The organism is Microbacterium sp. (genome assembly GCF_044508325.1).
Taxonomy (GTDB): Bacteria; Actinomycetota; Actinomycetes; order Actinomycetales; family Microbacteriaceae; genus Microbacterium.
The window spans coordinates 1-55318 of sequence record NZ_JBIQHX010000005.1 but is presented as its reverse complement, the minus strand read 5'-3'; the positions used below and the strand labels follow the sequence as shown (position 1 = coordinate 55318).

The 55318-nt window shown below is 70.4% G+C and carries 56 protein-coding genes (1 of these 56 cut by a window edge); 26 read left to right on the top strand and 30 right to left on the bottom strand.

What is annotated here, in order from left to right; translation table 11 throughout:
* A protein-coding gene (locus tag ACIWQI_RS05810; protein ID WP_396656189.1) for a glucose-6-phosphate dehydrogenase crosses the window boundary here: on the top strand, positions 1-212 show its end. It extends 1159 nt beyond the left edge of the window; only the last 212 of its 1371 coding nucleotides appear in the window; its start codon lies beyond the left edge, outside the window; its stop codon occupies positions 210-212.
* A 3-nt stretch (positions 213-215) separates the two neighbouring features.
* Here ACIWQI_RS05810 and ACIWQI_RS05805 read toward each other — a convergent pair whose 3' ends face one another.
* Positions 216-728 carry an ArsR/SmtB family transcription factor gene (locus tag ACIWQI_RS05805; protein WP_396656188.1) on the bottom strand — a complete coding sequence of 171 codons (513 nt, stop codon included), beginning with the start codon at positions 726-728 and terminating at the stop codon, positions 216-218.
* 55 nt (positions 729-783) lie between these two features.
* On the opposite strand from ACIWQI_RS05805, the gene ACIWQI_RS05800 reads away from it, so the two are divergent.
* Positions 784-2067 (top strand): MFS transporter, encoded by a 1284-nt coding sequence (locus ACIWQI_RS05800; RefSeq protein ID WP_396656187.1) that lies wholly within the window; start codon positions 784-786, stop codon positions 2065-2067.
* On the opposite strand, the gene ACIWQI_RS05795 is transcribed toward ACIWQI_RS05800, so the two are convergent.
* Positions 2068-2535 carry a hypothetical protein gene (locus ACIWQI_RS05795; protein ID WP_396656186.1) on the bottom strand — a complete coding sequence of 156 codons (468 nt, stop codon included), beginning with the start codon at positions 2533-2535 and terminating at the stop codon, positions 2068-2070.
* A gap of 84 nt (positions 2536-2619) precedes the next feature.
* Here ACIWQI_RS05795 and ACIWQI_RS05790 point away from each other — a divergent pair, with 84 nt between their 5' ends.
* Genes ACIWQI_RS05790 through ACIWQI_RS05780 form a run of 3 tightly spaced genes read left to right on the top strand, consistent with a single transcriptional unit; the run spans position 2620 to position 5559 of the window.
* Entirely contained in the window at positions 2620-3723 is a 1104-nt protein-coding gene (locus tag ACIWQI_RS05790; RefSeq protein ID WP_396656185.1) for a type III polyketide synthase, read from the top strand.
* On the top strand, positions 3720-4421 hold the full coding sequence (locus ACIWQI_RS05785; RefSeq protein ID WP_396656183.1) for a methyltransferase domain-containing protein: 702 nt from the start codon (positions 3720-3722) through the stop codon (positions 4419-4421). The genes ACIWQI_RS05790 and ACIWQI_RS05785 overlap by 4 nt, the downstream gene beginning before the upstream one ends.
* Positions 4414-5559 (top strand): FAD-dependent oxidoreductase, encoded by a 1146-nt coding sequence (locus ACIWQI_RS05780; protein WP_396656181.1) that lies wholly within the window; start codon positions 4414-4416, stop codon positions 5557-5559. The genes ACIWQI_RS05785 and ACIWQI_RS05780 overlap by 8 nt, the downstream gene beginning before the upstream one ends.
* Here the strand turns inward: ACIWQI_RS05780 and ACIWQI_RS05775 are convergent.
* Positions 5549-6391, bottom strand: a complete 843-nt coding sequence (locus ACIWQI_RS05775) for a UbiA family prenyltransferase (RefSeq protein WP_396656180.1) — start codon at positions 6389-6391, stop codon at positions 5549-5551. The genes ACIWQI_RS05780 and ACIWQI_RS05775 overlap by 11 nt on opposite strands.
* A gap of 83 nt (positions 6392-6474) precedes the next feature.
* On the opposite strand from ACIWQI_RS05775, the gene ACIWQI_RS05770 reads away from it, so the two are divergent.
* Positions 6475-7290 carry a DUF72 domain-containing protein gene (locus tag ACIWQI_RS05770; protein ID WP_396656178.1) on the top strand — a complete coding sequence of 272 codons (816 nt, stop codon included), beginning with the start codon at positions 6475-6477 and terminating at the stop codon, positions 7288-7290.
* Positions 7291-7295: 5 nt separating this feature from the next.
* Here ACIWQI_RS05770 and ACIWQI_RS05765 read toward each other — a convergent pair whose 3' ends face one another.
* Together ACIWQI_RS05765 and ACIWQI_RS05760 are read right to left on the bottom strand one after the other, a co-directional pair.
* Complete coding sequence (locus tag ACIWQI_RS05765; protein ID WP_396656176.1) at positions 7296-7778, bottom strand: hypothetical protein; 483 nt, start codon at positions 7776-7778, stop codon at positions 7296-7298.
* Between the two features lie 23 nt (positions 7779-7801).
* On the bottom strand, positions 7802-10009 hold the full coding sequence (locus ACIWQI_RS05760) for an ATP-dependent Clp protease ATP-binding subunit (protein ID WP_396656174.1): 2208 nt from the start codon (positions 10007-10009) through the stop codon (positions 7802-7804).
* Positions 10010-10140: 131 nt separating this feature from the next.
* Here ACIWQI_RS05760 and ACIWQI_RS05755 point away from each other — a divergent pair, with 131 nt between their 5' ends.
* The gene (locus ACIWQI_RS05755; protein WP_396656173.1) at positions 10141-10353 is read left to right on the top strand and encodes a dodecin family protein; all 213 of its coding nucleotides are present in this window, start codon (positions 10141-10143) and stop codon (positions 10351-10353) included.
* Positions 10354-10361: 8 nt separating this feature from the next.
* Here the strand turns inward: ACIWQI_RS05755 and ACIWQI_RS05750 are convergent, their stop codons facing one another.
* A complete protein-coding gene (locus ACIWQI_RS05750) occupies positions 10362-11342 on the bottom strand; it encodes a GlxA family transcriptional regulator (RefSeq protein ID WP_396656172.1) in 981 nt (326 codons plus the stop codon).
* A gap of 71 nt (positions 11343-11413) precedes the next feature.
* On the opposite strand from ACIWQI_RS05750, the gene ACIWQI_RS05745 reads away from it, so the two are divergent.
* On the top strand, positions 11414-11542 hold the full coding sequence (locus ACIWQI_RS05745) for a hypothetical protein (RefSeq protein WP_396656171.1): 129 nt from the start codon (positions 11414-11416) through the stop codon (positions 11540-11542).
* A gap of 6 nt (positions 11543-11548) precedes the next feature.
* Here ACIWQI_RS05745 and ACIWQI_RS05740 read toward each other — a convergent pair whose 3' ends face one another.
* The 5 genes from ACIWQI_RS05740 to ACIWQI_RS05720 are packed head-to-tail and all read right to left on the bottom strand — an operon-like array spanning position 11549 to position 15899.
* Positions 11549-12316 carry an SDR family NAD(P)-dependent oxidoreductase gene (locus ACIWQI_RS05740; RefSeq protein WP_396656170.1) on the bottom strand — a complete coding sequence of 256 codons (768 nt, stop codon included), beginning with the start codon at positions 12314-12316 and terminating at the stop codon, positions 11549-11551.
* 25 nt (positions 12317-12341) lie between these two features.
* Complete coding sequence (locus ACIWQI_RS05735; RefSeq protein ID WP_396656169.1) at positions 12342-13127, bottom strand: HpcH/HpaI aldolase/citrate lyase family protein; 786 nt, start codon at positions 13125-13127, stop codon at positions 12342-12344.
* Positions 13124-14029, bottom strand: coding sequence for a hypothetical protein (locus ACIWQI_RS05730; protein ID WP_396656168.1), 906 nt, complete (start codon positions 14027-14029; stop codon positions 13124-13126). The genes ACIWQI_RS05735 and ACIWQI_RS05730 overlap by 4 nt, the downstream gene beginning before the upstream one ends.
* A complete protein-coding gene (locus tag ACIWQI_RS05725) occupies positions 14026-14982 on the bottom strand; it encodes a 3-keto-5-aminohexanoate cleavage protein (protein ID WP_396656167.1) in 957 nt (318 codons plus the stop codon). Before ACIWQI_RS05725 ends, ACIWQI_RS05730 begins: the two co-directional genes overlap by 4 nt.
* Entirely contained in the window at positions 14982-15899 is a 918-nt protein-coding gene (locus ACIWQI_RS05720; protein ID WP_396656166.1) for a DUF6282 family protein, read from the bottom strand. The genes ACIWQI_RS05725 and ACIWQI_RS05720 overlap by 1 nt, the downstream gene beginning before the upstream one ends.
* Positions 15900-16080: 181 nt before the next feature.
* Here ACIWQI_RS05720 and ACIWQI_RS05715 point away from each other — a divergent pair, with 181 nt between their 5' ends.
* The 7 genes from ACIWQI_RS05715 (at position 16081) to ACIWQI_RS05685 (ending at position 22804) form a co-directional block, all read left to right on the top strand.
* Positions 16081-16842: an IclR family transcriptional regulator gene (locus tag ACIWQI_RS05715; protein WP_396656164.1), complete on the top strand. Its 762-nt coding sequence runs from the start codon at positions 16081-16083 to the stop codon at positions 16840-16842.
* A 20-nt stretch (positions 16843-16862) separates the two neighbouring features.
* Positions 16863-17732, top strand: coding sequence for an ABC transporter permease (locus ACIWQI_RS05710; RefSeq protein ID WP_396656163.1), 870 nt, complete (start codon positions 16863-16865; stop codon positions 17730-17732).
* A complete protein-coding gene (locus ACIWQI_RS05705; protein ID WP_396656162.1) occupies positions 17732-18607 on the top strand; it encodes an ABC transporter permease in 876 nt (291 codons plus the stop codon). Before ACIWQI_RS05710 ends, ACIWQI_RS05705 begins: the two co-directional genes overlap by 1 nt.
* Positions 18604-19728 carry an ABC transporter ATP-binding protein gene (locus tag ACIWQI_RS05700; protein ID WP_396656161.1) on the top strand — a complete coding sequence of 375 codons (1125 nt, stop codon included), beginning with the start codon at positions 18604-18606 and terminating at the stop codon, positions 19726-19728. Before ACIWQI_RS05705 ends, ACIWQI_RS05700 begins: the two co-directional genes overlap by 4 nt.
* Before the next feature lie 173 nt (positions 19729-19901).
* The gene (locus ACIWQI_RS05695; RefSeq protein WP_396656160.1) at positions 19902-20987 is read left to right on the top strand and encodes an extracellular solute-binding protein; all 1086 of its coding nucleotides are present in this window, start codon (positions 19902-19904) and stop codon (positions 20985-20987) included.
* 73 nt (positions 20988-21060) lie between these two features.
* Complete coding sequence (locus ACIWQI_RS05690; protein WP_396656159.1) at positions 21061-21846, top strand: IclR family transcriptional regulator; 786 nt, start codon at positions 21061-21063, stop codon at positions 21844-21846.
* Positions 21830-22804 carry a cyclase family protein gene (locus ACIWQI_RS05685; protein WP_396656158.1) on the top strand — a complete coding sequence of 325 codons (975 nt, stop codon included), beginning with the start codon at positions 21830-21832 and terminating at the stop codon, positions 22802-22804. Before ACIWQI_RS05690 ends, ACIWQI_RS05685 begins: the two co-directional genes overlap by 17 nt.
* Here the strand turns inward: ACIWQI_RS05685 and ACIWQI_RS05680 are convergent.
* Positions 22797-24023, bottom strand: coding sequence for an iron-containing alcohol dehydrogenase (locus ACIWQI_RS05680; RefSeq protein ID WP_396656157.1), 1227 nt, complete (start codon positions 24021-24023; stop codon positions 22797-22799). The two genes, ACIWQI_RS05685 and ACIWQI_RS05680, sit on opposite strands and share 8 nt — an antisense overlap.
* A 54-nt stretch (positions 24024-24077) precedes the next feature.
* Between ACIWQI_RS05680 and ACIWQI_RS05675 the strand changes: the two genes are divergently transcribed.
* A complete protein-coding gene (locus ACIWQI_RS05675; RefSeq protein WP_396656156.1) occupies positions 24078-24872 on the top strand; it encodes an IclR family transcriptional regulator in 795 nt (264 codons plus the stop codon).
* Here ACIWQI_RS05675 and ACIWQI_RS05670 read toward each other — a convergent pair.
* The gene (locus tag ACIWQI_RS05670) at positions 24845-26038 is read right to left on the bottom strand and encodes a glycosyltransferase family 4 protein (protein WP_396656155.1); all 1194 of its coding nucleotides are present in this window, start codon (positions 26036-26038) and stop codon (positions 24845-24847) included. The genes ACIWQI_RS05675 and ACIWQI_RS05670 overlap by 28 nt on opposite strands.
* A 5-nt stretch (positions 26039-26043) precedes the next feature.
* Positions 26044-27243: a glycosyltransferase gene (locus tag ACIWQI_RS05665; protein WP_396656154.1), complete on the bottom strand. Its 1200-nt coding sequence runs from the start codon at positions 27241-27243 to the stop codon at positions 26044-26046.
* 116 nt (positions 27244-27359) lie between these two features.
* Here ACIWQI_RS05665 and ACIWQI_RS05660 point away from each other — a divergent pair, with 116 nt between their 5' ends.
* Positions 27360-27947 (top strand): hypothetical protein, encoded by a 588-nt coding sequence (locus ACIWQI_RS05660; RefSeq protein WP_396656153.1) that lies wholly within the window; start codon positions 27360-27362, stop codon positions 27945-27947.
* A gap of 60 nt (positions 27948-28007) precedes the next feature.
* On the top strand, positions 28008-29735 hold the full coding sequence (locus ACIWQI_RS05655) for a threonine/serine exporter family protein (protein ID WP_396656152.1): 1728 nt from the start codon (positions 28008-28010) through the stop codon (positions 29733-29735).
* On the opposite strand, the gene ACIWQI_RS05650 is transcribed toward ACIWQI_RS05655, so the two are convergent.
* The 3 genes from ACIWQI_RS05650 to ACIWQI_RS05640 are packed head-to-tail and all read right to left on the bottom strand — an operon-like array spanning position 29711 to position 32899.
* Positions 29711-31066: a dipeptidase gene (locus ACIWQI_RS05650; RefSeq protein ID WP_396656151.1), complete on the bottom strand. Its 1356-nt coding sequence runs from the start codon at positions 31064-31066 to the stop codon at positions 29711-29713. The two genes, ACIWQI_RS05655 and ACIWQI_RS05650, sit on opposite strands and share 25 nt — an antisense overlap.
* Positions 31059-31511 carry a hypothetical protein gene (locus ACIWQI_RS05645; protein ID WP_396656149.1) on the bottom strand — a complete coding sequence of 151 codons (453 nt, stop codon included), beginning with the start codon at positions 31509-31511 and terminating at the stop codon, positions 31059-31061. Before ACIWQI_RS05645 ends, ACIWQI_RS05650 begins: the two co-directional genes overlap by 8 nt.
* Entirely contained in the window at positions 31508-32899 is a 1392-nt protein-coding gene (locus tag ACIWQI_RS05640; RefSeq protein WP_396656148.1) for an APC family permease, read from the bottom strand. The genes ACIWQI_RS05645 and ACIWQI_RS05640 overlap by 4 nt, the downstream gene beginning before the upstream one ends.
* A gap of 324 nt (positions 32900-33223) precedes the next feature.
* Here ACIWQI_RS05640 and ACIWQI_RS05635 point away from each other — a divergent pair, with 324 nt between their 5' ends.
* From ACIWQI_RS05635 to ACIWQI_RS05625, 3 genes are all read left to right on the top strand, one after another.
* Positions 33224-34750, top strand: coding sequence for an MFS transporter (locus ACIWQI_RS05635; RefSeq protein ID WP_396656147.1), 1527 nt, complete (start codon positions 33224-33226; stop codon positions 34748-34750).
* A 67-nt stretch (positions 34751-34817) separates the two neighbouring features.
* On the top strand, positions 34818-35237 hold the full coding sequence (locus ACIWQI_RS05630; RefSeq protein WP_396656146.1) for a DUF6325 family protein: 420 nt from the start codon (positions 34818-34820) through the stop codon (positions 35235-35237).
* A 25-nt stretch (positions 35238-35262) separates the two neighbouring features.
* A complete protein-coding gene (locus tag ACIWQI_RS05625) occupies positions 35263-35595 on the top strand; it encodes an SHOCT domain-containing protein (RefSeq protein WP_396656327.1) in 333 nt (110 codons plus the stop codon).
* Between the two features lie 32 nt (positions 35596-35627).
* Here the strand turns inward: ACIWQI_RS05625 and ACIWQI_RS05620 are convergent, their stop codons facing one another.
* The 3 genes from ACIWQI_RS05620 to ACIWQI_RS05610 all read right to left on the bottom strand — a co-directional run bounded on the left by ACIWQI_RS05620 (position 35628) and on the right by ACIWQI_RS05610 (position 39903).
* On the bottom strand, positions 35628-36059 hold the full coding sequence (locus ACIWQI_RS05620) for a hypothetical protein (RefSeq protein WP_396656145.1): 432 nt from the start codon (positions 36057-36059) through the stop codon (positions 35628-35630).
* Positions 36060-36167: 108 nt separating this feature from the next.
* Complete coding sequence (locus tag ACIWQI_RS05615) at positions 36168-37283, bottom strand: AI-2E family transporter (protein ID WP_396656144.1); 1116 nt, start codon at positions 37281-37283, stop codon at positions 36168-36170.
* A 34-nt stretch (positions 37284-37317) separates the two neighbouring features.
* Positions 37318-39903 (bottom strand): LuxR C-terminal-related transcriptional regulator, encoded by a 2586-nt coding sequence (locus tag ACIWQI_RS05610; RefSeq protein ID WP_396656143.1) that lies wholly within the window; start codon positions 39901-39903, stop codon positions 37318-37320.
* Between the two features lie 128 nt (positions 39904-40031).
* On the opposite strand from ACIWQI_RS05610, the gene ACIWQI_RS05605 reads away from it, so the two are divergent.
* Together ACIWQI_RS05605 and ACIWQI_RS05600 are read left to right on the top strand one after the other, a co-directional pair.
* A complete protein-coding gene (locus tag ACIWQI_RS05605; RefSeq protein ID WP_396656142.1) occupies positions 40032-40295 on the top strand; it encodes a hypothetical protein in 264 nt (87 codons plus the stop codon).
* Between the two features lie 46 nt (positions 40296-40341).
* Positions 40342-40722 carry an SHOCT domain-containing protein gene (locus tag ACIWQI_RS05600; protein ID WP_396656141.1) on the top strand — a complete coding sequence of 127 codons (381 nt, stop codon included), beginning with the start codon at positions 40342-40344 and terminating at the stop codon, positions 40720-40722.
* Here the strand turns inward: ACIWQI_RS05600 and ACIWQI_RS05595 are convergent, their stop codons facing one another.
* Positions 40723-41502 (bottom strand): potassium channel family protein, encoded by a 780-nt coding sequence (locus ACIWQI_RS05595; RefSeq protein ID WP_396656140.1) that lies wholly within the window; start codon positions 41500-41502, stop codon positions 40723-40725.
* Positions 41495-42106 carry a DUF998 domain-containing protein gene (locus ACIWQI_RS05590; protein WP_396656326.1) on the bottom strand — a complete coding sequence of 204 codons (612 nt, stop codon included), beginning with the start codon at positions 42104-42106 and terminating at the stop codon, positions 41495-41497. Before ACIWQI_RS05590 ends, ACIWQI_RS05595 begins: the two co-directional genes overlap by 8 nt.
* A gap of 651 nt (positions 42107-42757) precedes the next feature.
* Between ACIWQI_RS05590 and ACIWQI_RS05585 the strand changes: the two genes are divergently transcribed.
* Complete coding sequence (locus ACIWQI_RS05585) at positions 42758-44161, top strand: DUF2252 domain-containing protein (protein ID WP_396656139.1); 1404 nt, start codon at positions 42758-42760, stop codon at positions 44159-44161.
* Positions 44162-44174: 13 nt separating this feature from the next.
* Here the strand turns inward: ACIWQI_RS05585 and ACIWQI_RS05580 are convergent, their stop codons facing one another.
* Both ACIWQI_RS05580 and ACIWQI_RS05575 read right to left on the bottom strand, forming a co-directional pair.
* Positions 44175-45758 carry an MFS transporter gene (locus ACIWQI_RS05580; protein WP_396656138.1) on the bottom strand — a complete coding sequence of 528 codons (1584 nt, stop codon included), beginning with the start codon at positions 45756-45758 and terminating at the stop codon, positions 44175-44177.
* Between the two features lie 34 nt (positions 45759-45792).
* Positions 45793-46884 (bottom strand): AI-2E family transporter, encoded by a 1092-nt coding sequence (locus tag ACIWQI_RS05575; protein ID WP_396656137.1) that lies wholly within the window; start codon positions 46882-46884, stop codon positions 45793-45795.
* 69 nt (positions 46885-46953) lie between these two features.
* On the opposite strand from ACIWQI_RS05575, the gene ACIWQI_RS05570 reads away from it, so the two are divergent.
* On the top strand, positions 46954-47634 hold the full coding sequence (locus tag ACIWQI_RS05570; protein ID WP_396656136.1) for a potassium channel family protein: 681 nt from the start codon (positions 46954-46956) through the stop codon (positions 47632-47634).
* On the opposite strand, the gene fgd is transcribed toward ACIWQI_RS05570, so the two are convergent.
* Complete coding sequence (gene fgd, locus ACIWQI_RS05565) at positions 47564-48598, bottom strand: glucose-6-phosphate dehydrogenase (coenzyme-F420) (protein WP_396656135.1); 1035 nt, start codon at positions 48596-48598, stop codon at positions 47564-47566. The genes ACIWQI_RS05570 and fgd overlap by 71 nt on opposite strands.
* 224 nt (positions 48599-48822) lie before the next feature.
* On the opposite strand from fgd, the gene ACIWQI_RS05560 reads away from it, so the two are divergent.
* Entirely contained in the window at positions 48823-49491 is a 669-nt protein-coding gene (locus tag ACIWQI_RS05560; RefSeq protein ID WP_396656134.1) for a Pr6Pr family membrane protein, read from the top strand.
* Here ACIWQI_RS05560 and ACIWQI_RS05555 read toward each other — a convergent pair.
* Genes ACIWQI_RS05555 through dnaK form a run of 5 tightly spaced genes read right to left on the bottom strand, consistent with a single transcriptional unit; the run spans position 49450 to position 54884 of the window.
* Entirely contained in the window at positions 49450-50820 is a 1371-nt protein-coding gene (locus ACIWQI_RS05555; RefSeq protein ID WP_396656133.1) for an FAD-dependent oxidoreductase, read from the bottom strand. The genes ACIWQI_RS05560 and ACIWQI_RS05555 overlap by 42 nt on opposite strands.
* Positions 50821-50857: 37 nt before the next feature.
* Positions 50858-51304, bottom strand: coding sequence for a heat shock protein transcriptional repressor HspR (locus ACIWQI_RS05550; RefSeq protein ID WP_396656132.1), 447 nt, complete (start codon positions 51302-51304; stop codon positions 50858-50860).
* A gap of 19 nt (positions 51305-51323) precedes the next feature.
* Entirely contained in the window at positions 51324-52331 is a 1008-nt protein-coding gene (locus tag ACIWQI_RS05545) for a DnaJ C-terminal domain-containing protein (RefSeq protein ID WP_396656131.1), read from the bottom strand.
* Between the two features lie 6 nt (positions 52332-52337).
* Positions 52338-52997: a nucleotide exchange factor GrpE gene (locus ACIWQI_RS05540; protein ID WP_396656129.1), complete on the bottom strand. Its 660-nt coding sequence runs from the start codon at positions 52995-52997 to the stop codon at positions 52338-52340.
* A 3-nt stretch (positions 52998-53000) separates the two neighbouring features.
* Positions 53001-54884, bottom strand: a complete 1884-nt coding sequence (gene dnaK / locus ACIWQI_RS05535; RefSeq protein ID WP_396656128.1) for a molecular chaperone DnaK — start codon at positions 54882-54884, stop codon at positions 53001-53003.
* Positions 54885-55318: the final 434 nt, after the last annotated feature.

Here is a 55318-nt window from a genome sequence, read left to right as displayed (position 1 = left end):
GCAGCGATCTCGGGCCGGGCGCATTGGTCGCCTACGGCGAGGTGCTCGCCGGCGTGCTCGACGGCGATCCGACCCTGTCGGTGCGCGGCGACACCGCGGAGCAGTGCTGGCGGATCGTGCAGCCGGTCCTGGACGCGTGGAAGGGCGGCGAGGTTCCGCTGGGCGAATACCCGGCCGGGTCGGAGGGCCCGACGGGGTGGCGTTCCCGATAGCCCTCAGCGGGCGGCCGGGGGGTTCCGGTCGGGATGCACGACGGTCACCAGGGAATAGGCGTCGCCGTCGGCGTCCGGGCCGCGGTCCTTGAACTCGGTGAGCAGCTCGGCGAGCCGCCTGTCGAGCTCTGCCTTGTGCTCGGCGTTCAGGCGCAGCCCGAGCCACGAGATCTCCACCTTGTCCGGCGGGACCTCGGCCACCTGCTGCAGGAACGTGTCCATGATGACCGTGGAGCCTTCGGGCAGCCGCGTTCGCCACGACCTGCCGGTCGCGAGGTAGGGCACCTCGCGCGCTCCCTGCGCTCCGACGCGCTCGGGCTGTGCCTCCAGGAAGCCCGTCGACACGAGCGTGCGCACGTGGTGGAGCATCGTGCCCGGATTCACCCCGAGCAGCTCGGCGAGCTCCTTGTTGGTGCGCGCGTCGAAGGCGCACAGGCGCAGGATGCGCAGGCGCAGCGGCGAGCTGAGCGCCCGGTAGCCGGCCTGGAGCGTCTCGTCGTCCACCTCCTCGTGCATGCGGCCATCCTAGCCCTGATTGACAATCCTCAATCGGTGGCGCAGACTGATCGACATGTCTCAATCAGTGGCGGCGCGACCGCGCTCCCTGTGGCGCGACCGCAACTTCCTCACGATGTGGAGCGGGCAGGCGCTCAGCCAGTTCGGCGAGCAGATCACCGGCCTCGCGATCCCGGTCCTCGCCGTCCTGCTCCTGCATGCCACGGAGTTCGAGGTCGGGCTGCTCAATGCGGCCGGAGTCGCCGCGTTCCTCGTGGTGGGCCTTCCCGCCGGCGCCTGGATCGACCGGATGCGCAAGCGGCATGTGATGATCTGGGCCGATGCGGTGCGCGCGGTGGCCCTGGCGACCGTGCCGGTGCTGTGGTGGCTGGGCTGGCTCGACATCTGGCACCTCATCGCCGTGGCCCTCGTCTTCGGCATCGCGACGGTGTTCTTCGACGTGTCGTATCAGAGCATCGTGCCCTCGCTCGTCCCGGCCGCCCAGATCCCCGAGGCCAACGGCAAGCTCGAGTCGACGCAGCAGCTCGCCGGCATCGCCGGTCCGGCGATCGGCGGGTGGCTCATCGGCATCCTCACCGCCCCCCTCGCCGTGCTCGCGACCGTGGGAACCTACATCGCGTCGTTCATCGCCCTGTGTCTCACGCGCGACACCGAGGTCGTGGCGCCCCGGGACGAGCACGAGCCGCTGCTGCGCTCGATCGGCGAGGGCCTGCGCTGGGTGTTCGGCAACCGGTACCTGCGCCGCATCGTCGGCACGACCGGCGTGTCGAATCTGTTCAGCACGATCTCGTTCACCATGCTGCCCATCTTCATCCTGCGGGATCTGGGCCTGTCCCCCGAGGCGATGGGCGTGATCTTCTCGCTCGGCGCGATCGGGGGCCTTCTCGGCGCGATGGCCACGCCGCACATCGTGCGGTGGATCGGCGAGGGCAGGGCGATCCCGGTCAGCGCCATCGGATTCTCGGTGATCGGCCTGTTCCTGCCCGTCGCCGCCCTCGCCCCGGCCGTCGCGTTCCCGCTGCTGGTCGCCCAGTCGTTCGTCGCCTCGTTCACGGTGCTGCTCTACAACATCGTGCAGGTGTCGTTCCGGCAGCGCATCACGCCGAAGCGGCTGCTCGGGCGGATGAACGCGTCGGTGCGGTTCTGCGTCTGGGGCGTGATGCCGCTGGCGGCACTGGCTGCCGGTGGCCTGGGCGCGTGGCTCGGCGTCGTTCCGACGATGTGGATCGGCGCGATCGGGGGGCTGGTGTCGGCGGCGTTCGTCGTGTTCGGCCCGTTCTGGGCCATGCGCGAGCTGCCGGCCGCGCTGGAGGAGGCGGACGCCGACGCGTCGCGCTGATCACACGTCGAGAGTGCGCGAGCGCGAGACCCCCGCGATGGCGAGGATGAAGACCGTCAGATAGGCCAGGCCGATGACGGCGGACAGGACGATGAAGACGATCTCGGAGGTCGACGCCGAGATCGCGCCGCCGGTCCACACGGTCAGGGCCGGGTCGAGCGGCTCACCCTCGCTCTGGTCGGGCACGACGAGGGCGGCAGCCAGCGCCGCGATCCACAGCACCCAGCTGACCACGCTGTAGGCGGTGCGGGTCGACCGGGCGGTGCGCACCTCGCTGTCGAAGAGGGTGAGCACCGGCGGCACGGCCAGGACGACAGCGACGAAGATGCCGTAGACCAGCGCCGCCAGCCAGAGCGAGCCCAGCTGCGCCCCGACCAGGCCCCGGCCGAGGAAGAACCAGATGGGCAGCACGACGGCCGCGATCCACTGCGCGATGAAGACGACTCGGCCCGCTCCGGTGATCTGCATGGGCTCAGCATAGGGGCCGGTATCGTGCGCAGTCAGTCGGCGCAACCAGGTGCACCCAGACGCGGGGCATGCTTGGTTGGTAGCGTGACCGCCCGCATCCTCTCCGTCGGGACCGCTGTGCCCGAGACATCCCTGTCGCAGGACGCGGTGCGAGACTTCTTCGCCGCGCAGCCCGGAGTGGACCGCATGACGCGGCGTCTCATCCACGGCGCCTTCGCGGCGGCCGACATCGATCGCCGGCACACCGTGATCGCCGAGCTGGCCGGACCGGTCGGACCGGACGCGACGTTCGTCGGACCGGACGGCACGCTGCGCGCGCCGACGACGTCCGTGCGCAACAGTCTGTACGAACGGCTCGCGCCGCCCCTGTTCGCACAGTCCGCCCGGGCGGCGCTGGCGGAGGCGGGCGTGGAGGCATCCGCCGTGACCCACGTCGTCACCGTCTCGTGCACGGGCCTGTTCGCCCCCGGCCCCGACTTCCGTCTCGTGCGCGACCTGGGACTGCCCTCGGGCGTCGAGCGGTATCACCTCGGATTCATCGGCTGCGCGGCAGGGCTTCCGGGTCTGCGGCTGGCGGCGCGGATCGCCACAGCGCAGCCGGAGGCTGTCGTGCTCGTCGCGTGCGCGGAGCTGTGCTCGCTGCACGTGCGCGCGGTCGATGACCCCCAGCAGATCGTGGCCGCATCGGTGTTCGCCGACGGCGCGGCCGCAGCCGTCGTCACGGCCGACCCCGCACGCCATGCGGGTGGCGGTCTCGAGCTGGACCGGTTCCGCACGGCCCTCACCGCCGAGGGCGAGCGCGACATGGTGTGGACGATCGGCGACCACGGCTTCGAGATGACACTCTCCGCGGAGGTCCCCCGCATCATCGGCCGCGAGATCGGTCAGGCCGTGCGCGAGGCCCTCGCGGGCGAGGCGATGCCGGCCGCCTGGGCCGTGCATCCTGGCGGGCGCAGCATCCTCGACCGTGTCCAGGCTGGTCTCGACCTGCCGCCGGCGGCGCTCGCGGCCTCGCGTTCCGTGCTGCGCGAGCACGGCAACATGTCCAGTGCGACGATCCTGTTCATCCTGCGCCGGCTGCTGCACGATGAGGCTCTCGCCGAGGGCGATCGCGTCGCCGCCCTCGCCTTCGGCCCCGGGCTCACCGTGGAGTCGGCGCTGCTCACCGTCCGGCGGACCGGATCGTGAGTCTGGCGGTCCGCGACGAGCGGGTGCGCGAGCTCATGGACGATCCGGACTGCGACCCGAGGCGGCTGGCGGCCACGCTGCGGCGCTTCGGTCTGGTCAACCGCCTCGTCACGGGCTGGGGCGGCGTCGCCCGGCGGCGGCTGTTCCCGGCCCTCGCGCGCCTGGGCCGGCCGGCGCGCGTGCTCGACCTGGGCTGCGGCGGCGGCGACGTCGTGCTGCGACTGGCGGGCCTCGCCCGGCGTGCCGGGCTCGAGGTCGCCTGGACGGGCATCGACCCCGACGATCGCGCGATCGCGGTCGCCCGCTCGCGCGACGGGGGCGCCGTCACCTTCCGCTGCGCCGACGCCGCGACGCTGCTGGCCGAGGGAGACAGGTTCGACGCGGTGATCTCGAACCACGTGCTGCATCATCTCGGCCCCGGGCTCGCCGAGCTCGTCGCGCAGTCGCGCGCCCTCTCGCGGGGCGTGGTGCTGCACAGCGACATCGCCCGCAGCCGCACGGCCTATGCGCTCTACGCGGGGGGCATCACGCCGTTCGCGCCGGGCACCTTCCTGCGCACCGACGGCCTGCGCTCGATCCGGCGCAGCTACACGCGGGACGAGCTGCAGCAGACCCTGGACGACATCCAGCCGCGGGCGTGGACCGTGCACGCCCCGGGGCGGTTCCGTCTGCTGGCGGCGGGGACCGGCGATGGCTGAGGTCGTCGTCGTGGGCGCGGGCCCTGTCGGCCTCCTGCTCGCCGGGGAGCTCGCGCACCGAGGCGTGGACGTGCAGCTGCTCGAGCGGCGGGCGGCTGCCGGGGCCGGCACGCGGGCCGTCGGCATCCACTCGCCCGTCCTGGCCGCACTCGAGCCGCGCGGCGTCACCGAGCGGCTCCTCGCGCATGCTGTCCGGGTGACCCGCGGAGAGGCGCGCGCGGACGGACACACCCTCGGTGTCGTGCGCTTCGACCGCCTGCACGCCCGCTTCCCGTTCGTGGCGACGCTGCCGCAGGCCGCGACCGAGGCCGTGCTCGCCGCCGCGGCACCGGCGCCGACCCGCGACGTGCACGTGCGGGCGGTGACGACGCACGCGGACCGCGCCGTCGCGCACGCCGACACGGCCGGTCGCACCGTGGAGTTCGACGCGGGCATCGTCGTCGTGGCGACCGGCGCCGCCGGCCGTGGGCTCGTGTATCGCACCGCGCCGCGGCCGTATCGCGACCGCTACCTGATGACCGACACACCCCCGCTCGACCCCGACGGGACGGATCCGGTCGCCGTCGTGCACCTCGACCGGCAGGGCGTGCTCGAGTCGTTCCCCCTGCCGGGCGGGGCGCGACGATATGTCGCCTGGGACGGAGCGGATGCCGATCCGCACGCGGGGGCGCGGCTCTCCCGGCTGCGCACAGCGCTGATCGCACGCGGCGAAGACGCCGCCGCGGCGGCGGCCGACGAGGCGATCGGGTTCGGGGTTCGCCGGTTCGTCGCCCCGCAGCTGCGTCGCGGACGACTCGTCGTGATCGGCGACGCGGCACACGAGGTCAGCCCGATCGGGGGTCAGGGCATGAACCTCGGCCTGCTCGACGCGGTGACACTGGCGCCCCTGCTCGTCACATGGGTGCGCACCGGGGCCGAGCCGCGCGAGGAGCTCTCCCGGTGGGAGGCGGCGCGGGTGCGGTCGGCGCGCCGCGCGGCGGTGCTCGCGACCCTCAACACGGTGCTCGGCCGTCCGCTGCGGCCGCTCGGCGACCGGCTTCGCCGCACGGGCGTGCGGGTCATGCTCGCCGGTCCCCTCGGCCTCGGCTTCGCCCACGCCTATGCGATGGGGTTCGACGCGGCGCCCCTCAGGCCGTGAGCGCCGAGCCGGTCGCCACCAGCTGTGCGGCCAGCAGCAGCGCCGCGAGCATCACCAGCCGGAACAGCACTCGCGCGGGAGGCCTGACCAGCGCCAGCACGATCGTGACGGCGGCGACCGCGAGCACGGCGCCGAAGAACACCCAGGCGATGACCGTGATGGCTCCGCCCGGACCCACGAGCACCGCGGCCGCACCGGTCATCACCGCGAGGCACGCGACGACGGCCGAGACGCGTGCGCCCCAGCGGTGCGGCAGCCCGCGGACGCCCGTGCGCGCGTCGTCGTCGAGATCGGGCAGCACGTTCGTCAGGTGCACCGCCGCCCCCAGCGCGGCCCCGGCGATCCCGGCCCACGGGGCCGCGAAGGCGGGGCTGGGCGCCGACAGCGTGGCCAGGGACGGAAAGAGCCCGAAGCTCACCAGGAACGGCACGATCGACCACACGGTCGACTTGAGCCCGGCGTTGTAGGCGCCCGCCGACCCCAGCACGAGGGCGTGCACGGCCAGCATCCGCCATCCCAGCGGGGCCGACAGGGCGAGGGCGGCCGCCAGGGCGACGGATGCCGCGATCCAGGCGGCACGTTCACTCGCCTGTCCGCGGGCGAGCGGCTTGTCGCGGCGGCCTGAGGCGCGGTCGCGGGCGACGTCGATCGCGTCGTTCGAGATCCCGACGGCGAGCTGGCCGGCGAACACGGCGAGCGTGAGAAGGGCGAGGCGCCACGGCTCCAGGCCCACGGCGACCCCGAGCGCTGCGGCGAGCGCCGTCACCACGAGCGTGGGCCCGGGGTGCGACGCTCCCCACAGACCGACGGCGGTGGCGCGGACGGCAGGCACACTCGATCGTCCCATCACCGCCTGTCAACCGGGTCGACCGCGCCGGGCTCGGCGGGCGACAGTGGGGTGTGGCGAGCGTTCGGGTGGGTGTCTCCGGCTGGCGCTACCGATCGTGGCGCGGCGACTTCTACCCTTCGGGCCTGCCGCAGCGGCGCGAGCTGGAGTACGTGGCCGAGCGGCTGACGAGCGTCGAGATCAACGGCTCGTTCTACTCGCTGCAGCGGCCGGCGAGCTATCAGCGCTGGCGGGCGAGCGTCCCGGGCGGCTTCGTGTTCGCCGTGAAGGGCTCGCGCTACATCACCCACATGCTGCGGCTGCGCGGCGTCCGCACGGCGATGGCGAACTTCTTCGCATCCGGCGTCCTGGCGCTCGGGCCCGCCCTCGGACCGATCCTGTGGCAGCTTCCCGAGCGGGAGGCCTTCGACCAGCCCGTGTGGGAGGAGTTCCTCGCGGGGCTGCCGCGCTACACCTCCGCGGCCCTGGCCCTCGCCCGCGAGCACGACGAGCGGCTCGACGGCCGCGCGTGGCTCGAGATCGACCAGGACCGCCCGCTCCGATACGCCGTCGAGCCGCGGTCGCCGAGCTACGCCGACCCGGCTTTCACCCGGCTGCTGCGCGACCAGGGCATCGCGCTCGCGCTCGCCGACTCGGCGGGGCGGTGGCCGCAGTTCGACGCGGTCACGTCCGACCTCGTCTATGTGCGCCTGCACGGCTCACGCGAGCTCTACCACAGCGGGTACACCCCGGACGAGCTCGACGCCTGGGCGGCACGCATCCGCGACTGGGTAACGGGCGCCGGCGACGGGGTGCCGCGCGACGTCTGCGTCTACTTCGACAACGACGCCCGCGGTCACGCACCGCACGACGCGGTGGCGCTGGCGAACCGCCTCGGACGGTGAGGCGGTCAGGCGTTCGCGGCCGTGCGCGAGGACTTCGCCGACCGGACGATCCCCACGATGGCGAGCACGCACGCCGCCGCGAGCGCCACGAACGCAACGAGCAGCGCGACCAGCGCGATGCCGTTCGAGACGTCATCCGACACCGCGTCACCCGTCCACACCGTCAAGGCCGACCCGACCCCGCCGCTGTCCCCGCCGTCGACGATCGTGATCGCGAGCACCAGCAGCGCGATCCAGACCACCCAGGTGCTGATCGTGTACGCCCTGCGCGTCGCCCCCTGCCTGCGCACCTCGCCGTCGAACAGCGTGAGGATCGGCGGGATGTACATGGCCACCACGCCGAGCAGGCCGAACCAGATGCCGATGACCATCATCCATCCCAGCGGCGAGCCGATCAGGCCTCGGCCGATGATGACGAACAGCGGCAGCACGAAGGCGGCCACCCACTGGGCGACGAAGACGAAACGACCGGAGCGCGTGATCTGCATGGTGCGACCATAGCGCCCGGGCGTCACTCCTCGACGAGTTCGGCCTCGATCACGTCGTCGGCGTCGTCGGCGACCACCGGGCCCTCGCTGGTGAGAGCGAGCTCCGAGCCGTCGGCGGCGACGTCCACCCGCACGACGTCGCCGTCGTGCACGGTGCCGGCGAGGATGCCCATCGCCAGACGATCCTGGATCTGCGACTGGATGAGCCGGCGCAGCGGACGCGCACCGAACATGGGGTCGTAGCCGCGCTCGGCGAGCCACTGCCGCGCGTCCGGGGTGACGGCCAGGGTGAGCCGGCGATCCTTGAGGCGCCGCTGCAGCGCGTCGACCGACAGCTCCACGATCTGGGCGAGGTCGTCCTCGGTGAGCGCGTGGAACACGACGGTGTCGTCGAGCCGGTTCACGAACTCGGGGCGGAACGCCTGGCGCACCAGCTGCGTGACCTGTTCGCGCTTCTGGTCCCACGACAGGGCCGGATCGATGAGGATCGGCGAGCCCAGGTTCGAGGTGAGGATCAGGATCACGTTCTTGAAGTCGACCGTGCGCCCCTGACCGTCGGTGAGACGCCCGTCGTCCATGACCTGCAGCAGCACGTCGAAGACCTCGGGGTGGGCCTTCTCGACCTCGTCCATCAGCACCACGCTGTACGGGCGACGACGCACGGCCTCGGTCAGCTGCCCGCCCTGCTCGTAGCCGATGTAGCCGGGAGGAGCGCCGACCAGGCGCGAGACCGAGTGCTTCTCGCCGTACTCCGACATGTCGATGCGCACCATGGCGTGCTCGTCGTCGAAGAGGAACTCGGCGAGGGCCTTGGCCAGCTCGGTCTTGCCGACGCCGGTGGGACCGAGGAACAGGAACGAGCCGGTGGGTCGGTTCGGGTCGCTGATGCCGGCCCGCGAGCGCCGCACGGCGTCGGCGACGGTGGCCACCGCCTCCTTCTGGCCGATGATGCGCTTGCCGAGCTCGGCCTCCAGGTGCACGAGCTTCTCGGTCTCGCCCTGCATGAGCCGGCCGACCGGGATGCCCGTCCAGGCGGCGATGACCTTGGCGATGTCCTCCTCGGTGACGTGGTCGCCGACCATGGGGCCTTCGCCATCGTCCGCGGCGCGTTCGGCACGCTCGGCCTCCACGAGCCTGCGCTCCAGCGCGGGGATCTCGGCGTACAGCAGGCGCGACGCCTTCTCGAGGTTGCCCTCACGCTGTGCGCGGTCCGCTTCGATGCGCGCGGCATCCAGCTGCGTCTTCAGATCGCCGACGAGGTTGAGCGAGGCCCGCTCCTGCTCCCAGCGCGCCTGAAGCTCGCCGAGCCGCTTCTCCTGCTCGCGCAGCGTCTCACGCAGCGCCTGGAGCCGCTCCTTCGAGGCGTCGTCCTTCTCGCGCTTGAGCGCCATCTCCTCGAGCTTCAGGCGGTCGACGTGGCGGCGCAGCTCGTCGATCACCAGCGGAGCCGAGTCGATCTCCATGCGCAGTCGCGACGCGGCCTCGTCGATGAGGTCGATCGCCTTGTCGGGCAGCTGACGGCTGGGGATGTAGCGGTGGGAGAGGGATGCCGCGGCCACCAGTGCGCTGTCGGAGATGGCGACCTTGTGGTGCGCCTCGTAGCGCTCCTTCAGCCCGCGCAGGATCGCGATCGTGTCCTCGACGCTGGGCTCGCCCACATACACCTGCTGGAAGCGGCGCTCCAGGGCGGCATCCTTCTCGATGAACTCGCGGTACTCGTCGAGCGTGGTGGCCCCGATCATCCGCAGCTCGCCGCGCGCGAGCATCGGCTTGAGCATGTTCGATGCCGCCACCGAGCCCTCGCCGCCGCCCGCGCCCATGAGCACGTGCAGCTCGTCGATGAAGGTGATGATCCTGCCGTCGGACTCGGTGATCTCCTTGAGGACGCTCTTGAGCCGCTCCTCGAACTGCCCGCGGTACATGGCGCCGGCGACAAGCGCCGAGATGTCGAGCGCCACCAGCTCCTTGTCTTTGAGGCTTTCTGCGACGTCGCCCGCCACGATGCGCTGCGCGAGACCCTCGACGACGGCGGTCTTGCCGACCCCGGGCTCGCCGATGAGCACCGGGTTGTTCTTCGTGCGCCGGGTGAGCACCTGGCTCACGCGGCGGATCTCGCTGTCGCGCCCGATCACCGGGTCGAGCTTGCCCTGCCGGGCGCGGTCGGTGAGGTTGATGCCGAACTGCTCGAGGGCGCTCTGCTGCTCCTGCCCCGGCTGCGGCTGTGCGTTCATTCGGTCTCCTTGAAACTTGAGTCGTCCGCGCTCAAGTTTAGCAGGAGTGGGATGCCGCGGCAACGGCGCAAGGGGTTGCCCGCGCGCGATGGGCGGAGGAGCGTGGGAGGCACCGACAAGGGAGGTTTCCCATGAGCAGCACGACGGTCGCCCGGGTCACCACGATCACGGCCCGCTCGCCCGAGAGCTTCGAGTCCGCGATCCGCGAGGGTGTCGCGCGCGCACACGCGACGCTCCGGAACGTGAGCGGGGCGTGGGTGAAGGAGCAGAAGGTCGAGTGCGCCGACGGCTCCATCACCGCATATCAGGTCACCCTCGAGGTGACATTCGTCCTCGACGACTGAGGGCGGTCTCAGGCGGCGACGGTCTCCTTCACCGCCTGACGGCACGAGAACCGGCCGCGGTAGGCGGTCGGGGTGGTGCCGAGCACGCGCGTGAAGTTCTGACGCAGCACCGCCGCCGAGCCGAACCCGCACTCGTACGCGATGGCGTCGATCCCGAGGTCGGTCTCTTCGAGCAGCCGCTGCGCGTGCAGGATGCGCTGGCGGTTCAGCCATGCCGCCGGCGTCGTGCCGTAGTCGGCCTTGAAACGGCGCGCGAACGTGCGCGGCGACATGAGCGCCTTCGCCGCGAGCTGGTCCACGGTCAGCTCGAGACGGAGGTTCTCGAGCATCCAGTCCGTCACCGGCGCGAGCGACAGCGACGACACCGCCGGGAGCGGCTGGTCGATGTACTGCGCCTGCCCGCCGTCGCGCTGCGGGGCGACGACCATGCGGCGGGCGATCTTGTTGGTCAGCTCGGCGCCGATCTCCTGACGGAGCAGGTGCAGACAGGCATCCAGCCCCGCCGCCGTGCCGGCGCTGGTGATGATGCGCCCCTCCTGCACATACAGCACGTCGGGATCGACCTCGATGCGCGGGTACATGCGCGCCATCGTGTCGGCGTACATCCAGTGGGTGGTGGCGCGGCGGCCGTCCAGCACGCCGGCTGCGGCCAGGACGAACGAGCCGCTGCAGACGCTGAGCAGCCAGGCACCGCGCGCTGCGGCGTCCCGGACGACGTCGAGCACCCGCTCGTCGACGTGCCGCCAGTACTGGTGCGGAGTGGGCGAGACCACGACGAGGTCGGCCTCGTATGCGAAGGAGAGATCGTGCTCGACATTGACGGAGAACCCCATCTTCGAAGACACGGCTCCGGGATCGGGCGTGACGACGCGGAAGTCGAAGCTCGGGATGCCGTCCTCCGACCGGTCGAGGCCGAACGCCTCGCAGGCGAGTCCGAACTCGAACGGGGCGAAGCCCGGCTGGATGATGACAGCGACGGTCTTGAGCATGGCAGGATTCCTTCGATCAGTGGCCATCCTGCCACTCGTGGCAGAAAGTTGTCAAGCGTAGCGTTTCTGCCATGTTCCTGGTACTCATGATCATCGCACTCGCGGCCGTCGCCGTCGTGGCGTCGGTCGTCGCCCTTCGCACGGACGGCTACCGCCGGACGCCGATCGACCCCGCGAAGCTCCGCCACCTCACCCGGTGACGCGCGCTACGCGCTGTAGCCGCCGTCCACCGGCAGCACGACGCCGGTGATCGCCGACGCGCGGTCGCTCAGCAGCCACGCGGCGGCCTCGGCGACCTCCGACGCGAGCGACGGACGCCGCAGTGGGACGGCGGCGACCCGTCGCGCCACCGCATCGGGATCGTCCCGTCGCCAGGTGGCCAGCATCGGCGTCTCGGTGGGCCCGGGCGCGATCGCGTTCACACGGATGCCGTCGGGGCCGTTGTCATGCGCGGCGGTGCGCGTCATCCCGATCACCGCGTGCTTGGTCGCCTGATAGGCGCCCAGCCCCGTGCTGCCGCGGAAGCCGCCGATGCTGCTGGTGTTGACGATCGACCCGGCGCCGGCGGGTCGCATCGCCCGCAGCTGGGCCCGCAGGCACAGCCATGTGCCCTTGACGTTCACGGCCATGATGCGGTCGAACTCCTCCTCGGAGACGTCGTCGAGCCGGCCGTACTGATTCATGCCCGCATTGTTGAAGGCGCCGTCCAGGCGTCCGTACCGATCCAGCGCCGTCTCGACGAACCCTTCGGCGTCTGCGGCGACGGCCACGTCGCCTGTCACGGCCACCACCTCGCCGCCGGCCTGCGCGATCTCCTCCTCCAGGCGCTGCAGCGGCTCGCGCCGGCGCGCGGCCAGCACCAGACGCGCGCCCTCGCGGGCGAACAGGCGCACGGCGTCCGCGCCGATGCCGGCGCTGGCACCGACGACCAGCACCACCTTCCCCTCCAGCTGCCGACCCGTCGTCTCACTCATCATCTGCTCTCCATGTCCGAACTCTTCAGGGGTATCGCACGTCGGCGCCGGCGAGCACCGCGGCACGCGCGGCGGCGCCGAGGAAGCCCGCGTCGTTTCCGAGCAGCACGAAGTCGAACCCGGTCGCAGCCGCTGTGGCGACCGCCTCGGCCGTCGGCGGCCCCGCGCATCCGATCGGCACCCCGGCCGCCTCGGCGGCGGCGACAGCGGTGCGGACGAGGCGGCCGAGCTCGGGGCCGTCTTCGGGCACCTGCTCGGAGACCGAGAGATCGGCTGTCCCGATCAGCAGCGCGTCGATGCCCGGCAGCGCGCCGATCTCCTGCGCCGCTGCGACGGCCGCTGCGCTCTCCAGCTGAGCGACGAGCACGACCTCCTCGCGCCCGTACCGCAGGTAGGCGTCCCGCGGCATCGCGCCCCAGTGACCGGCGCGGCTCGTCGACCCCACCCCGCGAGACCCCAGCGGCGGGAAGCGGCACGCGTCGACGAACCGCCGCGCATCCGCGACTGAGTCCACGTGCGGGAGCATGATCCCCTCCGCGCCCGCGTCGAGCAGCCGCGTCGCCATGCCGGCATCGAGCGCCGGTACGCGGACGATCGGGGACACGCCGGCCAGCAGCGCCGTGCTGATATGCCCTGACGCCGCCTCCAGACCCATCGGCGAGTGCTCGAGGTCGATCACGACGAACTCGAACCCCGCCAGGGCGAGCAGTTCGACGCTTTCGGGCGCGGCCAGCTTCACCCACGTGCCCAGCATCGGACCGCTGCGGCCGCGCAGGCCCGCGCGGAAGATGCTCGTGCTCCGTACGGTCATGGCGCCGGATACTCGTCCGCGTTGAGCACCCATCCCGCTTCCGAGAAGTCGGCTCGCGGCGGCGAGAAGATGTCGATGAGCTGCTGATGCTCCCCGACGCCCTGCGTGGTGTGCACGGTCGGCGGAGGGATCACGCAGATCGACGGAGTGGCGATCTCGCGGTGCTCGTCCGGCCTCCACTGGGTCGAGTCGGGTCCCCACGGATAGCGGATGTGATGGATGAACCGGCCCTTCACCGCGAGCGAGATCTGCTCGAAGTCGTCGTGGTGGTGTGGCGACAGCTTGAACGGGTCGCGGGGTGCGGGCTCTTCGGCCAGGAAGTTGACCATCAGGTTCGTGGTCCGGAAGATCCGCCCGAACCGCCCCGGCGCGATCGGCGTGTCGGCGAGGCGGTGGACGCGCAGCCGGAAGCCGCCCACCGGATCGGGCCAGGGTCGCAGCGGGGCCGCGCGCAGGTCCGGTTCGGTGTACGCCGCCGCATTGAGCGCCGATTCCCGCACGTCGTCGGAGACCGTCGAGAACAGGCGGATGACCGGCCCGTCGCCGAGAACCTCGATCGCGCTGTCCCCCGGCGGGACCACCACGAACGCCTCCTCGTCCAGGTCGACGGACTCGTCGCCGGCGGTCACCCGCACCGGGGCGCTTTCGGAGTGGAGGAGCAGGGCATACTCGTCCGGCTGCCCGGTGCGCACGAAGCGGTCACCGGCGACGGCATCGCTGTAGGAGACCACGAGATTCGCCGCGCGGGCATTCCAGACCCGCCCGCCCCGGGGGCTGCGCGCGGTCGGCTCGAGTCGGTGGAACTCGATCCACTGCGACGGCTTGATCGGCGTCGACGCGTCGACGGGCGCGGGGCCGGCGGACGCAAGGGTGGAGCGGATGTCGTCTGCGGCGTAGCTCATCGGGAAGCCCTCTCTGTCGTCTCGGTGATGGCGACCTCGTCGAGGCCCTTCAGGCGCAGCATGCTGCGGACCTCGGCGGGGGATGCGATCTCGCGGCCCAGGTGCTCGACGATCGTCCGGATCCGCTCCACCTGCTCGGCGTTGCTCTGCGCGAGCCGTCCCTTGCCGATCCACAGGCTGTCCTCCAGGCCGACCCGGACGTTGCCCCCGAGCAGCGCGCTGTGCGTGGCGAAGTCCAGCTGATCGCGGCCGGCGGCGAATGCGGAGAAGTAGTAGTCGTCTCCGAACAGCCGGTCGGCGATGGTCACCATGTGCTCGAGGCTGCTGTGATCGGCTCCGATTCCGCCGAGCACCCCGAACACGCCCTGGATGAGGAAGGGCGGCTCAGCCAGTCCGCGATCGGCGAAGTGCGCGAGCGTGTACAGGTGCCCGATGTCGTAGCACTCGAACTCGAAGCGGGTCCCGGTGGCACCGAGCTCGCGCAGCGTCTGCTCGATCTTGTCGAACGTGTTGATGAACGGGTGCGAGTACGTGCCGAGCACGTAGGGCTTCTCCCACTCGTACCGGAACTCGGTGATGCGGTCGGCGATCCCCGAGTAGACGAAGTTCATCGAGCCCATGTTCAGGCTCGCCAGTTCGGGCCGGAAGCGTCGCGCCCCGGCGAGCCGCTCGTCCATCGTCATCTGCGAGGAGCCGCCGGTGGTGATGTTGACGACGACGTCGCGTGCGTGCAGCAGGGGCGGCACGATCTCCTCGAAGACGGATGCCTCGAAGGCCGGCCGCCCGTCGGGGTGCCGCGCGTGGAGGTGGATGATCGCCGCGCCGGCGTCGGCCGCCTCGATCGACGACGCCACGATCTGCTCGGCGCTGAGCGGAAGATGAGGGCTCTGCGAGGGGATGTTGACGCTGCCGGTCACCGCCGCCGTGAGGATGACCTTCTCGGCGCGGCGCATCAGGGGGCCTCCTCCAACCCGAGCAGGTACGCGGTGTTGCGGCAGATCATCTGACGGATGTCCTTCTCGCGCACGCCGTGGTCGAGAAGCCGGCCGATGACGTACAGGTAGCCGTCAACGGGCAGCGGGTTGACCTCCTGGCCGAGGTCGGAGTTCAGCACCGTGCGCTCGGGGCCGATCCGGTCGATCCACTCCACGAGCTGCGAGATGGGGAATCCGGGAGCCTCCACCGCGGGGTGGTACATCGACATCTCGTGCTCCACGAAGCCGCCGTACGAGAGCAGCTCCTCGAGGTCTCGCTCGGGGATGCCGACGATGAAATCCGGGTGGTGCACCAGCATCCGCCGCACCCCCTTCTGCTTCGCCGTCTCGAACAGCGCCTTCTGCGACTCGGCGTCGAGGTGCCCGCCGGTCAGCATGATGTCGGCTTCGGCGATGAGCTCGGCCACCCGCACGGTCTCGGCCGACACGTCGCCGGATTCGTCGAAGACCGACTCGGGCTTCTCCTCGAGATTCGATCCGGCGGTCGGGAAGCCGTCGTCGTGGCTGTGCGCCTCGATGTGCTTGGCCGCACTGACGGTCGGGCCCCACACCGCTCGGCCGCCCATCTGGATCGCGACCGCCACCGCGGACGGATTGATGCCGCCGACTTCGGAGTTCAGGGCGACCCCGCCGAACACCGGGGTGGGGGCCGCCGTCAGCAGGTCCCTCATCGCCAGCAGATCCATGACGGTGTTGTGGTGGTGAGACTTGACCAGCAGCGCGCGCATGCCGATCCGAGCGGCGTCGTAGGAGGCCTCGACGTGGTTGAGCTTGCGGGGGAACGGACTGGGGCCGGAGTGGCAGTGCAGATCGACCGCGCCGTGGAGCACCTTCAGCAGTGCGGGCGAAGGCGCTGAAGCGACGTCTGTGGCCATGGGAACGGACCTCCTGGATGTTCGTATACCGCAATCGCTGTTCATATTACGCATCACGCAATGCAGTTCACAACGTTTCGCCTAGTGTTGACGCCTCCGAGCGGGTTTCGTAGTGTTCGTATAGCGAAAGAAGCCGTAAGGAAATGTTCGCCTAGCGATATCCCCTCGATGGAGAGCCGAGATGACCCAGCGTTCCGAATCGCGCCCCGAGCCGTCCGGAGACGGCGAGAAGGGCGCGATCCAATCCATCGAGCGGGCCGCGGCCGTGCTGAGCCTGCTCGACCAGGAGACGCGCACCCTGACGCCGTCCGTCGTGGCCGAGCGGCTTGGACTCAACCGCACGACCGCCCATCGCTACCTCCTCTCGTTGCAGAAGTCAGGATTCCTCGGGCCCGGATACGGCCCCGGTCCGCTGCTGGATCAGCTGACCGCACTGAGCTCGCCGCGGCAGCGGATCCTCGATTTCGCCCCGGCGATCCTGCGGCAGCTCGCCGATCAGACGGGCCTGACCGCGGTGCTCAGCTTCCTCGGGCGCACAGGCGCCGTCGTCACGCGCGTGGAGGAGGCGACGGCGGGGACGGTCGTGCTCACGATCCCGGTCGGCACCGTGCTCGAGCTGCGCGCGGCGCAGACAAGGGTCCTGCTCGCCTTCCAGTCCGACCCGGCGGTCGTGCGCCGGATGCATGCCCCGCTCAGCGACGAGGATGCGCGGGGCGAGTCCGACTGCTTCGCGCGGGTCCGGCGCGAACGTCTGGCCTGGGCCGACCTGGGCCGAGCAGGCATCGCCTCGGTCGCGGCGCCCGTATTCGGCAATCGCGACGTGCAGGCGGCCATGGGGCTGCTGGGCACGGCCGCGATGCTCGATCCGGATGCCCCGGAGTCGTCCCGCATCGCCCACCTGCGAGAGGCGGCGGATCGGCTCAGCGCGCTCATCGCGAACTGATCGCCGGCGAAGAGGATGCCATGACACAGACCACACCCACCGTTGGACGCACCGGAGTCAGCTGGCTGCTCATCGTGCCCGCCATGGCGCTGATGGTGATCGTGCTGTTCGTGCCGCTGAGCGCGAGCTTCTACCGAAGCATCAGCACGCCCACCTGGACCCTCGAGCACTACGTCGCACTCTTCACCGACGGCGTCACGCTGACGGTCCTCGGCCGCACCGTGATGACGGCGGCGATCGTGACCGTGTCCGCCTTCCTCATCGGCTACCCCTACGCGTACCTCATGAGCCGCGTCGGCCCTCGTGCCCGCTCGCTGCTGCTGGTCGCGGTACTGGTGCCGTTCTGGACGTCGGTGATGGCGCGGAACTTCGCGTGGATCATCATCCTGCAGCGCGGCGGCCCGGTCGACTCGTTCTTCTCCTTCTTCGGGATCGACGGCGTCGTGCTCTACGGATCGGTGTGGGGTGTCACGGTCGCCATGACGCAGGTGCTCATCCCGTTCATGATCCTCCCGCTGTACAGCAGTCTCGGAGCCATCGATCGCCGCCTGCTGCTGGCCGCGCAGGGGCTGGGGTCGTCTCCTGTCCGGGCGTTCTGGCGGGTGTACTGGCCGCTGTCACGGGCGGGCGCGATGTCGGGCATCATCCTGGTGTTCACGCTGAGCCTCGGCTTCTACGTGACTCCCGCGCTGCTGGGCAGCCCGCAGCAGTCGCTGGTCGCACAGCTGCTCGGCCAGCGCACGACACAGCTCCTCGACTTCGCCGGCGCCGGTGCGCTGGGGATGCTGGTGCTGGTCGCCACGCTCCTGCTCGTGGCCTGGGCCAACCGCATCGGAGGATCGGTGTCCGCCATCGGCGCGGTCGCCACGACCGGAACGAGGGGGCGCTGATGTCCGCGGTCATCGAGGTCGCTGCCGACCAGGCCCCGCCCGACTCGCCCGCGCCCTCGCGCCGCCGGCGACGCTCGCGCGGCATCGACCGTCCCCCCGTGTGGCAGGTCGTGCTCGGTGTGCTCATCGCCGGGTACCTCGTGCTTCCCGCGCTCATCGTGATCCCGATGAGCTTCGACGGCGGCATCACCTTCCAGTTCCCGCCCACGAAGCCCTCGCTGAGCCAGTACGTGACCTTCTTCACCGATCCGGTGTGGCTGACCTCGCTCGGCAACTCGCTGCTGGTCGCGGTCATCTCGGCCGCGGTGGCCACGTGCGTCGGGACCGCTGCCGCACTCGGGCTGCACCGCCTCGCCGGGCGGCTGGCGGGCTTGGCCCGTACGGTTCTGATGATCTCGCTGGTCACCCCTGCGATCGTGATCGCCGTCGCTGTGTACATCTCCTTCCTGCAGTGGCATCTGGTGGGCACGCTCCTGGGCTATGTGCTCGCACACGCTGCCATCGGGGTCCCGTTCGTGCTGGTGAGCGTCACCGCGGCGCTGAGCGGGTTCGACGCGCGGCTGCTGCGTGCGTCGGCATCCCTGGGCGCAGGCCCGACCAGGACGTTCCTGAGCGTGACTCTGCCGCTGATCAGCCGCGGGATCATCACCGGCGCGATCTTCGCGTTCGTGACGAGCTTCGACGAGGTGGTGATCGCGCTCTTCCTGCGGTCCCCGCTGTTCCAGACCCTGCCCGTGCAGATGTACAACAGCGTCACGGCAGAGATCGACCCCACCATCTCCGCCGCATCGAGCATCGTGATCGTCGTCGCCACGATCATCGTGCTCCTCCCCCAGCTGATCCGACGTCCCGCCGCGAGGAGGCCCCCGAAATGACCAGCACCGCGATCGACATCGCCGCCGAGGCATCCGAGAGCCGGGGGACCGGGATCACCCTCAGCGGCGTGACGAAGGACTTCGGTCTGGCCAAGCCCGCCGTCGACGACATCTCGCTCCGGATCGAGCCCGGCGAATTCATGACACTGCTCGGCCCCTCCGGATCCGGCAAGACCACGACACTGAATCTCATCGCAGGATTCGAATCGCTGACCTCGGGCACGATCGAGATCGACGGCGTGGATGTGGGCGCCCTTCCCGCCCACAAGCGGAACCTGGGCATGCTGTTCCAGAACTACGCGCTGTTCCCCCACATGACCGTGGCGCAGAACGTCGCCTACCCGCTGCGAGCGCGGCGGGTGGACAAGGAGACGATCCGCCGACTCGTGCGAGACGTGCTCGAACTCGTCCAGCTCACCGGTCGCGACGGCGACTATCCGGCGCAGCTGTCCGGCGGGCAGCAGCAGCGCGTGGCGCTGGCGCGCGCAGTCGTGTTCAACCCGAAGGCGCTCCTGCTCGACGAGCCGCTGAGCGCACTGGACCGCAACCTGCGTGCCGCACTGCAGGCCGAGATCCGGCGCATCCACCACGAGGTCGGCTCCACGTTCGTGTTCGTCACCCACGATCAGGAGGAGGCGATGAGCCTCTCCGACCGCATCGCGCTGTTCCGCGAGGGGCGCATCGAGCAGATCGGCTCGCCGCAGCAGCTGTACAGCGCCCCGGAGAGCCTGTTCACGGCGCGCTTCCTCGGGGACTCCAACGTCTTCGCCCTCGACGAGCCGCCGCGGTCGGGGACGGCGACATGGCAGGGGACGCGCTGGCGCGTGGATGCCGGCACGATCGCCGCGCACCCGGGGGTCCGCGAGCACGCCGCACTGGTCGTGCGACCGGAGGGACTCGGGATCGCGCAGAGCGCGACCGACGTGCCCGCCGGCATGAACTCGGTGCGCGGCCGCGTCCGCGACATCGAATACCTCGGCTCCTACCGCAGCGTGCAGCTGACCCTCGGGGCTGATGTGCCCGGTCGCGCCAAGATCGACCCGGTCGAGCAGAGCGTCGAGGTGGGCGACGACGTCGTCGTGTGGTGGCACCCCGAGCGGCAGCGTGTCGTGGCAGCCTGAGCGTTCACAAAACGAACGCGCTGTTCGACTTGCGGCACAGATTCTCGCCTGAAATAGCCGTCCGGGTCTTGTGCCCACGGCTCCTCGTGCGTTAGCGTTCGTATAACGACATTGTCGTTCACAATCCGAACATCCGGACACCGGTCCACGGACCCGAAGCAAAGGAAGAGACAATGGTGTCGACAGCACGGAAAGTCCTCGCCGGCCTCGGCGCGGTGACGATCGCCGGCCTTCTCGCGGCGTGCGCCGGAGGCACGCCGCCGGCCGCGAGCGGCAGCGGCGACGACGCAGCGCCCGAGACGCTCACCTTCGTCGGCTACGGCGGGGCGGGCCAGGATGCGATGATCGCCGCCTGGCAGGACCCCTTCACCGACGAGCATCCGAACATCACGTTCGTGAACACCTCGCCGCCCGACTTGTCCCAGGTGCAGGCGCAGGTGCAGGCGGGCGCCATCCAGTGGGATGTCGTGGCCGTCGCCGCGTTCGCCGCCCAGCAGAACTGCGGCACCCTGTTCGAGAAGCTCGACTTCTCCGACGTCGATGAGACCGACCTCGTCCCCGGCGCGGTCGGCGAGTGCTTCATGACCGGCTTCTACAACGCCACCCCGTTCGCCTACCGCACGGACGCGTTCCCCGACCCGGCCACCGCGCCGAAGACCATCGCCGACTTCTTCGACGTCGAGACCTACCCGGGTCAGCGCGGCGTGCTGACGAACCTGCAGAACGGCATCCTCGAGTACGGGCTCCTCGGCGACGGGGTCTCCCCCGACAGCCTCTACCCGCTCGACGTGCCGCGCTCGCTGGCGAAGTGGGACACGATCCGCGATGCCACCACGTTCGCGCCGAACGTCGGGGCGCTGCAGCAGGCCGTGGCATCCAACCAGGTCGACCTCTTCCTGCTGTCGGACTCGCGCCTGGTGCCGACGATGGACGAGGGCATGGACATCACCATCGTGTGGGATGAGACGGTCGTCACCCAGAGCGCGTTCGCGGTGCCGCTCGGATCGTCGCACAAGGAGACCGCACAGAGCTTCCTCGCGACGCTCCCCGGCCCCCAGCAGGTGAAGGTGATCACCGAGGCGCTGGGCACGGCGCCGGTGAACCTGGCCGCACCGCTGGACCTGAGCGAGAACGCGCAGAAGCTCGCCGTCTTCGACCCGAGCGTCAACACGGGCGGCACCATCGTGCAGGATCTCGACTGGTGGGCGACGAACTACAACGACGTCCAGGCCGAGGTGACGACGTGGCTGGCCGGCTGACATGACGCTGACCCGCTCGCTTCCGCGCTACCGAAGGACTCGGCCGATGCACCGCATGAAATACGATCAAGCGGTGGCCTCATCCAAGAGCGTTCCGGAGACCTCGAGCTTCGACATCCAGGCGGTGTCGCGCGTCGGGCAGATCCTCACGCTCTTCGGACCGGACACGGCAGAGCTGACCGCCGTCGAGGTGTCGGAGCGGATCGGTCTGAACCGGACCACCGCGTACCGCTACTGCACCTCGCTGGTCGCCGCCGGGATCCTCGAGCGTGGGGGCGAGCGGGGCACGTTCGCCCTCGGTCCTCTCCTCCTCCGCCTCGGAGTCCAGGCGATCGGACGGCGGCGCGTGGTGGAGATCGCACCGCCGTATCTCGCCCGACTGAGCACAGAGGCCCGCGCCACGGCCGTGCTGGCGCTGTGGGGCGCGACGGCTCCGATCGTGACGCTGGTCCACGAGGACACGAGCCGGACGGTCGTTCTCACCGTGCGCGCAGGGTCGCAGCTGGACGCCACCTCGTCGCAGATGCGGGTCTTCCTCGCCTACCATCCCGACCCGCACCTCCTCGAGCGCGTGGGCGCGACCCTGAGTGAGCCGCAGCGTGCGGAACTCGAGGCCGGCGTGTACCTGGCGCGACGCACCGGGTACAGCACCGTCACCCTGCCGGACGGCCTGTTCGCCGCGGCCGCGCCCGTGTTCGACGAGCACGGCATCTGCGCGACGATCGCCCTGCTGTCGGCCGATCAGTTCGGGCCTGCGTCGGAGACACCGGGCCTGGCTGCACTCCTGGAGGTGGCAGAGGCCATCACGGCTGCGCTCAGCGCCGGGCGTGGGGGGCACGACCTTGCCGACGTACAGTGAGCTCGCCGGCGCCGTCCCACCCTGGTCGAGCTGGAACGTCTTCGGGCCCGGCGACGAGCGGGGTACCGTCAACCGCCTGACCCCCGACCGCGTGGCCGCGGCTGCCGCCCTGGTCAAGACCGGAAGGCGGTTCGGGCTCGACTACCCGGTCGACGCGTTCGAGCCGTACCCGACCGGCACGCGCAGGCCGCTTCAGCATCACGTGTTCGCCAACAATCCGCTGCACCGCGACGACTGGCTGGACTCGTTCTACCTGCAGGCCAGCACTCAGATCGACGCGCTCCGCCACATCGGGCACCCGCAGCACGGGTTCTACGGCGGACTGAGCGCGGAGGACAACAATGCGGATTCCGCCGCGCTCGGGATCCACAACTGGGCGGACTCGGGCATCACCGGGCGCGGTGTGCTCCTGGACGTGCCGCGGTTCTTCGAGCGGGAGGGCCGCGATTACAGCACGGAGGCGACGATCCCGCTCGATGCCGACACCCTCGACGCCATCGCCGACTCGCAGCGGGTGGAGTGGCGCGGGGGCGACATCCTGCTGCTGCGCACAGCCTGGGCGGAGCGCTACCTGGCCAAGACGCCGGACCAGCGTCGCGCGACGCCGTGGCGGCTCTCGCCCGGGCTCGCGCAGCGCGAGAGCGTGCTGCGCTGGCTGTGGGATCGCGAGATCGCCATGGTCGCCGCGGACAACCTCGCGGTGGAGTGCGATCCGGTCATCGACAGCGACTTCCGCACCCCCCTCGACGAGCCGCCCGGCCGGGGGGTGGACCACTCCGGGATGCTGCACCGCCCCTTGATCGCCCTGCTCGGCATGGCGGTCGGAGAGCTGTTCCGGCTCGGCGAGCTCGCCGAGGACTGTGCCGCCGACGGCGTCTACGAGTTCTTCTTCACCGCCAAGCCGCTCTATGTGGTCGGCGGAGTCGGCTCGCCCGCCAACGCGATGGCGATCAAGTAGCCGCGACCGGCACCGACAGCTCGCCGCGGAGTGCGCGCTGCAGGATGCCGGCGAGCGTGGCCTCGGTCACGGGGATCGGCGCGATCCCGATCAGGCGCTGCTGGGCCAGCGCGTGCGTGACGAGCTCGGGCACGTCGGTCTCGCGCACCCCGATGTCGGCGAGCGTACGCGGCACGCCGATGGCCGCGGCGACAGCGGCGACCGTGCGCACCACATCCCGCGCCTGGTCCTGTTCGGTCGTCGCCGCGGAGCCGAGGGCCGCGGCCGCCTCCGCGAGGCGTCCCCGTGCCTGCGCGTCATGCAGACAGGCGTCGAGGACATACGGCAGCATCAGGCCGGTGCCCAGGCCGTGCGGCGTCTTGGTGAGCGTCCCGATGGGGTACTGCAGCGCATGCGAGAGGTGCGTGCCGGTGGACCCGAACGCGATTCCCGCCAGCAGGCTGCCCAGCGCCACGTTCTCCCGGGCGCGCCGGTCGGCGGGTTCGGCGACGGCCACCGGCAGCCAGGTGGCGAGCAGCCGCGCGGCCCGCAGCGCGGGCCCTTCGGCGAGCACGTTCCGCCCGGTGAACACCCGGCCGGGATCCGGCTCGAGCGGGGCGGCGGTGAACGACTCCAGTGCGTGGACGAGCGCGTCGATCCCTGCGAACGCGGTCACGCCGCGGGGTGCGCCGACGGTGAACTCGGGGTCGACGACGGCGACGTCCGGCACCAGGTGCGGGCTCGAAACGCCGACCTTCATCGCGCGGTCCGGATCCGACACCACCGCGACGGGCGTCACCTCCGAGCCCGTCCCCGCTGTCGTGGGCAGGGCGATCACGGGCATGACCGGACCGGGCACGATGCCCTCGCCGTAGTAGTCGGCCGGCGTGCCGCCGTGCACGGCGACCATGGCCGCGAGCTTCGCGGCGTCGATCACGCTGCCGCCGCCGATGGCGAGCACGACGTCGGCGCGTCGGGCGCGCTCAGCGAGAGCGGCGATCCCTGCGACCGGCAGCTCCGGCTGCACGTCGACGCATTCGTCCACCGCGCAGCCGCGTGCGGTCACCGATGCGAGCACGTCGCGCACCGGGGGAAGGTCGATCAGGAACGGATCGACCAGGGCGAGCACGCGTGAGCCGCGGGCTCGCACCAGATCGGCGGTGAGCTGCCTGCTGCCGTAGCCGAAGCGCACCTCGCGCGGGAGCCGCAGGGCACCCTGGGTCGTGGTCGGGTCGGGCATCTCTCCCCCTCGCAGTCTGCATTCCGATGCTTCCACCCGGGCTACGCTGAGCGCATGGTGCGTCCCGCTGACCCGGACACACGGTCGGCCGTGCGCCGTGTCGTGCAGCTGCTGGACGCGCTCGCGGCCGACGACGCCGAGCTCAGCATCCGGGACCTGGCAGAGCGCACCGGGATCCCCCGGTCGTCCGTCCATCGCTTCGTCGGCGAGCTCGTCGCGACCGGTCTCGCCGAGCGCGGGCCGGCCGGCGTGCGACTGGGCACCAAGCTCTTCGAGTACGGCGCCGCTGCCCCTACCTCGCGCACGCTGCGGGATGCGGCGGCACCGTTCCTGCACACCCTCTACGAGCTCACCTCGCTGACGGTGAACCTCGCGGTCCGCGACGGCGCCAGCATCCTCTATCTCGACAAGATCGCCGCGCGACGCACGCGTGTTCCGCACTCCCGCCCCGGCGGACGCGGAGCCGTTCACGCGACCGCACTGGGCAAGGTGCTCCTCGCGTTCTCGGGCACCGCCCCCACCGATCTCGCATTCGCCGACCGCGGCCTGCCGGCACTGACCGAGCACACCATCACCTCGGCGGCGCGCCTTTCCGCTGAGCTCGCGGCCGTGCGCCGCGCGGGCGTCGCCTACGACGTCGAGGAGTCGCACCAGGGACTCTTCTGCGTCGCCGCGCCGATCCGCGACCCCGCGGGCGCGGCCGTCGCGGCGGTCTCAGTCACCGGCGCGACGGCGCTGACCCAGGCCGAGCGCTACAGCACCACCGTGATGGCGACCGCCCGCGCGATCGAGCATGAGCTGACGCGACGTCGGCGACGCCGTCACCCGCGCCCGGCGACCCGCTCGTAGATCTCCAGCATCGCGGCGGTGCGCGAGGACTGGCGGAAAAGCTCCCGCACCTCGGGGTCGACGGCCGGAGGCGTCCCCGCCTCGATGTCGGCGGCGGCCTGCCGCAGCGTCTGCGCGAGCGCGGCGACGGACGCGTCCGGCACCTGCCACCAGCCCGAGCCCAGCTCGGCGGCGATGTCGGGGTCGGACATCACCGTCGGCGTCCCCAGCGACGCCGCCTCGAACGGCGTCATGCCCTGGGTCTCGAACCCGATCGAGGTCTGCACGAGCGCGTCGGCGTCCGCGATGAGCCGCAGCACGTCGGTGTACGGCATCCGGCCGCCGAAGACGATGGATGCCTGCGGCCGCCGCCGGCGGACGATCCGCTGCGCTGCGCGCAGCTGCCCTCCGCCGCCCAGCACGTGGACCTCGGCGTCGACGGCGGAGTCGGCGACGGCCTCGAGGAACGGGAGGAGGCGCTTCTCAGGACTCATCCTCCCCAGCCAGATGAATCGCGGCCGGCCGGGCCGGCGCGGGCGGCCGACCTCGGGCAGCAGCTCGTCGAGCACGTCGTCGTCGATGCCGTTCCAGACCACGTCGACCTGCGGGAACACCCGGTGCTGCTCGAGCCGGCGGGCGAAATGCGACGACGGCGCCGTGACGGCGGCCGCCCCCGCCGCCAGCCCGCGCAGATACGACCAGCCGTCCGGTGTCATCGCGGGGGTGCCGAGCACCCGGCGCTGCCACCCGTCGAGCAGGCGCAGGGTCGTGCGCGGGAAGGGCGAGACGGCGTGGATGCCGACCGAGACGCGATTGTGCATGGTGTGCACCACGGGCAGGCCGTGGCGACGCGCGAAGCGGTGGCCGATGAAGCCGCCCCAGAAGTCGGCCTGCACGTGCACGAGGTCCACCGGCGGCAGCGCAGCCATGCGGCGGTCGAGCCAGGCATCCGTCCGCCGCCCCGGCCACGTGAACGAGTACTCCCGATCCCAGGTGATGGGGATCGACGGCAGGTCGACGTACCCCGGGTCACGGCCCGCGGTGCGGGCGCGGGGTCCGTGCATCGCCGGGGCGACGACGGTGACGGTGTGGCCGGCGCGCTCGAGGTAGCGCTTCTGCAGCCGCATCGAGACCTGCGCGCCGCCGAAGGACTCGAGGTGCTGATCGCTGAAGAAGACGACGTGCACAGCGCTCAGGCGGGGATCGGCTCGCCGCGGTAGAGGGCCTCGAACGTGTCGAGGGTGCGGTCCATGTCGTGCACCTTCACCCCGTCGAGCGAAGCCTGCTGCATACGCAGCCGCTCTTCCGCCGTCTGGGTGAGCACGGTGGTGAGCTTCGCCGCGAGGTCGTCGACGTCTCCGGCGCGGAAGAGATAGCCGTTCTCGCCATCGTGGACGAGGTGGGGCAGCGCCATCGCGTCGGCGCCCACGATCGGAAGGCCCGACGCCATCGCCTCCATCGTCGCGATCGACTGCAGCTCGGCGATCGACGCGATGACGAACACGCTCGCCCGGGTCAGCAGCGCGCGCAGCTGCTCGTCGGTGGTGTGGCCGTGGAAGGTCACCCTCCCGTCGAGGCCGAGCTGCTCGGCGAGCTGCTCCAGCGCGCGGCGCTGGTCACCGGTGCCGACGACGTCGAAGGTCACCTCCAGTGCGGGGTCGAGCTTGGTCATCGCACGCAGCACCACATCGATCTGCTTCTCGGTGGTCAGCCGCCCGACGAAGACCAGCCGGTTCGCATCGCGCGGCGACAGGTCGGGCGTGTAATCGGACGCTCTGATGCCGCAGCTGACCGGGATGACCCCCTCGATGTCGATCGTCTGCTCGAGGAAGTCGGCGGCCTTGCGCGTCGGCGTGGTGACCGCGCGCGACATGTGCAGGGTGCGCGCCGCGTCGTCCCAGGCGAGCTTGACGAAGATCTTGTCCAGCAGGGGCGGCAGGGTCGTGAAGTCGAGGATGTTCTCGGCCATGACGTGGTTCGTGGCGATGACCGGGATGCCGCGCTTGCGCGCCTCGCGGGTCAGGCCGCGCCCGATGACGATGTGCGACTGGCTGTGCACGACATCCGGCTTCACGGTGTCGAGCACGGTGCGCGCATAGTGCTTCGACATCCACGGCAGGACGAACGTGAGCCAGTCGTGCGGCCGCCACCGCCAGGCCGGCAGCCGGTGCACGGTCATCGGCTGCCCCTCGACCACCTCGGTGAAGGTGCCGTGGTTGCCGTGTCCGGCACTGGGTGCGGACACATGCACGTCGTGGCCGCGCGCGACGAGACCGGCGGCGAGGCGCTCGGCGAAGCGGGCGGCTCCGTTGACGTGCGGTGTGAAGGTGTCGGCGGCGATGAGGATCGTCAGTGGGGACGACGAGGAGCGGTCGGTCGCAGGGGGAGTCACGGGGGTGGGGATGCCTCTCTCAGCGGCGTCCGCACGAGGGTCTGCGCGCGGGACACTCCACTTTACCCCGCGACACTCTCGGCGCCCTCGGAGGCGCTCGCGCATACGCTGGACCCATGCCGCGATTGACCGCCGACGCCGACCCCGAGCGCTGGGTTCCGGTCACCGGCTCGCTCGGATTCAAGGGCCGCCGGCACCGCAAGGCGGCCATCCGGATGCTGCTGGGTCAGGCGAGCCGCGCGATGGGCGGCGCCGACTCCAGCGGCGGCCGCCTCACCGCGTGGGCGTTCAGCCAGGCGACGCCGTTCCTCATCCGCAAGGCCGACGGCCGGGTCCTGGTATGGGTGTGGCGGGACGACCCCGAGCTGCTGGTCGTCATGGCCCAGGTCCAGGAGGCGACGCCACAGCTGCGCACCGCGCGCGCGATGATGCCGATCGAGTACGACGACACCGAGTCGTTCCCGAGCCCGCACCTGGGCGTCGGCGAGAAGCTCGCGATCCCGCTCCCGGACTCGTCGCGGCCCCCGTTCGCGACGTACACGTGGGACACCGGCACGCACTTCGTGACGGTCACCGCCGTCTGCTCCGACCGCGAGCGCTTCGGGACGGTCATCGGCGCGGTGGACGACCTCGCCCGCACGCTGCGGGTCGTCGACGACCTCGCCGTCGGCGAGTCGCCGCAGGTGCTGCGCATCGAGCCCTGAGGACGGATCACCCGCTGCGGATGGTGACGCCGGCCCGCGCACTCTGATGCAGTTCGATGCATGAGCAGGCTCGTGTCGGCGCGGGTGTCGCGCCGTGGGATCCGCGCCAACGCCCCGGTCGGTCTCGTCGCCCTCGTCGCCGCGACGGCGGTCGTGGCGATGTCCCTCTCACTCCCGGGTATGGCCGCCGGAGCCATCACGACGCCCGCTGCGACGGCCACCGCAGCGCCCTCGCCGACGGAGGGCACGGCCCCGACCGCCAGCCCCGCACCGCCACCGTCACCCACCAGCACCACCGAGCCCACGTCATCCAGCCCGGCTCCGAGCACCACCCCCTCGCCCACGCCCACCCCGTCCGCGAGCGCTCCCGCTGCCGTCCCTCCGGCTGCGACCAGCGCGACCATCGACGTCGCGATGCTCACGATCGCGGGCGTGACTCTCATCGGCGGCGCACTCCTGCTGTGGGTGCTGCTGCGCCGAAGTCGGCGGGAGTCCCGCGACAGCGCGCCCCCGACCGCCAAAGAGCCCCCGGCGGTCGTGTTGGACGCCATGGCGTCGCTGGGAGCGGAGATGATCGACTGCGGCTACCCCGTCGGTCCGACTCGATCCGCGCTCGACGAGATGGCGCGGAGCCACGGACTGAGCAGCGCACAGGCCGTCGTCTTCCCGACCTCGATCCTCGTGTCGTCGGGTGCGCAGGAATCCGTCCAGACGAGGGTCGTCACAGCGGGCGAGACTTCTGCGCTGCTGTATCAGGTCGATGCGATCGATCGCATCGCCGGAGTCGCTCGGCGCGGCATCGGCGCCGCATCCTGGGTGCTGGCGGCACTGGAGCACGTCCACACCATGCCTGCGCCGTTCTCGCGCGCGCAACGGGCCGGAGCATATGCGCTGCTGTCGGCAGCGTTGAGCGTGCTGCTCGGGTCGTCCTGGCCAGGCGTCGCGTTGGCCGCGATTCTCGGCACCGGGGTGGGGGTCCTTCTGCTCGGCTCCGAACGGCTGGACACCGTCCGCCGTGCGCTCATCGTGGTCACCGCGGCCCTCGGTGTCGCCATCGTCGTGCTCCTGGTCGCACGCTACGTCGATCCGGGCGTCCTTCCCGTGGCCGTCGCCCCACTCGTGATGCTGCTTCCTGGGGGACTGCTCACGATCGGAGTGATCGAGCTGGCAACCGGCGACATCATGTCCGGTGCCGCCCGTGTCGCGGCCGGCGCGATGCGGCTGCTGCTGCTGTCAGCGGGGCTCGTCGCCGCCGGCGCGCTCGTCGGCGTGCCGTCGGTGGCGACCAGCCATTGGCCCCTCGGCCCGGTCATGCCCTGGATCGCCGTCGCAGCGTTCGGAATCGGCATCGGCGTGTACCAGTGCGCCAGACCGATGTCGATCGGCTGGGTCATCGTCGTGCTGTACGTCGCCTACGCGGCGCAGGTGATCGGCGACGTGTTCTTCGACGGCGTGCTCTCCGCGCTCGTCGGCGCTGCCGCGATGACTCCGGTGGCGGTCGTCGTGGCGCGGCTGCGCACCGGACCCCCCGCCTTCGTGAGCTTCCTCCCCGCCTTCTGGCTTCTCGTGCCCGGTGCGCTCGGCCTCATCGGCGCCGCCGACATGTTCGAAGGCGACTCGTCGGGGATGGGAACCCTCGTCACCACGGTGGCGACGATGGTGTCAGTGGCACTGGGCGTGCTGATCGGAATGGCGGCGACCGGCTCCGTGCACGGCCTGCGGAACGCGCCGCCTGAGTCGTGGATGCGACGCGGGCTCGACGTTCAGCCGCGAGCGACCGAGCCGTGACCGCGGAGGAAGACCGCCAGTGCGAGGGCAAGATTCTCGATCTCACCCGAGTCGACGCTCTCATTGGGAGCGTGGATGAGCGCAAGGGGCTCTTCCACCCCCATCAGGATGATCTCCGCGTCCGGGTAGCTGTCGGCGAACACGTTGCACAGCGGAATCGAGCCGCCCTGGCCGAGCGTGGTCGCCGGCACCCCGTACGCTGTCTCCATCGCGTCCGCGAGGGCACGGAACGCGGGGCCTCCGGTGGCGGCGAGGAAGGGCTCTCCGACCGCCTCGGTCTCCACCTCGACGTGAGCACCCCAGGGGGCGTGAGCGCGCAGATGGGCTGCAAGCGCATCGTGTGCGGCGCGGGCGCTGGTTCCCGGCGGCACGCGCAGGTTCAGCCGCGCGGCGGCGCGCGGGGCGATGGATGCGGAGGAACCCACGACCGGCGGGCAGTCGATGCCGAGCACGGTCAGCGCCGGTCGCGCCCACAGCTCGTCTGCGACCGACCCGTCCCCGAGAAGGTCGACGCCGTCGAGCAGTCCGGCGTCGGCGCGGAATTGGTCGGCGTCGTACGGCTCGCCGGTCCAGACCTGGGTCCGCTCGAGGCCGTCGATCGTCGTTGCTCCGCGGGCGTCGCGCAGGGAGGCGAGCACCGCGATGAGCGCTGCGAGCGCATCGGGGGCGGGACCGCCGAACATCCCGGAGTGGATCTCGGACGAGAGTGTCTCCACCCGCACGACGGCGTTGGCGAACCCGCGGAGCGAGACGGTCGCCGCGGGCCTGCCGACGGCGGCGTTGCCGGTGTCGCAGACCAGGATCACATCCGCGCGCAGCACCTCCGGGTTCGCCTCGACGAAGCGCTCGAGACCCCCGGTGCCCTGCTCCTCGCTGCCCTCCACGACGAGCTTGAGGTTCACCGGGATGTGGTCGCCGAGCGCACGCAGTGCGAGCAGATGCATGATGATGTTGCCCTTGCAGTCGGCGGCGCCGCGCCCGGCCCAGCGACCGCCGGCATCCGTCAGCTCGAACGGCGGGGTGCGCCAGGCGGACTCGTCCAGCGGCGGCTGCACGTCGTAGTGGCCGTAGAGCAGAACGGTCGGTGCGTGCGGATCGGAGGCCGGCCGACTCCCGATGACCGCATCGCTGCCATCGGGCGTGCGCACCAGGCGAGCGTCGTCGAAGCCGAGGACGGCGAAGCGGCCGCGGACCCACTCCGCCGCCTTCGCGCACTCCTCGGGCGGAAACTGACGCGGGTCGGCGACCGATCGCAGCGCGACCAGCTCCGCAAGCTCATCGCGCGCGGCCGGCATCATGGCGCGGATGCGCTCGCGGATCCGCTCAGCCATCGGTCCGCGCTCTCACCGTGGTGAGGCTGTCGACGAACTGCCGGAAGCCCTCCGCCTGCTCCGGGCAGTAGGTCTCGATGATCAGGAGCTGCCCCTGCAGCAGGCGGGACTCGACGATGACGGGGCGTGTCCCCGGACCGCCGGCTCCGTTGGCCAGCCCCGCCAGCAGCGTGGCCCGCGACAGGGCCGCGTTGGGGTCGGCGCAGGTCGCGCCGCCGTCGTCTCCGAGCACCTCGGCGATCTGCTCTGCGCTGAGCGTGACGGAGATCCCGGCGTCCGAGAATGCGCTGAGCAGCTGCTCCGCCTTCTCGAGGTCCCCGGCCTCCTGCCTCCTGTCGATGAACAGGAGCGTCGCGATCACGCCGAGCACGATCAGCACGCCGACGACGACGGCGTAGATCACCGACCTCTCGCGCGGCGACTGGGATTCGCTGCTTGTGCTCACGATTCACCACCCTCCACGGATGCCTGCTGCTTCCATGACGGCTTGCGGAAGCGGTAGAAGAGGTACGGCACGAGCAGCCCCAGCCCGAGGGCGCCGCCGCCGACGATCAGGAGGTAGACCCACGGGCTCCCGCCGCCGAACTGCGATGGCGGCACGAAACCGACCAGCAGCGCTGCCAGGGATGCGGCGAACCCCACGCCGCACAGTCCCACGAGCATCGGCGCACGGAACCCGCGCGGGTGGTCGGGATGCAGCCGCCGCAGTCTCACGGCGGCGATGAACATCAGCAGGTACATGATGAGGTACACCTGCGTGGTGATCACCGAGAAGATCCAGTAGGCGCTGGAGACGTCCGGAATGAGCGCGTAGCCGAGGGCGATGATCGATGTCACGATGCCCTGCGTGACCAGGAGGTTCTGCTGCACGCCGTTCTTGTTGAGCTTCTGCAGGAATGGGGGCAGGTAGCCCTCTTCGCGCGAGATCATCAGCAGGCCCTTCGACGGGCCGGCGAGCCAGGTGAGCATGCCGCCCAGTGAGGCCGCCACGAGAAGGATGCCGAAGATCGGCGTCAGGAAGCTGACATCGAATGAGGCGAACACGGCCTCGAAGGCCTGCATGATCCCCGCCGTCAGCGAGATCTGCTCGGCGGGGACGATCCAGCTGATCGCCAGCGCCGGGAGGATGAAGATCAGCAGCACCAGCCCCATCGAAAGGAACATCGCCTTGGGATAGTCGCGGCCCGGGTTCTTCAGCGATGAGACATGCACCGCGTTCATCTCCATCCCGCTGTACGACAGGAAGTTGTTGACGATGAGCACCAGGCTCGCAAGGCCCGCCCACGCCGGCAGCAGGTTCGCAGCCGTCATCGGCGCGGCAGACTCGTTGCCCTGGCCCAGGAAGACGGCCCCGAGCAGGACCAGCACGGCACCGGGCACGAGCGTGCCGAGGATGAGACCCCAACTGGCCAGGCCCGCGACGCCCTTGGTGCCGCGCGACGAGATGAACACGCCCGACCAGTAGCAGACCATGATCACCAGCGCCGTCCACACGCCGTTCGACGCGAGGTCGGGATTGATGACGTAGGCGAGCGTCGAGGCGACGAAGCCGAGCAGGCTCGGGTAGTAGAAGATGGTCATCGCGAACTGGCACCAGATCGCAAGGAATCCCATCGGCTTGGAGATCCCCTCGGAAACCCACTTGTAGACGCCGCCCTTCCAGCCTGACGCGAGCTCGGCGGCCACCAGAGAGGTCGGGAGCAGGAACACGATCGCCGGGACGAGGTAGAGGAAGACCGACGCCAGCCCGTACACGGCCATCGTCGGCGCGGGCCGCAGGCTCGCGACCGAACTCGTGGTCATGAGCGCGAGCGCAACCCATGAGATCCACACGGGAGTGGGGATCTTCGCGGGTCCCGACCGCGTAGCCCCCCGCCCGGCCGTGGGTGACTTCGCATCGGTCACGGCCGGCCACCCCCCTGATCGGATGCGTGCACCATCACGACTCCCTCCGCTTGCGGGGAGCCTGGTGGCCCCCATCTGAAGATTGATCCTGAAGCTAGCCATCGGTGGGCACGCGGCATCGTCCGGGGCGGGTGATATTGACGGCGGCGTACAGGTCACCCCCCACCGCAATCACCCGCGCGGGATGATGACGGCCGGGACGCTCCAGCCGAGGATGCCGGCGGGGAAGATCCACCGATCCGGAGGATGCTGATGGCAGCTGAATCGTCCGCCGCGACCGCCACAACCTCGCGCGGGGCAGGGGCGGTGCTCCTTGTCACCTGCCTTTCGACGCTGGTGGTCAACGCGAACACATCGGCGGTCAGCATCCTCCTTCCCGCCATCAGCGCCGACACCGGAACCTCCGTCGACACGCTGCAGTGGGCGGTCACCGGCTACTCGCTCATGGGCGCCGCGGTCATCGTCACCGCAGGCGGGCTGGGGGACGTGTTCGGCCGCAAGCGCGTGTTCCAGCTCGGCCTGCTGCTGTTCATCGTGTCGTGCGTGTTCATCGCGCTGTCGACGTCAGGCCTTGCGGTGATCATCGGGCGGATCATCCAGGGGGCGGCGGGGGCGACGATCCTCGCGTGCGGGCTGAGTCTGCTGGCCGTGGCCAATCACGGTCAGCAGCAGCTGCGCGCAGTGTCGCTGTGGGGGGCCGCCGCCGCCGTCGGCGCGGCGGCCGGACCGCTCGTGGGCGGCGTCCTCGTCGATGTCACCGGCTGGCAGGGTCTCTTCTGGATCGATGCCGCTCTGGCGCTGATCTGCGTTCTGGTCACCTGGGGTGCGGTCGCGGAGTCTCGCGACGAGCAGCGGTCGCGATCGATCGACTATCTGGGGGCGCTGCTGGTGGCGCTGACCCTGAGCCCCATCGTGTTGGCGATGAGCATGGGGGCTGACTGGGGCTGGCTCTCGGTGCCGACCATCGCGTGCCTGCTGATCGCGGTAGCCAGCGGATTCGCGTTCGTCTTCGTCGAGAAGCGGGTCACGGTCCCCCTGCTGGATCTCGCGCTGCTGCGCAACGTGGTGCTCGTCGCCTCGACGGTCGCCATCCTCATCGGCGCCGGGACCATCAACGGACTCATGTACCTGCTCAGTCTGTACTTCCAGAATCCGGATGCCCTCGGCATGACCGCGTTCCAGGCGGGACTGGCGCTGCTTCCCGCCACGGTGGGACTGGTCCTGATCGCCCCCCTCGTGCCCAAGCTCGCAGCCAAGACGAGCGGTCGCCAGGTCGTGGGCCTCGGCTTCCTCGTGACCGCCATCGGATTCGGTGTGCTCGGCTTCGTGCACGCGTCGTGGAACTATCTCGCCTTCGTGCTGCCCCTCGTGGCCATCGCCGTCGGCATGGGCCTGTCGAACGGCCCCTCCTCGTCAGCTGCCACCGCGTGCGTGCCCCAGAATCAGGTGGGATCCGCCTCGGGTGTCTCCAACATGGCCCGCTACGTGGGAGCCGCGGTCGCGACCGCACTGGTGGCGACGATCAATGCGTCGGTCATCGGTCGGCGCGCAGAGGAGGGCGCGGCGATGTCCGAGGCGCTGGCGGCGGGACTGGCGGCGGCGTCGTGGGTGATGGCCGGATTCAGCGTCGCCGGCGTGGTGATGGCGATGCTCCTGAAGCGCCATCGGATGGCGCGGGGAACACTCCAGGATGCTGCGGCCTCGGCGGCCGCACCTCTGCACACGCTGACCACCACGGCCTCGGGCGCCGCCGACGCTCACCCCGCCGTCACGAAGTGAGACTCCCGCGGCGGGATCACCCGCCGGGGATGACGACTGCAGATCCCCGTGCCGGAACCCTGTGATCATGACCGAATTCGATTACGGCCCGATCGACTTCTACCTGATCGGGTTCGACGGTGATCACCCGGGACCAGAGGTGCTGGAGGCGATCGACGATCTCGTCGCGGAGGGCATCGTGAACCTCCTCGATCTGGTCTTCGTCGCACGCGACCGCGCCGGCAGCCTGTCGGTGATGGAAGTGTCGAACAGCGCCGACGCCGACGGCGTGTCCGCCCTGACGCTTCCGGGCCTGGCCTCGGACGACGACATCGACGCACTGGCGGCGGCTGTCCCACCCGGGGCCTCGGCCGCTGTGCTGGTGGTCGAACTGCTGTGGGCGAAGCGGTTCGCCGCACGGCTCTTCGATGCGGGCGGCTTCGTCGCAGCGCGCCAGGGAGTTCCGGCGCCGCTCGTCAATGCCTATCTGGACGTTCACGCCGCGTGACGAGGAGGACAGGATGCTCGGCAGAATGGGAAGGCCCGGCCTGATCGGACTCGCAGCCCGTACGGCCGTGGTCGCCGGCACCGCAACAGCGGTCTCCGGCCGCGTCGCCGCGCGTCAGCAGGATCGGGCGGATCAGGCTTCTCAGGCACAGGCCTGGGAAGCCCAGCAGCAGGCCGCGGCCATGCAGGCCGCGGCCGCACAGGCGGTCGCGGCGGCGCCGCCCCCCGCGACGCCGCCGGCGCCCGCACGGGCCCCCGCGGACCTGATGACCCAGCTCACCCAGCTGGCGACACTGCACTCGCAGGGGGTGCTGACCGATGACGAGTTCGCCGCAGCCAAGGCGTCGCTGCTGAGTTGACCCCTCGAGCGGCGGCTCGAGCTCTCATCGGCTCAGGCTGCGCCCTCGTCCCAGGCCTGGGGACGCAGCTCGTGGCCGTGCACGGTCAGCGCGTAGATGACCAGGATGTCGACGGCGATGACGATCATCGCCCACCAGGGCTGGGCAGGAATCTGCAGGAGCTGGCCGACCGCGTTCAGCACCGCGAGCACGATCGCCACGACGCGCGCCCAGGTCTGCCCCGCGAACAGCGCGACCGCGGTCAGGACCAGAAGCGTGCCGATGATGAGGTTCCACCAGCCCCAGCCGTTCACATCCAGCAGCCAGACCGAGCCGCCTGCGACGAGGTAGTAGTCGTTCGGTCCGATGAGAGCCGCGAAACCCTGGATGGCGCTGAACAGGCCGGCGATCACCAGCACGACACCCGCGAAGATGACCCAGCCGACCCAGCCTGTGCGTGTGTTCGTGTTCGTGCTCATGCTCATGCTGCCTCCTCAGGCTCCGCCGTTCGGACACGCGGTGCCGCGTGATGTCCGTGACGCTACGACGGTCGAGAGGGCGCGCGGATCACCCTTGTCGGATGAACCTGCGCCTCACACTTTGAGATCCTGACGCGGCACCACGACCTCGCGGATGATCAGCAGGATCGACGCCATGATCGGCAGTGCGACCAGCACGCCGATCACCCCCATCAGCGTTCCGCCCACCAGAGCGCCGATCAACACCAGGGCGGCAGGGATCGAGATCGCCCGGTTCATCACACGCGGACTGATCACGTACGACTCCAGCTGGATGTACACGAGATAGGCGACCGCGAACAGAAGCGCCTGCACGGGACTGGAGAACAGGGCCAGAGCGGTGGCCAGCACCCAGAAGATCACCGACCCGAACAGCGGGATGAGCGTGATGACGAAGGCGATCACGGCCATCAGCGCCGGGAACGGTAGTCCGATCAGCAGGTGGAGCACGAAGACCGTCGCCGCGTTCAGGGACGACAGGATCACCGACCCGATGAGAGCGCTGCCCACCGAAGAGGTGACCCGCTCGGTCAGCTCCGACAGGCGTGGCCTGCTGTGCGCGGGCGCCAGCGCGTACAGGGCGAGTTTCATCGCCTCCATCGAGGCCAGGAAGTACAGCGTCAGTGCGACCACGACGAAGCCGGCCGAGACAGCACTCACGATGCCGATGCCGACGGCGAGCACGCCGCCGCCGAGCAGCGCGATCGTCGACGGACTCGAGATCCATTCGGCGAGCCGATCGAGCGCGTCGCGCACAGCGGCCTGGCTGTCGGGATTCAGCTGGGCGAACCACTCCGAGTCCGGGACGCCGGCGACGGCACGAGGGATGCTCTGCACGAGCTGGCCCACCTGGGCGAGCACCGGAGGCAGCAGGAAGACCAGGAATCCGACGAACAGCAGCACGAACGCACCGAACACGATCGCGATGCCCGCACCGCGCTTGACGCGATGGCGTTCCAGCAGGCGGACGATGGGGTCCAGGCCGAGGGCCAGGAACAGCGCGAGGACGATCGACAGCAGGATCGTGGAGATCGACGTGAACGCGCTTCCCAGCAGCAGCGCGCCCAGCACGCCCACCGTGACGAGGAAACCGGTGACAAGCGGCTTGTCGATCGCAGCCGCGATTGCGGCGATCCCGCGCCGCCCTCGGAGTGCTGGATCGGCGTGAGGTCTCCCAGGCAGGTCGGCCATCCTGTCATGCTGGCCGCCGGGCTTCGGCACCGCGTCATCCGACGCGGGCGATCTCGTTCGGGTCGATCAGTCCGAGCTCGGCAGCGCGCTCGATCGCGGCGTCTCGGCCGGTCACACCGAGCTTGCGGTAAATGTGGCCGACATGCGTCTTCACCGTGTTGATGGACACGAAGCTGTGCGCGGCGATATCGGCGAACGTGAGCCGGCTGGGGAGATAGGCGAGCAGCTCCAGTTCGCGCGGCGTGAGCTTGTCGACCAGCGTCTGCCGGCGGATCGCCCCGAGCGCCCGGCCGCGCAACACGACCAGGCGCCGGAAGTCGTCCGCCGCTCCGGGGAGCTGATCGATCAGCTCCGCGACATCCGGGCCGGCCTGCACGAACGGCGAGACGAGGCGGTGGGGCCCCGCCATGGCGAGGGCGGCTTGCAGGTGTGTGCGGGACTGCTGACCACGGCCGTCGAGAGCGGCGGTCCAGCCCCGCAGCAGTTCGCATTCGACCGCAGTCGTGGGCGCATCGCCCGTGCCCTCGTCCAGCTGGGCGAGTCGAGCGCGGGCCGCCGTCGGCTGGCCGAGCGCCAGCAGTCCCGCCACCTCCTCGAATGCGATCAGCGACCAGGAGCGCGTCGACACCGGCGGATGCTGCGGAGCGCCGCGCAGCCGCGCATGCCTCATCGCCAGCGCGACGAGGGCGTCTCGGACGAAGGGCGGCGGCGGCCCAGCATCTGGCGTCTCCGCTCCCACGGCATCGGGATCGATGATCTGCGACGCGAGGTGGGCGAGCCAGAGCAGCTGAGTGCGGTTGTTCGCCGCCGCGCGCGCCACGCCCTCCGAGAGCGCGAGCGACCCGGCATCCGGCTCGCCGCGCCGGATCGCCGCGACAGCGCGGGCGAGGTACGCGTCCGCCGGGGCCGGGTGCGCGCGCAGGCCGGACTCCTCTGTCAGCACCAGCGCATCATCGGCGAGTCCGGCCGCCACCACCAGCCTGCCGGACAGTGCCTCCACGAGCGCGAGCGACCCGAGCGCGTGCACCCGGTAGGGACGATAGGCCATGCCCTCACCCTTCAGCGCGTCCCGCAGGATCCGCCGGGCCGAGTCCAAGTCGCCCAGCAGCATCAGAGCCCGCCCCAGCGAGACCTGCGCGACCGCGATCAGAAGGGGGCGCGTCGTCAATCCGACCAGGTCGGGCAACTCGACGTGCGGCTCGTCCCGCAGCATCACGAGCGCACGGCGGGCCGCATCGGCGAAGTCCTCCGCGTGTGGGACGAACTGCACGAATGCGGAGAGATAGGCCGTGCCTGCCTGGCGCTCGCCGGCGCTCAGATCGCGCTCGGACAGGATGCCACGCAGCTCGTCCACCGCGATCTGCGCCTGCCCGCTCATGCCCTGTGCGATCGCGAGCAGCAGATCGACAGCCGGACGCTTGGACCGGACCCCGGCGGGAACCTGGTCGAGCCAACCCACCACGGCCGCCATCCGCGTATCGCCGTAGAGGTCCCGGCCGAGCCGCAGGACGCCGTCGATCGCGCCGTCCCAGTCGCGTGCTCGCAGCCGGTACGCGATCGCCTTCTCCTCGAAGCCCTCCGCCTCGCACCACTGTGCGGCGGATACCAACGCGTGGGGCTCCGCCTGCGAATCGTGGGCACGCAGTCGCAGCAGCAGGATGTCACGGAACAGTCGGTGGAACCGATACCACCCGGGTCGCTCGGAGACAGGAAGCACGAACATCGATTCGCGCTCGAGCTCCGCGATCGCCTCCGCACCCGCGCCGCCGAGGATCGCGTCGAGCAGTGGGGCGCAGAATTCATCGACCACCGCGATCTTCATCAGCGCCGCCCGTCTGTCAGGTTCGAGCGCGCCGAGCACCTGTTCGGAGAGATAGTCGACGACGAGCCGCTCGTCGCTGCCGAGCACGCTCACGATGCGTTCCGGATCGCGACTGAACCGGAGGCTGAGCGCGGTCAGTTGAACGCCCGCCGCCCACCCTTCCGTGTGCGCGGTCACTGCAGTCGCGATCCTTTCATCGACTGCGCTACCGGTGATGGCGCCGAGTACGCGCGCGGTCGTCGCGGCGTCGAACGCGAGTTCGCGCTGCCGGATCTCGACGAGGCTGTGCTGCAGGCGATGCCTGCTCCAACCGAGCTGGAGGTCCATCCGTGACGAGAAGACGAAGTGCGCACCCGGCGGGAGCAGGTCGACCAGCCGCCAGAGGTCGTCGAGCACCGAGCTCCCGCTCAGCCAGTGCACGTCATCGAAGATCACGATCAACGGCCCCGTATCGGCGAGCCCCGCTGCCAGGTCTTCGAGGAACGCACCGCCGAGCCGGTTGCCGCCTGTCTCCACGGGCGCGGCGGGCGCGCGAAAGCCGGCGGCGGCCTCCCCTACCGCCTCGACCAGCCGGCGCGCGAACACCGATGCATCGCGATCCGATTCGGAGATTTCCAGCAGTGCCACCGGCCGATCCTCCCCCGCTGCCTGGGCCCACTGCGACAGCAGCACCGACTTGCCTGCGCCCGCCGGGGCGATCACGAGCGACAGCGGAGAGTCCATGCCGGCGTCCAGCTGCGCACGCAGCTCCGGCCGGTCCACTGCGTGCGGGGGGATGGTGCGTCGTCGGCGTTCCACCGTGCGATCTCTCTGAGCTGTTGAAGGGGAACTGCCTCGAATCATCCCACCGGGGTGACGCGAGCGCGAGACCTGCGGGGGAGACTGCCCACAGGACCGGAACACACCCCCGGGGCGAGGGATCTGTCATGGCTTCACACATCGTGGACGTCATCGTCCAGGGGCGCCTGGGACGCGACCTGATCGCAACGCTGCCGGAGTTCTCGGTGAGAACCGAAGCCGGCATCACGCACATCGTCGGCCCGGTTCCCGACCAGGCGAAGCTGTTCGGGCTGCTCGATCTGTTCGAGCGGTTCCACGTCGAGGTGGTCTCGATCAATCGCGTGACACAGGACGACGATGTCTCACCCGAGCCGGGTGACGCGGGATCGGACGGTTCACCGGGATCCTGACGCAGTGGCGGACACTGCGGTCGGCCGACGAGCGATTGGTGCGCAAATGGATCTCTGGAGCTGGATCGCCTGGTTCTTCTGGCTGTTCGTGTTCTTCTCTTATCTGATGGTGCTGTTCTCGATCATCGGCGACCTCTTCCGCGACGATTCGGTCAACGGATGGCTGAAGGCGGTGTGGATCCTCTTGCTCGTCTTCGTGCCGTTCCTCACCGCGCTCGTGTATCTGATCGCGCGCGGGTCGGGCATGCAGCGGCGCACGCTCGAGCACGCCGCGCGCATGCGCGGGGAGCAGGATGCGTACATCCGCACCACCGCCGGCGCCGTCGTCAGCGCCGCCGATGAGATCGCCAAGGCGAAGGCGCTGTTCGACGACGGCACGATCACCCGCGACGAGTTCGAAGCCCTCAAGGCGAAGTCGCTCGCCTGATCAGCGTCCCTGCACGGCCTCACCCGGCTCGACACCGGCCGGCGCGGCGGCGGTCGGCGCGGTGGGCGGCTCTCCGCACCCCTCGGCCGGAGGCTGCGTGAGCGCGTCGACCTTTGCGATGAGGGCACGCAGCTGCCCGCGCGTCGCGGGCTCCGCGCTGTCGTCGTTCCGGGACGCGCGCTCGACGATCCACGAGGCCAGCGTCGCCGTCAGGATGCCGGCCAGGGCGACCCCACCCAGCATCAGGCCGACGCCGATCAGCCGCCCCGATCCGGTCACCGGCACCAGATCGCCGAAGCCGGTCGTGGTGACCGTGACGCACGACCACCAGACCGCGTCGCCGAAGGACACGATCGTCGCCGAGGGCGCGTTCCGTTCGGCGTCCAGCACGGCCAGCGACGCGATGTAGACGAGCACGACGGTCGCGCCGCTGCTGTAGACGATGATCTTCGTGCGCAGCAGGGCGCCCGCCGTCCCTCGCAGTGCCGGGATGTAGGTGAGAACCCGCAGCAGCTGCACGAGTCGCAGGACCGGCACCAGCGCGAAGGCGAGCGCGCCCAGATGCAGGCGGAACCAGACGGCGCGATGATCGGCGAGGCACAGCCGGACGATGTAGTCGGCGATGAACATCGCCCACGTGGCGAGCATCGCCCACGTCGCAACGCTCCAGGCGACGCCGGCCAGATCGCCGATCACGCGCCACGAGTAGGCGATCAGGTATACCAGTGACGCGACGACCAGTGCCGCCGCCGTCAGCCGATGCCAGCGCTGTTCATCCACGGTCGACCGCGCCGGTCTGCGCGTCCCCCCGAATGTCGAGCTGTGCGGCGGCCGCGTTCCGGATGAAGAGGATCAGCCAGGTGAACACCAGGGTGCCCGCCACCAGCTCGACCGCGGTGAGCGTGTAGTACCCGACGAAGAAGAAGGCCACCAGCACGAGCGTGATCGCCAGGAAGAGCCATCCGACGACCAGGAAGGTCCTCGGCATGGCGGGCAGCCAGGCCGGCATGCGGAAGACGAGCACACCGTAGCTGACGACGGCAGCGATGGTCGCTCCCGTGTGGATGCCGAAGAAGGTGTCCACCGGAAAGACGCCGACTCCCATGAGGAACAGACCCACCAGGACGAGGCACACCCGCACGCCGGCGACTCCGCGCGCATCGGTCGTCGGAAGATCACGCGTCACATAGCGGGCGAGGGTCGTGATGATGAACCCCGCCACGACCAGCGTGATGCTGAACGCCCGCGCCGACGTGCTCGTGGTCATCCCGAGCGCGCTCAGGTTGTCGACCCACCAGTCCGGATCGCTGGATCCCACCATGCTCGCAAGGAGGCCGACGGCCAGGAACACCGCGAGGACGACGGCCAGCAGCGGCAGATCCATGTGCGTCGCCGACACGAACACGGCGTATGCGGTGACGGCGCACGCTGCGCCGGCCAACGCGATCACCGGCACCGGGAACACCTGCGCCCCGATGAAGGCCTGCTCGAGGATCGCCGCGGCAAGCGTCCAGCCCAGCAGCGCGATCACGGCATGGGCGATCGCAAGCGCGAACATGTCCAGGACGTCGAGCGCCCGCAGCGATCCGCGATCGGCGCGGCTGTGCACGACGAGGCGTCCGGCGAGGAACGCGAGCGCGGCGGCGATCGCCGCGGCGATCGCCGAGAACTGGCCGATCGAGCCCGGACCGGCGATGGGCGCAGGCTGGAGGCGGAACGAGATCAGTGCGGCCAGCGCCGCCAGCACGAAGGCGGCCGCGCCCACCAGAAGCGTCAGCGTCTCGACCGACCGAGCGCTGGGTGCCCGGTGGCGCACCCCCCGGGCCGCGGTGTCCGAGCTCGGCGAGAGGGGATCAAGAGGGATGTCGGTCATTGCCGCCTCCGGTTCGCGGCGATGCGCAGGCCCGCGCGAGAGCAGAGTATCCGCAGGCCGCCCGCCTGGCAGCGGAATCCGCGACGATCTCACCCTCCGAAGGGCGGATCTCACCCCCCGAGCATGGTGCTTGCAGATCCCGTGTCACGCAGACTTCGGCGCATGACAACGCTGGAATCAGAGCCCGCCCGACCCGGTCGGCAGGCACCCCCGTCGCTGCGGGATCAGCTTGCTGCCGGACGGGCGGTGCGCAAGCAGGTTCCCCGGGACGCGCTGGCGGACCTCGTGCCCGACGGCCGCGATCCGATGGCCATCCTGGATGAGCAGGACGCCGACCGGCTCCGCGAGCTCGTGTCGATCCGCGCGGAGCGCATGGCCGCGAACCCGTTCGCTTTCTTCCGCGGCACGGCGGGGCTCATGGCGGCCGACCTCGCCCGATCGCCGCACACCGGTCTGACCGTCGGGTCGTGCGGCGACGCCCACGTCTCGAATTTCGGCCTCTACGCCTCGCCTCAGCGCACGCTCGTCTTCGACCTCAACGACTTCGACGAGGCGGCGTGGGCGCCGTGGGAGTGGGATCTGAAGCGCCTTGTCACCAGCATCGTCATCGCCGGCCAGTCGACCTCGCGCGACGACGGCCTCGTGTCCAGCGCCGCCCGCAGCGCGGTGGTGACCTACGCCCGCGGACTGCACAATGCTGTGAAGCGCGGGCCGTTGCGCCGCTATTACGACCGCTTCGACGCGGTGGCCGCGGCAGCGGCCGATCCGGAGTCGCGGCGGGCGCTGCGGCACGCGATCCGCAATGCGGAGAAGCACACCGGCGCGCTGGCGGCGAAGCGCCTCACGACGATGGGAAAGAGCGGGCGACTGAAGTTCGTCGAGTCGCCGCCGACGATGACCCGGGTCGACCGTGCGGTCGCCACGCGCGTTGGGGACGTCTACGGCGACTACGTCAGGTCGGCATCGGTGGACATCCGGGTCCTGCTGCAGAACTACGCCATCGCCGACGTCGCACGACGCGTGGTCGGAGTGGGCAGCGTCGGCACACGCTGCTATCTCCTCGGGCTCCAGGATGGCGACGACAACGCGCTGCTGCTGCAGGCGAAGGAGGCGGGCACGAGCGTCCTGATCCGCTACGGAGGCGCGTCCCAGCCGGTTGCTGTGAGTCAGTACATCGACGAGTTCGGCGACGGAGGACGGGTGGTCGCGATGCAGCGCGTCCTGCAGGCGGTGTCGGATCCGTTCCTCGGGCATCTTCGCGGCGTCGACGCGCAGGGGACGGATCGCGCGTTCTACGTGCGCCAGTTCCACGACATGAAGGGCGGGTTCGACATGGACACCCTCGAGGACGAGGCGTTCCTCTGGTACGCCGATGCATGCGCCGCCACCCTCGCCAGGGCCCACAGCCAATCCCCGGACGCTGCGACGGTCGCCGGATACGTAGGCCGCGGCGGCAGAGCCGCCGAAGCGATCCTGGCGTGGAGCTACGCGTACGCAGCGCTCTCACGGGCGGACTGGGAACTGTTCCGCTCCCATCGCAGGATCGCCGAACCGGCCACGGCCTGACCGATCGCGCTGCTCAGTCGAAGACCGAGCCCGCCGCCTTCGGCGATGCCTTCGGATCCGGCAGACGCCTCATGCGGAATCCGTTCGCAATCCCCAGCATTCCGGCGAGGATCGGGACCGCGAGCGCCACCTGCAGCGCAACCGGGCGCGCCTCGGTGTTGATGCGCACGATCTCCTCGGCGACGGCAGCAGGTTCGTCGGCGACGAGCTCCGCCAGGCCGGCGTTCGAGACGAGCTGGGCGTCCTCCTCCAGCACCGTTGCGACCTGCTGCTTGTCCTGCGCCGAGAGGACCGTGCTGGAGTCCGACAACGACGTGAAGGCGAGACTGAGGGTCGCCAGCATGATCGCCCCGGCGAAGGCGAGGCCGAAGGACAGACCGAAGGATCCCGCCGCCGAGTTGACGGCGGCCGCCTCACTGACCCGTTCGTCGGAGATCGGCGAGAGTGTGTAGTTGTTCAACTGGGAGACCAGCAGCCCGAGCCCGCATCCGCTCACGATCAACGGAACGGTGAGGAACCAGCCGGAGTCGGCTCGGGGCACGATCGGCACGAGCACGATCAAACCCAGCACGGTGAGGCCGAACCCCCACAGGATGACATCGGCGGGCCTGGCCTTCAGCCATCGACCCGCGGTCAGGGCCACGGCGAACATGCTGAGCGAGAGCGGCGCGATGGAAAGGCCCGCCCACAGCGCGTTGTACTCGAGCACCATCTGCAGATAGAGCGGGAGAACGATCATCGTCCCGCCGAGCGTGATCTGCTGCAGCAGCTGCCCGCTCACGCCGGCGCGGAACGGCTTGGATGCCAGCAGGCCCGGGTCGAGCAGGGTCGCCTTCCCCCGGCGCTTCCGTCGGACGAGCCAGAACGCGAGACCTGCGAGCGCGAGCACACCGACCCCGATGACGAGGCCGACGTAGCCGCCGCCCTCCTGCCAGAGGAGGATCCCCAGGACGACTCCGCCCATGCCGATCACCGACAGCGCCGATCCGACAAGATCGATCGAGCGCTCTCCGGTGAACCGCACGTCCTTGACCAGACCGGCTCCCAGCAGAACGACCGCGATGATGAGCGCCTCGAGCAGGAACGCCATCCGCCAGGACAGGAACGTCGTGATGACCCCGCCCAGCAGGGGCCCCACCGCGGCGGCGATGGCGGCGGATGCGCCGACCAGCGCGTACACCCTCGCCTGGTGCGGACCGGAGAAGTTTCCATGGATGAGCGACTGCATGGACGGCAGCAGCAGCGAGGCGCCGACGCCACCGATGATCGCCCAGAACACGATGATCGCGGTGAGGCCCTGCGCGAGCGTCATCGCGACCGCACCGATGGCATACCCGATCAGACCCAGGATGTAGGCGAGCTTGCGGCCGATCAGGTCGCCGACCTTGCCGCCGATGAGGATGAACGCGGCCGAGACGAGCGCTTCGAGGGCGATGGCGCCCTGCACCCCGCTCGCTGTGGTGTCGAGATCACGCACGACCGCCGAGATGGACACGTTCATGATCGAGGTGTCCACGACGAGCACGAACATCGCCATCGCGAGAAGGATCGCCAAGCGCAGGTTCATCGGCGGTGCGGCCGCGCGGTCACCGGGCATGCGGCCAGCGAATCAGCGATCCGCGCGACACGGATCACCCGGATCGGGGGAGAATCCGTCCACCCCGGGCCGCGGCATCCCGATCGCCGGACAGCCAGCGCAGCCACCGCGACTGCGGGTCGCCCTCGAGCACCAGCGCCCGGGCGAGAAGGGTGAGCGGGATCGACAGGATCGCTCCGAGCGGGCCGATGATGAAGGTCCAGAAGATGACCGAGAAGAAGCTCAGCGTGAGACTCAGGCTCACCGCGTCACTGACGAACTTCGGCTGGATCATCACCTGCAGCGTCACATTGACGACGCAGTAGATCGCGACGACGGCGAGCATGAGAGGCCAGCCGCCCACCACCAGCGCGAGCACGGCGGGTGGGACGAGCCCCAGCACGAACCCGATGTTGGGGATGAAGTTCGTCACGAACGCGAGGATCGCCCAGACGGCGGGCGCGGGAACGCCCAGCGCCCACAGCGCCAGCCCGTCGATGATCGCGACGATCGCGCCGAAGGCGGCGTTGACGACGTAGTACCGGCGCACGCCGCGGTGGAAGGCGCGGAAGCGATCGAGCGTGGGGCGGACGGCGGTGCCGAAGGATGCCTCGGCGCGGGCGTACCGCGCGGCGTCGGCGGCCATGAAGATCACGTACGCGAGCACGAAGAAGAACGCCAGGAGGACCGTGACGACGGTGCCGCCCAGCGCCGCGGCGAACGCGAGGACGTTGGCCGGCTGGAGGAGGGATGCCGCGGCGTCGGCCGACTCCTCGTCGAGCCCGAGGCTGTGCAGCCAGGCGAGCGTGTCGGAGGCGGCCGACTCCAGCTCGCCGGCATAGTCGCCGACCAGCTGAGCGAACTGCACCCCGGCGTAGAACAGGAGCGCCGCCAGCACCGCCAGGATGAGATACCCCAGCACGATCACCGCGGTCGTGGCGGCCCACCGCGGCCAGCCGTGCCGCTCGAGGGGATGCCGCAGCGGGTGGCAGATGATGACGATGACCGCCCCGAGCGCCAGCGGGCCGACCAGGTCTCGCGCGATCGAGACGCCGGCGAGCACGATCACCGCGGCCGCCAGCGCGAGCAGCACCCGCAGCGCGGGTGAGAGTGTCGCGGGCGACGCCGATCCCGGAGCGGCCTTCACGGGATCAGGCTAGGGCCGGCTTCCCCGACACCCGCTGTGGCTCGCCGCCCACGCTCGTAGGGTTGCCGCATGAGTGGGAACAGCCCCCAGCCCATCGATCGCGTGCAGAGATGGGAGGCGCGCACCGCGTGGCCCATGTTCGTGCTCTCGGTCGTCTTCTTCGCCGCGTCGGTGTGGAGTCTCGCCGACGACTCGCTGCCCGTGCACCTGCGCACGATGCTGGCGTTGCTCATCCTGGGGCTGTGGATCCACTTCATCGTGGACTTCGTGCTCCGCATGGCGGTCAGCCGGCGACCCGTGGCCTTCATCCGGTCCCGGTGGTACGAGCTCGTCTCACTGGTGCTCCCGCTGCTGCGTCCGTTCCTCATCCTGGCGTACCTCTGGCGCCTCCCCCTCTTCGACAGCTTCGGGGCGGCAGGCCAGCGCGCGAGATACCTCGTCAGCGTGGCTTCGTTCGCGCTGCTGTTCGTCTACACGGCATCGACGGCAGTCTGGTTCGTCGAACGGCATGACCCCCACGCCAACATCGTCGACCTGCGCGACGCTATCTGGTGGGGCTTCTGCACCATCGCCACGGTCGGCTACGGTGACTTCACTCCGGTGACCACGTTCGGTCGCGTGCTCGCGGTGGGCCTCATGCTCAGCGGCATCGTCGTCATCGGCGTCACCAGCGCGGCGTTCATCTCGGCACTGACCGAGCGGGTACATCGCGCAGGCGCGGGGCGAGGTCGCGTTCGAAGAGGGTCATGAAACGCTCCTGGTCGTGACCGGGCGCGTGGAACACGAGGTGGTTGAACCCCCAGTCCACGTAGTCCTTCACCTGGGCGACCACCTCGTCCGGATCGGTGCCCACGATCCACCGCTTCGCGATCTGCTCGATCGGCAGCGCGTCCGCCGCCTTCTCCATCTCGATCGGGTCGGTGATGTCGTGCTTCTGCTCCTTCGACAGCGACAGCGGCGACCAGAACCGGGTGTTCTCCAGCGCGGCATCCATCGTCTCTTCGTAGGAGATCTTGATCTCGATCATCCGGTCGATCGCCCCGAAATCGCGCCCGCCCGCCGCCGCGCCCTCCTTCACCGCCGGGATCAGCTTGTCGACATACAGCTCGCGCCCCTTGCCCGACGTGCAGATGAACCCGTCACCCGCCCGGCCGGCGTACTTGGCGACCACGGGACCGCCGGCCGCGATGTAGATCGGGACCCCGTCGTCGGCCACGTCGTAGATCGACGCGTCGTGCGTCGAGTAGTAGTCGCCCTCGAACGAGACCCGATCACCCTTCCACAGCGCCCGCATCAGCCGCACCGCCTCGCGCAGGCGGGCGAACCGCTCCTTGAACTCCGGCCACTGCTGCTCGCCCGCGCCGGCGAACCCGGTCGCGATCTCGTTGAGCGCCTCGCCGGTGCCGAACCCGGCGAACACCCGCCCCGGGTACAGCACCCCCAGCGACGCGAAGGCCTGCGCGATCACCGCCGGGTTGTACCGGAACGTCGGCGTCATCACGCTCGTCCCGATCCGGATCCGGCTCGTGCGCTCACCGACCGCCGCCATCCACGCCAGCGAGAACGGCGCGTGCCCGCCTTCGTGCCGCCACGGCTGGAAGTGATCGCTGACCGCCACCGACTCGAACCCGTGCGCCTCGGCGGCCACCGCGATCTCCACCAGCTCCCGCGGTCCGAACTGCTCCGCCGAAGCCTTGTACCCGAGTGTCAGCATGCCCTCTCCCGTCCCGGGCCGCAGACAGGCCCTCCTCCCATCGTGGCGCATCGCGCGGCACCTCGTCGCCGCCCGGCGGTCAGCGAGGCCCGGTCGATGCCGAGCCACGGCATTCTCGTCGAGCACCGGGTCGACGACCTCGGGTTCGACGGGAGTCCCCGGGTTCGGCACCCGCAGTGTCCGTAGACTCACGGGATGATGCGCGGCAGGGGGACAGCCCGACCGTGAAGGTGCGTGCCGTCTTCGGTCTGATCCGCCTGGGCATGGCGACCCTGTGTGCGGTCGCACTCGTGCACCGGCTGGCATGGGGTCTCAGCTCGCACACGATCGCGGGCGAGAACTTCTTCGCGTATCTCACCGTCCAGTCCAACTGCGCGTTCGCCGTGCTCCTGCTCATCGCCGGCATCGTCGCGTTCCGCCGCGACCGCGACCCGCGCTGGCTCACCATCGCCCTGGCGCTGACGCTGACCTGGACGATCACGTGCGGCATCGCGTTCGCGCTGATCGTGTGGCAGGCGGGCCTGCGCGGCATCCGCATCGACGTGCCGTGGTCGGATCAGCTGCTGCACTTCTGGCTCCCGGGTCTCGCCGTCGCCGGCTGGACCCTCGCGCCGGGACACCTCCGGGTGCCGTGGTGGGTGGTGCCGGTCGCGCCGATCTACCCGCTGCTGTGGGGCCTGGGCGCCATGTGGCGCGGTCCGCAGGTGGGCTGGTATCCGTACTACTTCCTGGATCTGAGGCAGGTGGAGCTGCCGGAGTTCCTCGTCAGCGCCACGGTCGCGCTCGCCCTGTTCGCGCTCGTGGGAACGGCGATCGTGCTCATCAGCCGGACCCAGCTGAGATTCGACCCGCTACGGTTCCGGCTCGGCCGGCGCGAGCACCTCCAGCGATGAGGCCGCCGCCGCCACCGCGGCCGCGTCGTCGAGCCCGGCGAACTCCTCGGCGGCGGCGCCGCCGACCACACCCACGAGGATCTTCTCCCCCGTCGCCGGCAGCAGGTTGAACCAGGTGCGCACGGTCGCCTCGCCGCCCACGAGGTGCCAGATCGTGGCATCCGTCGCCCAGAACCGCTCGTCGAACCGCAGCCACACCGTCTCGATCCGCCCCATCCCCAGCGCGCCGATCGCTCCCCGGGTGCCGAACGGCAGCACGGGGTCGAACTCGATGCCGCCCGCCTGCAGCACGCCGAGCGGGACCGTGACCACGACGCGGTCGAACGACATCGACTCCCCCGTGCCGAGCCGCAGGCTGACACCGGACTCGTCGTGCGAGATGCGGCTGACCGGCGACGAGAGGCGCAGCTCGACGCCGTCGAGAAGGTCGTCCACGAGGGGCGACAGATCGCCCAGGGCCGCCGCGTCGTCGTCGACCGGCAGCCGCGGCGGGAACCAGGCCGACTGCGTGTCGGCCTCGGAACCGGTCATCGCGGCCACGTACGCGAGCAGCGCCGCGACGTCGGGATCTGCGGGGTCGGTTCCCGCGTCGGCGAGGGCCTGCGCCAGCGAGATGTCGGTCGGCAGGCCCTGGGCGCGCTCCACCGCCGCGACGATCGGCTCATCGCTCACGGGATCGACCGCACCGTCGGGTGACGACCACTGCGGGACATCGAGGACCGCCGTGTCGATGTCGGCCTCGTCGAGCTGCGCACGCAGCTGGGTGTCCGCTCCCGTGAACAGCCACGCTCCGAGCTGGACGGGCACCGGCCAGGCGCCGTCGGGAACCGAGTGCACGCGGCCGCCGGTGCGGTCCCGCGCCTCGATCACCGTCACGGTCACCCCTCGTTCGACCAGACCCGCCGCCGCGTGGGCGCCGGCCAGTCCCGCGCCCACGATCGCGACGCGCTCGCCGGCGGTGACGTACTGACCGACCTCGGCCGCCGCGCGTCTGCCGGACTGCGCCGCGCCGCGCATCGTGCCCGGGCTGCTCGCGCTGGTGGCCTCGCCCGCGAAGAAGACCCGATCACCCACCGGCTGAGCCAGCGCCTCACGGGCGTCGGGCTGCGTGCCGACCGGTGTGAAGCTCGCCGCTCCGCGTGCGAACGCGTCGGTCGACCAGGTGCTGCGCGCCGCTGCGGCGGGCGTCAGCGCGGTCGGGGGCGGAGTCGGCGACGTCGTGCGCGTCGACGTGGGCGAGGGCGCCGGCTCCGGGATGCAGGATGCGAGCAGCACCGTCAGAACGCCGGACCCGCCGCCGATCAGCAGCGTGCGACGCGTCATCGTCATGATCTGGCCACCCTACCGCCGGGGGCCGGGCGACGCGTCAGCGCCCGTCGGCTTCGTCGGGCATGTCCACCAGCGGACGCCACACGACGATGTCGGTGGCGCGCCGCACCCGGCGGCCCGAGGTGAGCGTCACGACGGCACCGGTCGCACCGGCGGCGAACACGCGCGCGCCCGGGCGGTACTCGGACTCCTCCTTCAGCCGCTCCCTCAGCTCGATGACCTCACGGCGGAGGCGCCGCACGGTCTCCTCCAGTTCGAGGATGCGCGCGATCGCCGGAAGGCTCATGCCGTCCGACGACATGCGGGCGACCTCGCGCAGCTTCTCGATGTCGCGCGCGGAGTATCGGCGTGAGCCGCCCCGGGTGCGTCCCGGCACCACCAGTCCCAGCCGGTCGTACTGGCGGAGGGTCTGCGGATGCATCCCGGCGAGCTCGGCCGCGAGCGCGATCGCGAACAGCGGCAGGTCCTCCTCGGCGGTGGCCATCGGCATCCCTCCTCTCACATCAGCGCGCGGACGCGGCCTTGGCCATCAGGTCGGCGCGCGGGTTCTCCTTGGGCTCGAGTTCGCGGAACTTCTCCAGCGCGGCCTTCGCCGCGTCGTCCAGGTGCGAGGGCACCGCCACCTGCACCTCGGCGAGCAGATCGCCGGTGCCCTTGGTGCTCTTGATGCCGCGGCCCTTCACGCGCAGGATGCGGCCCGAGGGCGTCCCCGGCGCGACGCGCAGGCGGACGACATCGCCGTCGAGCGTCGGCACCTCGATGGTCGCGCCCAGCGCGGCCTCGACGAACGTCACCGGGACGGTCACCCGCAGGTTCAGACCGTCGCGTTCGAAGACGGGATGCCGGCGCACGCTGACCTGCACGACGATGTCGCCGTTCTCGCCCCCGTCGGGTGACGGGCGACCGCGTCCGCGCAGGCGGATCTTCTGGCCGTCGGCGACGCCGGCGGGGATCTTCACCTTGAACGGCTTGCCGTCGTCGCCCTGGAGCGTGATCGTCTCGCCCTTCGCCGCGGTGACGAAGTCCAGCGTCGTGCGGGCGGTGAGGTCGGCACCCTTGGTCGGGCCGCCGTACCCGCGGAAGCCCCCGGTGGGCTGCCCGAACCGCCCCGAACCGAAGCCGCCCGGCTCCGCACCCTGGCCGAACATCGAGAAGATGTCCTCGAAGTCGCCCGAGGTCTGGAAGCGCGTGCCGCCGCGGCCCTGGTTGAACATCGAGAAGACGTCCTCGAAGCCGCCGCCGCCGGACTGGCCGCCCGCCGTGAAGCGGGCGCCCGAGCCCATCGCACGGATCTGGTCGTACTCGGCGCGCTGCTCGGGGTCGGAGAGCACCGAGTACGCCTCGCTGATCTCCTTGAAGGTCGCCTCGGCCTTCGCGTCGCCGGGGTTCGAGTCCGGGTGGTACTTCCGCGCCAGCTTGCGGTACGTCTTCTTCAGGTCGGACGCGCTGACGTCCTTCGAGACGCCGAGGACCTTGTAGAAGTCCTTGTCGAACCAGTCCTGACTCGCCATGTCCGCCTAGCCGTTCTCCGAGCCCGCCGAGCCGCCCTCCGCGCCTGCCGAGCCGTCTTCGGAGCCCGCCGATCCCTCGGCGGGCACGGCGACCACGACCTTCGCCGGCCGCAGCTCGGTCTCGCCCAGACGGTAGCCGATCTCGACGACCTCGAGGATCGTCGGCTCGGCGACATCGGGCGACGGCTGCTGGAAGATCGCCTCGTGGTGCTGCGGGTCGAAGACCTCGCCGGCGGCCCCGTAGGTCACCATGCCGATGCGCTCGGCGACGGCCCGGATCTTCTCGGCGATCACCGCGAAGGCGCTGCCCTCGACGAGGTCGCCGTGCTGGTCGGCCCGGTCGAGGTCGTCGAGCACGGACAGCAGGCCCTTGGCCACCGTGCCCCGTGCGCGCTCGAGGTCGAGTTCGCGCTGCTGCTCGGTGCGGCGCCGGTAGTTCGCGTACTCGGCGGTGACCCGCTTCAGGTCGGCGAGGTACATCGCCGCCTCGGGCGGCAGATCGACCCCGTCGTCGCCGGTGAGCGCCTCATCGGTCTGCTCGGCGCCCAGGATGTCGTCGATCGTCAATTCCTTCTCGTCTCCCGCGCCCGTCTGAGGATCGGGGCCGGCGGGCTGCGCCGCCGACCCCTCCTCGTCAGGGACTTCCGGGAAGTCCTTGTCCGTCATGCGTCATCGCCCCTGCTCTGTGGAAGAGTCGTCCTCTTCTTCGACGACCTCCGCATCGATCACGTCCTCCTCGGGGTTGGGCACCTCGCCGTCGCCCGGGTCGGTCGCCGCGGGGTCGCCCTGCTGACCCGCCGCCTGGCTCGACGCGTAGATCGCCTCGCCGAGCTGCTGCTGGCTCTGGCTGAGCTTGTCGAACGCGGTCTTGACCGCGTCGTCGTCGTCGCCCGCGAGTGCGGTCTTGAGCGCATCGACGTCCGCCTGCACGGAGTCCTTCACCTCGGCGGGGAGCTTGTCCTCGTTGTCCTTGATGAGCTTCTCGATCGAGTACGCGAGGGTCTCGGCCTGGTTGCGGGTCTCCGCCGACTCGCGGCGCTTCTTGTCCTCAGCGGCGTGCTCCTCGGCCTCGCGCACCATGCGGTCGATGTCCTCCTTCGGCAGGCTCGACCCGCCGGTGATCGTCATCGACTGCTCCTTGCCGGTGCCCTTGTCCTTGGCGGACACGTGCACGATGCCGTTCGCGTCGATGTCGAAGGTGACCTCGATCTGCGGCATCCCGCGCGGGGCGGGGGCGATGCCGGTCAGCTCGAAGGTGCCCAGCGGCTTGTTGTCGCGCGTGAACTCGCGCTCGCCCTGGAAGACCTGGATCGCCACCGACGGCTGGTTGTCGTCGGCCGTCGTGAAGGTCTCGCTGCGCTTGGTGGGGATCGCCGTGTTGCGCTCGATGAGCTTGGTCATGATGCCGCCCTTGGTCTCGATTCCGAGACTCAGCGGCGTGACGTCGATGAGCAGCACGTCCTTGCGCTCGCCCTTGAGGACGCCGGCCTGAAGAGCGGCGCCGACCGCCACGACCTCATCCGGGTTGACGCCCTTGTTGGCGTCCTTGCCGGTCTCCGACTTCACGAGGTCGGCGACCGCGGGCATCCGCGTGGAACCGCCCACGAGCACGACGTGGTCGATGTCGCTCACCTTGATGCCCGCTTCGCGGATGACATCCTCGAAGGGCTTCTTGGTGCGGTCGAGCAGATCCTTGGTGAGGTCCTCGAACTTCGCGCGCGTGATCGTCTCGGACAGCGACACCGGGCCGCTCTCGGTCAGCGACAGGTACGGCAGGTTCACGCTCGTGGATGCCGAGCTGGACAGCTCCTTCTTGGCCTGCTCCGCGGCCTCCTTGAGGCGCTGCAGCGCGATCTTGTCGCCCGAGACGTCGACCCCGGTGGTGTCCTTGAACTGCTTGATCAGGTAGTCGACCAGGCGCTGGTCCCAGTCGTCGCCGCCGAGGCGGTTGTCACCGGCGGTGGCGCGCACCTGGATCGTCGAGAAGTCGTCGTCCTTGCCCACCTCCAGCAACGACACGTCGAACGTTCCGCCGCCGAGGTCGAAGACGAGGATGAGCTCGTCCTCCTTGCCCTTGTCGAGGCCGTACGCGAGCGCCGCGGCCGTGGGCTCGTTGATGATGCGCAGCACGTTCAGGCCCGCGATCTCACCGGCCTCCTTGGTGGCCTGGCGCTCGGCGTCGTTGAAGTACGCCGGCACGGTGATGACCGCGTCGGTGACGGTGTCGCCCAGGTACTGCTCGGCGTCGTGCTTGAGCTTCTGGAGGATGCGCGCCGAGATCTCCTGCGGCGTGTACTGCTTGCCGTCGATCGGCTGGGTCTTCCAGTCGGTGCCCATGTGGCGCTTGACGGATGTGATGGTGCGGTCGACGTTCGTCACGGCCTGGCGCTTGGCGGTCTCGCCGACCAGCACCTCGCCGTCCTTGGTGAACGCGACGACCGACGGAGTCGTGCGGAAGCCCTCGGCGTTCGCGATGACCTTGGGCTCGCCGCCCTCGAGCACGCTCACGACGGAGTTCGTCGTGCCGAGGTCGATTCCAACTGCACGTGCCATGTGCTTATCCCTCTCGTTGTGGGTGTGAAGTCCTCTCGCGGCGATGGATCCGAAGCCTGGAAAAGGTTGAGCCGCGATGACTCAAGGGTACTCCGGGGCCGTCGCACTGTCAAATGAACTTGAGTCGAGGCGGCTCAAGTTAATCCATCCTGCCACTCCGCGCCCGGGACTCTGTACGCCGGGCGCACGGCGGAGTAATGTGCGCGCTGGACCACACCCGAACCGCTCGGGTGCAGTCCGGGAGCGCGCGCTGGGGGTGCTCTCTTCCACGCTCTGACATGCGACAGCCTCCGACGCACTCGGGCCGGCGGCCGCCCACCCAGCGCGCTGCGCGCGGAAGGGAATCGACTCATGGGAATGACGAACAGGCGGATCAGGATGCTGGGCGCCCTCGCCGCGGCCGCAGCCCTCGCGCTGACCGCCGCACCGGCGGC

Bases quoted from the DNA above. Each gene is read 5' to 3' on its own strand.
- ACIWQI_RS05750 (WP_396656172.1), bottom strand. From the start codon at position 11,342: ATGCTCAAGACCGTCGCTGTCATCATCCAGCCGGGCTTCGCCCCGTTC.
- ACIWQI_RS05780 (WP_396656181.1), top strand. From the start codon at position 4,414: ATGGCTGAGGTCGTCGTCGTGGGCGCGGGCCCTGTCGGCCTCCTGCTC.
- ACIWQI_RS05720 (WP_396656166.1), bottom strand. From the start codon at position 15,899: ATGGCCACAGACGTCGCTTCAGCGCCTTCGCCCGCACTGCTGAAGGTG.
- ACIWQI_RS05795 (WP_396656186.1), bottom strand. From the start codon at position 2,535: ATGCAGATCACCGGAGCGGGCCGAGTCGTCTTCATCGCGCAGTGGATC.
- ACIWQI_RS05650 (WP_396656151.1), bottom strand. From the start codon at position 31,066: ATGGCTGAGCGGATCCGCGAGCGCATCCGCGCCATGATGCCGGCCGCG.
- ACIWQI_RS05540 (WP_396656129.1), bottom strand. From the start codon at position 52,997: ATGACGGACAAGGACTTCCCGGAAGTCCCTGACGAGGAGGGGTCGGCG.
- ACIWQI_RS05630 (WP_396656146.1), top strand. From the start codon at position 34,818: ATGACCGAATTCGATTACGGCCCGATCGACTTCTACCTGATCGGGTTC.
- ACIWQI_RS05570 (WP_396656136.1), top strand. From the start codon at position 46,954: ATGAGTGGGAACAGCCCCCAGCCCATCGATCGCGTGCAGAGATGGGAG.
- ACIWQI_RS05605 (WP_396656142.1), top strand. From the start codon at position 40,032: ATGGCTTCACACATCGTGGACGTCATCGTCCAGGGGCGCCTGGGACGC.
- ACIWQI_RS05590 (WP_396656326.1), bottom strand. From the start codon at position 42,106: ATGGATCTGCCGCTGCTGGCCGTCGTCCTCGCGGTGTTCCTGGCCGTC.
- ACIWQI_RS05755 (WP_396656173.1), top strand. From the start codon at position 10,141: ATGAGCAGCACGACGGTCGCCCGGGTCACCACGATCACGGCCCGCTCG.
- ACIWQI_RS05660 (WP_396656153.1), top strand. From the start codon at position 27,360: ATGCCGCGATTGACCGCCGACGCCGACCCCGAGCGCTGGGTTCCGGTC.
- ACIWQI_RS05740 (WP_396656170.1), bottom strand. From the start codon at position 12,316: ATGAGTGAGACGACGGGTCGGCAGCTGGAGGGGAAGGTGGTGCTGGTC.
- ACIWQI_RS05580 (WP_396656138.1), bottom strand. From the start codon at position 45,758: ATGCCCGGTGACCGCGCGGCCGCACCGCCGATGAACCTGCGCTTGGCG.
- ACIWQI_RS05745 (WP_396656171.1), top strand. From the start codon at position 11,414: ATGTTCCTGGTACTCATGATCATCGCACTCGCGGCCGTCGCCGTCGTG.
- ACIWQI_RS05655 (WP_396656152.1), top strand. From the start codon at position 28,008: ATGAGCAGGCTCGTGTCGGCGCGGGTGTCGCGCCGTGGGATCCGCGCC.
- ACIWQI_RS05545 (WP_396656131.1), bottom strand. From the start codon at position 52,331: ATGGCGAGTCAGGACTGGTTCGACAAGGACTTCTACAAGGTCCTCGGC.
- ACIWQI_RS05700 (WP_396656161.1), top strand. From the start codon at position 18,604: ATGACCAGCACCGCGATCGACATCGCCGCCGAGGCATCCGAGAGCCGG.
- ACIWQI_RS05735 (WP_396656169.1), bottom strand. From the start codon at position 13,127: ATGACCGTACGGAGCACGAGCATCTTCCGCGCGGGCCTGCGCGGCCGC.
- ACIWQI_RS05695 (WP_396656160.1), top strand. From the start codon at position 19,902: ATGGTGTCGACAGCACGGAAAGTCCTCGCCGGCCTCGGCGCGGTGACG.
- ACIWQI_RS05725 (WP_396656167.1), bottom strand. From the start codon at position 14,982: ATGCGCCGCGCCGAGAAGGTCATCCTCACGGCGGCGGTGACCGGCAGC.
- ACIWQI_RS05730 (WP_396656168.1), bottom strand. From the start codon at position 14,029: ATGAGCTACGCCGCAGACGACATCCGCTCCACCCTTGCGTCCGCCGGC.
- ACIWQI_RS05680 (WP_396656157.1), bottom strand. From the start codon at position 24,023: ATGCCCGACCCGACCACGACCCAGGGTGCCCTGCGGCTCCCGCGCGAG.
- ACIWQI_RS05615 (WP_396656144.1), bottom strand. From the start codon at position 37,283: ATGGCCGACCTGCCTGGGAGACCTCACGCCGATCCAGCACTCCGAGGG.
- ACIWQI_RS05675 (WP_396656156.1), top strand. From the start codon at position 24,078: ATGGTGCGTCCCGCTGACCCGGACACACGGTCGGCCGTGCGCCGTGTC.
- ACIWQI_RS05620 (WP_396656145.1), bottom strand. From the start codon at position 36,059: ATGAGCATGAGCACGAACACGAACACACGCACAGGCTGGGTCGGCTGG.
- ACIWQI_RS05705 (WP_396656162.1), top strand. From the start codon at position 17,732: ATGTCCGCGGTCATCGAGGTCGCTGCCGACCAGGCCCCGCCCGACTCG.
- ACIWQI_RS05625 (WP_396656327.1), top strand. From the start codon at position 35,263: ATGGGAAGGCCCGGCCTGATCGGACTCGCAGCCCGTACGGCCGTGGTC.
- ACIWQI_RS05715 (WP_396656164.1), top strand. From the start codon at position 16,081: ATGACCCAGCGTTCCGAATCGCGCCCCGAGCCGTCCGGAGACGGCGAG.
- ACIWQI_RS05600 (WP_396656141.1), top strand. From the start codon at position 40,342: ATGGATCTCTGGAGCTGGATCGCCTGGTTCTTCTGGCTGTTCGTGTTC.
- ACIWQI_RS05710 (WP_396656163.1), top strand. From the start codon at position 16,863: ATGACACAGACCACACCCACCGTTGGACGCACCGGAGTCAGCTGGCTG.
- ACIWQI_RS05800 (WP_396656187.1), top strand. From the start codon at position 784: ATGTCTCAATCAGTGGCGGCGCGACCGCGCTCCCTGTGGCGCGACCGC.
- ACIWQI_RS05555 (WP_396656133.1), bottom strand. From the start codon at position 50,820: ATGACGATGACGCGTCGCACGCTGCTGATCGGCGGCGGGTCCGGCGTT.
- ACIWQI_RS05805 (WP_396656188.1), bottom strand. From the start codon at position 728: ATGCACGAGGAGGTGGACGACGAGACGCTCCAGGCCGGCTACCGGGCG.
- ACIWQI_RS05585 (WP_396656139.1), top strand. From the start codon at position 42,758: ATGACAACGCTGGAATCAGAGCCCGCCCGACCCGGTCGGCAGGCACCC.
- dnaK (WP_396656128.1), bottom strand. From the start codon at position 54,884: ATGGCACGTGCAGTTGGAATCGACCTCGGCACGACGAACTCCGTCGTG.
- ACIWQI_RS05765 (WP_396656176.1), bottom strand. From the start codon at position 7,778: ATGCAGATCACGCGCTCCGGTCGTTTCGTCTTCGTCGCCCAGTGGGTG.
- ACIWQI_RS05550 (WP_396656132.1), bottom strand. From the start codon at position 51,304: ATGGCCACCGCCGAGGAGGACCTGCCGCTGTTCGCGATCGCGCTCGCG.
- ACIWQI_RS05760 (WP_396656174.1), bottom strand. From the start codon at position 10,009: ATGAACGCACAGCCGCAGCCGGGGCAGGAGCAGCAGAGCGCCCTCGAG.
- fgd (WP_396656135.1), bottom strand. From the start codon at position 48,598: ATGCTGACACTCGGGTACAAGGCTTCGGCGGAGCAGTTCGGACCGCGG.
- ACIWQI_RS05635 (WP_396656147.1), top strand. From the start codon at position 33,224: ATGGCAGCTGAATCGTCCGCCGCGACCGCCACAACCTCGCGCGGGGCA.